The 55677-nt window shown below is 67.9% G+C and carries 59 protein-coding genes (1 of these 59 cut by a window edge); 38 read left to right on the top strand and 21 right to left on the bottom strand.

The window, feature by feature from the left end; translation table 11 throughout:
- Positions 1-651, bottom strand: the 5' portion of a protein-coding gene (locus tag BLU79_RS04430; protein WP_177000862.1) for a helix-turn-helix domain-containing protein. The gene continues 174 nt to the left of window position 1, outside the view; 651 of the gene's 825 nt are visible here — the first part of the coding sequence; its start codon is at positions 649-651; its stop codon lies off the left edge, out of view.
- 453 nt (positions 652-1104) lie between these two features.
- Between BLU79_RS04430 and BLU79_RS04425 the strand changes: the two genes are divergently transcribed.
- The 5 genes from BLU79_RS04425 to BLU79_RS04405 all read left to right on the top strand — a co-directional run bounded on the left by BLU79_RS04425 (position 1105) and on the right by BLU79_RS04405 (position 5505).
- A complete protein-coding gene (locus BLU79_RS04425) occupies positions 1105-1398 on the top strand; it encodes a hypothetical protein (RefSeq protein ID WP_093904283.1) in 294 nt (97 codons plus the stop codon).
- A 92-nt stretch (positions 1399-1490) separates the two neighbouring features.
- Positions 1491-1817 (top strand): DUF6247 family protein, encoded by a 327-nt coding sequence (locus tag BLU79_RS04420; protein WP_093904282.1) that lies wholly within the window; start codon positions 1491-1493, stop codon positions 1815-1817.
- A complete protein-coding gene (locus BLU79_RS04415; RefSeq protein ID WP_093904281.1) occupies positions 1814-2053 on the top strand; it encodes a hypothetical protein in 240 nt (79 codons plus the stop codon). The genes BLU79_RS04420 and BLU79_RS04415 overlap by 4 nt, the downstream gene beginning before the upstream one ends.
- Before the next feature lie 461 nt (positions 2054-2514).
- Positions 2515-3327 (top strand): hypothetical protein, encoded by an 813-nt coding sequence (locus BLU79_RS04410; protein WP_256333145.1) that lies wholly within the window; start codon positions 2515-2517, stop codon positions 3325-3327.
- Between the two features lie 99 nt (positions 3328-3426).
- On the top strand, positions 3427-5505 hold the full coding sequence (locus BLU79_RS04405) for a pectinesterase family protein (RefSeq protein ID WP_093904279.1): 2079 nt from the start codon (positions 3427-3429) through the stop codon (positions 5503-5505).
- A gap of 74 nt (positions 5506-5579) precedes the next feature.
- Here the strand turns inward: BLU79_RS04405 and BLU79_RS04400 are convergent, their stop codons facing one another.
- A complete protein-coding gene (locus tag BLU79_RS04400; protein ID WP_093904278.1) occupies positions 5580-5951 on the bottom strand; it encodes a hypothetical protein in 372 nt (123 codons plus the stop codon).
- Between the two features lie 263 nt (positions 5952-6214).
- Between BLU79_RS04400 and BLU79_RS04395 the strand changes: the two genes are divergently transcribed.
- Positions 6215-6988, top strand: coding sequence for a carbonic anhydrase (locus BLU79_RS04395; protein WP_093904277.1), 774 nt, complete (start codon positions 6215-6217; stop codon positions 6986-6988).
- Positions 6989-7064: 76 nt separating this feature from the next.
- Here the strand turns inward: BLU79_RS04395 and BLU79_RS04390 are convergent, their stop codons facing one another.
- The 4 genes from BLU79_RS04390 to BLU79_RS04380 all read right to left on the bottom strand — a co-directional run bounded on the left by BLU79_RS04390 (position 7065) and on the right by BLU79_RS04380 (position 12561).
- Positions 7065-8831: an ABC transporter ATP-binding protein gene (locus BLU79_RS04390; protein WP_093904276.1), complete on the bottom strand. Its 1767-nt coding sequence runs from the start codon at positions 8829-8831 to the stop codon at positions 7065-7067.
- A gap of 88 nt (positions 8832-8919) precedes the next feature.
- Positions 8920-9051 (bottom strand): hypothetical protein, encoded by a 132-nt coding sequence (locus BLU79_RS48800; RefSeq protein ID WP_256333144.1) that lies wholly within the window; start codon positions 9049-9051, stop codon positions 8920-8922.
- 344 nt (positions 9052-9395) lie between these two features.
- Complete coding sequence (locus BLU79_RS04385; protein WP_093904275.1) at positions 9396-10646, bottom strand: LmeA family phospholipid-binding protein; 1251 nt, start codon at positions 10644-10646, stop codon at positions 9396-9398.
- 97 nt (positions 10647-10743) lie between these two features.
- A complete protein-coding gene (locus tag BLU79_RS04380; protein ID WP_093904274.1) occupies positions 10744-12561 on the bottom strand; it encodes a bifunctional metallophosphatase/5'-nucleotidase in 1818 nt (605 codons plus the stop codon).
- 154 nt (positions 12562-12715) lie between these two features.
- On the opposite strand from BLU79_RS04380, the gene mshD reads away from it, so the two are divergent.
- The 8 genes from mshD to BLU79_RS04340 all read left to right on the top strand — a co-directional run bounded on the left by mshD (position 12716) and on the right by BLU79_RS04340 (position 22489).
- Positions 12716-13642 carry a mycothiol synthase gene (mshD, locus tag BLU79_RS04375; RefSeq protein ID WP_093904273.1) on the top strand — a complete coding sequence of 309 codons (927 nt, stop codon included), beginning with the start codon at positions 12716-12718 and terminating at the stop codon, positions 13640-13642.
- 91 nt (positions 13643-13733) lie between these two features.
- Positions 13734-14120, top strand: a complete 387-nt coding sequence (locus BLU79_RS04370; RefSeq protein ID WP_093904869.1) for a GntR family transcriptional regulator — start codon at positions 13734-13736, stop codon at positions 14118-14120.
- A complete protein-coding gene (locus BLU79_RS04365) occupies positions 14117-15004 on the top strand; it encodes an ABC transporter ATP-binding protein (RefSeq protein WP_093904272.1) in 888 nt (295 codons plus the stop codon). Before BLU79_RS04370 ends, BLU79_RS04365 begins: the two co-directional genes overlap by 4 nt.
- On the top strand, positions 15001-16005 hold the full coding sequence (locus BLU79_RS04360; protein WP_093904271.1) for an ABC transporter permease: 1005 nt from the start codon (positions 15001-15003) through the stop codon (positions 16003-16005). The genes BLU79_RS04365 and BLU79_RS04360 overlap by 4 nt, the downstream gene beginning before the upstream one ends.
- On the top strand, positions 16002-16934 hold the full coding sequence (locus BLU79_RS04355; RefSeq protein ID WP_093904270.1) for a hypothetical protein: 933 nt from the start codon (positions 16002-16004) through the stop codon (positions 16932-16934). Before BLU79_RS04360 ends, BLU79_RS04355 begins: the two co-directional genes overlap by 4 nt.
- Positions 16935-17114: 180 nt before the next feature.
- Positions 17115-19487 carry an RNA degradosome polyphosphate kinase gene (locus tag BLU79_RS04350; RefSeq protein ID WP_177000861.1) on the top strand — a complete coding sequence of 791 codons (2373 nt, stop codon included), beginning with the start codon at positions 17115-17117 and terminating at the stop codon, positions 19485-19487.
- On the top strand, positions 19468-20568 hold the full coding sequence (locus BLU79_RS04345) for a CHAD domain-containing protein (protein WP_093904268.1): 1101 nt from the start codon (positions 19468-19470) through the stop codon (positions 20566-20568). Before BLU79_RS04350 ends, BLU79_RS04345 begins: the two co-directional genes overlap by 20 nt.
- A 202-nt stretch (positions 20569-20770) precedes the next feature.
- Positions 20771-22489, top strand: coding sequence for a recombinase family protein (locus tag BLU79_RS04340; RefSeq protein ID WP_093904267.1), 1719 nt, complete (start codon positions 20771-20773; stop codon positions 22487-22489).
- A gap of 170 nt (positions 22490-22659) precedes the next feature.
- Here the strand turns inward: BLU79_RS04340 and BLU79_RS04335 are convergent, their stop codons facing one another.
- From BLU79_RS04335 to BLU79_RS47790, 6 genes are all read right to left on the bottom strand, one after another.
- Positions 22660-24108 carry a replication initiator gene (locus tag BLU79_RS04335; protein ID WP_177000860.1) on the bottom strand — a complete coding sequence of 483 codons (1449 nt, stop codon included), beginning with the start codon at positions 24106-24108 and terminating at the stop codon, positions 22660-22662.
- A gap of 94 nt (positions 24109-24202) precedes the next feature.
- Positions 24203-24547 (bottom strand): SH3 domain-containing protein, encoded by a 345-nt coding sequence (locus BLU79_RS04330; RefSeq protein ID WP_256333143.1) that lies wholly within the window; start codon positions 24545-24547, stop codon positions 24203-24205.
- 65 nt (positions 24548-24612) lie between these two features.
- Positions 24613-24804: a hypothetical protein gene (locus BLU79_RS04325; protein ID WP_093904266.1), complete on the bottom strand. Its 192-nt coding sequence runs from the start codon at positions 24802-24804 to the stop codon at positions 24613-24615.
- Positions 24801-26138, bottom strand: a complete 1338-nt coding sequence (locus BLU79_RS04320; RefSeq protein WP_093904265.1) for an FtsK/SpoIIIE domain-containing protein — start codon at positions 26136-26138, stop codon at positions 24801-24803. Before BLU79_RS04320 ends, BLU79_RS04325 begins: the two co-directional genes overlap by 4 nt.
- Positions 26138-26614 (bottom strand): hypothetical protein, encoded by a 477-nt coding sequence (locus tag BLU79_RS04315; RefSeq protein ID WP_093904264.1) that lies wholly within the window; start codon positions 26612-26614, stop codon positions 26138-26140. The genes BLU79_RS04320 and BLU79_RS04315 overlap by 1 nt, the downstream gene beginning before the upstream one ends.
- Positions 26614-26991, bottom strand: coding sequence for a hypothetical protein (locus BLU79_RS47790; protein WP_143052453.1), 378 nt, complete (start codon positions 26989-26991; stop codon positions 26614-26616). Before BLU79_RS47790 ends, BLU79_RS04315 begins: the two co-directional genes overlap by 1 nt.
- Before the next feature lie 260 nt (positions 26992-27251).
- Here BLU79_RS47790 and BLU79_RS04305 point away from each other — a divergent pair, with 260 nt between their 5' ends.
- Complete coding sequence (locus tag BLU79_RS04305) at positions 27252-28055, top strand: GntR family transcriptional regulator (protein WP_093904262.1); 804 nt, start codon at positions 27252-27254, stop codon at positions 28053-28055.
- Positions 28056-29278: 1223 nt separating this feature from the next.
- Here BLU79_RS04305 and BLU79_RS04300 read toward each other — a convergent pair.
- Positions 29279-29545: a hypothetical protein gene (locus BLU79_RS04300; RefSeq protein ID WP_093904261.1), complete on the bottom strand. Its 267-nt coding sequence runs from the start codon at positions 29543-29545 to the stop codon at positions 29279-29281.
- A 388-nt stretch (positions 29546-29933) separates the two neighbouring features.
- On the opposite strand from BLU79_RS04300, the gene BLU79_RS04295 reads away from it, so the two are divergent.
- Both BLU79_RS04295 and BLU79_RS04290 read left to right on the top strand, forming a co-directional pair.
- Positions 29934-30347 (top strand): hypothetical protein, encoded by a 414-nt coding sequence (locus tag BLU79_RS04295; protein WP_093904260.1) that lies wholly within the window; start codon positions 29934-29936, stop codon positions 30345-30347.
- A gap of 140 nt (positions 30348-30487) precedes the next feature.
- On the top strand, positions 30488-30925 hold the full coding sequence (locus tag BLU79_RS04290) for a hypothetical protein (RefSeq protein WP_143052452.1): 438 nt from the start codon (positions 30488-30490) through the stop codon (positions 30923-30925).
- A gap of 130 nt (positions 30926-31055) precedes the next feature.
- On the opposite strand, the gene BLU79_RS04285 is transcribed toward BLU79_RS04290, so the two are convergent.
- Positions 31056-31415: an SH3 domain-containing protein gene (locus BLU79_RS04285; protein WP_256333142.1), complete on the bottom strand. Its 360-nt coding sequence runs from the start codon at positions 31413-31415 to the stop codon at positions 31056-31058.
- A 277-nt stretch (positions 31416-31692) separates the two neighbouring features.
- Here BLU79_RS04285 and BLU79_RS04280 point away from each other — a divergent pair, with 277 nt between their 5' ends.
- The 9 genes from BLU79_RS04280 to BLU79_RS04245 all read left to right on the top strand — a co-directional run bounded on the left by BLU79_RS04280 (position 31693) and on the right by BLU79_RS04245 (position 38232).
- The gene (locus tag BLU79_RS04280; RefSeq protein ID WP_093904257.1) at positions 31693-32922 is read left to right on the top strand and encodes a helix-turn-helix domain-containing protein; all 1230 of its coding nucleotides are present in this window, start codon (positions 31693-31695) and stop codon (positions 32920-32922) included.
- Between the two features lie 56 nt (positions 32923-32978).
- Complete coding sequence (locus tag BLU79_RS04275; protein WP_177000859.1) at positions 32979-33419, top strand: hypothetical protein; 441 nt, start codon at positions 32979-32981, stop codon at positions 33417-33419.
- 605 nt (positions 33420-34024) lie between these two features.
- Entirely contained in the window at positions 34025-34252 is a 228-nt protein-coding gene (locus tag BLU79_RS04270) for a hypothetical protein (RefSeq protein WP_143052451.1), read from the top strand.
- 126 nt (positions 34253-34378) lie between these two features.
- Entirely contained in the window at positions 34379-34555 is a 177-nt protein-coding gene (locus BLU79_RS48060; protein ID WP_177000858.1) for a hypothetical protein, read from the top strand.
- 60 nt (positions 34556-34615) lie between these two features.
- Entirely contained in the window at positions 34616-35479 is an 864-nt protein-coding gene (locus BLU79_RS04265; RefSeq protein WP_093904255.1) for a radical SAM/SPASM domain-containing protein, read from the top strand.
- An 18-nt stretch (positions 35480-35497) separates the two neighbouring features.
- Positions 35498-36643, top strand: a complete 1146-nt coding sequence (locus BLU79_RS04260) for a methyltransferase domain-containing protein (RefSeq protein ID WP_093904254.1) — start codon at positions 35498-35500, stop codon at positions 36641-36643.
- 278 nt (positions 36644-36921) lie between these two features.
- Positions 36922-37284: a hypothetical protein gene (locus BLU79_RS04255; RefSeq protein ID WP_143052450.1), complete on the top strand. Its 363-nt coding sequence runs from the start codon at positions 36922-36924 to the stop codon at positions 37282-37284.
- A gap of 45 nt (positions 37285-37329) precedes the next feature.
- Positions 37330-37755, top strand: coding sequence for an IS5 family transposase (locus tag BLU79_RS04250; RefSeq protein ID WP_256333141.1), 426 nt, complete (start codon positions 37330-37332; stop codon positions 37753-37755).
- A 78-nt stretch (positions 37756-37833) separates the two neighbouring features.
- A complete protein-coding gene (locus BLU79_RS04245) occupies positions 37834-38232 on the top strand; it encodes an integrase core domain-containing protein (RefSeq protein ID WP_093904252.1) in 399 nt (132 codons plus the stop codon).
- A gap of 64 nt (positions 38233-38296) precedes the next feature.
- On the opposite strand, the gene BLU79_RS04240 is transcribed toward BLU79_RS04245, so the two are convergent.
- Both BLU79_RS04240 and BLU79_RS47785 read right to left on the bottom strand, forming a co-directional pair.
- Positions 38297-38737: a DUF1622 domain-containing protein gene (locus BLU79_RS04240; protein ID WP_371131808.1), complete on the bottom strand. Its 441-nt coding sequence runs from the start codon at positions 38735-38737 to the stop codon at positions 38297-38299.
- Between the two features lie 93 nt (positions 38738-38830).
- Positions 38831-39415 (bottom strand): hypothetical protein, encoded by a 585-nt coding sequence (locus tag BLU79_RS47785; protein WP_143052449.1) that lies wholly within the window; start codon positions 39413-39415, stop codon positions 38831-38833.
- 259 nt (positions 39416-39674) lie between these two features.
- Here BLU79_RS47785 and BLU79_RS04235 point away from each other — a divergent pair, with 259 nt between their 5' ends.
- Positions 39675-41369 (top strand): SulP family inorganic anion transporter, encoded by a 1695-nt coding sequence (locus BLU79_RS04235; protein WP_093904251.1) that lies wholly within the window; start codon positions 39675-39677, stop codon positions 41367-41369.
- 107 nt (positions 41370-41476) lie between these two features.
- A complete protein-coding gene (locus BLU79_RS04230) occupies positions 41477-42460 on the top strand; it encodes a formylglycine-generating enzyme family protein (protein WP_177000857.1) in 984 nt (327 codons plus the stop codon).
- Between the two features lie 48 nt (positions 42461-42508).
- Here BLU79_RS04230 and BLU79_RS04225 read toward each other — a convergent pair whose 3' ends face one another.
- Positions 42509-44860: an arylsulfatase gene (locus BLU79_RS04225; RefSeq protein WP_093904249.1), complete on the bottom strand. Its 2352-nt coding sequence runs from the start codon at positions 44858-44860 to the stop codon at positions 42509-42511.
- A 161-nt stretch (positions 44861-45021) separates the two neighbouring features.
- Here BLU79_RS04225 and BLU79_RS04220 point away from each other — a divergent pair, with 161 nt between their 5' ends.
- Complete coding sequence (locus BLU79_RS04220; protein ID WP_093904248.1) at positions 45022-45603, top strand: SRPBCC family protein; 582 nt, start codon at positions 45022-45024, stop codon at positions 45601-45603.
- 487 nt (positions 45604-46090) lie between these two features.
- Here BLU79_RS04220 and BLU79_RS04215 read toward each other — a convergent pair whose 3' ends face one another.
- Together BLU79_RS04215 and BLU79_RS04210 are read right to left on the bottom strand one after the other, a co-directional pair.
- Positions 46091-46312, bottom strand: a complete 222-nt coding sequence (locus tag BLU79_RS04215) for a hypothetical protein (RefSeq protein ID WP_093904247.1) — start codon at positions 46310-46312, stop codon at positions 46091-46093.
- A gap of 157 nt (positions 46313-46469) precedes the next feature.
- Entirely contained in the window at positions 46470-46904 is a 435-nt protein-coding gene (locus tag BLU79_RS04210; protein WP_093904864.1) for an NUDIX hydrolase, read from the bottom strand.
- 62 nt (positions 46905-46966) lie between these two features.
- Between BLU79_RS04210 and BLU79_RS04205 the strand changes: the two genes are divergently transcribed.
- The 5 genes from BLU79_RS04205 to pstB all read left to right on the top strand — a co-directional run bounded on the left by BLU79_RS04205 (position 46967) and on the right by pstB (position 51694).
- On the top strand, positions 46967-47329 hold the full coding sequence (locus tag BLU79_RS04205; RefSeq protein WP_093904246.1) for an NUDIX hydrolase: 363 nt from the start codon (positions 46967-46969) through the stop codon (positions 47327-47329).
- Between the two features lie 242 nt (positions 47330-47571).
- On the top strand, positions 47572-48699 hold the full coding sequence (gene pstS / locus BLU79_RS04200) for a phosphate ABC transporter substrate-binding protein PstS (protein WP_093904245.1): 1128 nt from the start codon (positions 47572-47574) through the stop codon (positions 48697-48699).
- Between the two features lie 104 nt (positions 48700-48803).
- Positions 48804-49805, top strand: a complete 1002-nt coding sequence (pstC, locus tag BLU79_RS04195) for a phosphate ABC transporter permease subunit PstC (RefSeq protein WP_093904244.1) — start codon at positions 48804-48806, stop codon at positions 49803-49805.
- Entirely contained in the window at positions 49802-50863 is a 1062-nt protein-coding gene (gene pstA / locus BLU79_RS04190) for a phosphate ABC transporter permease PstA (protein ID WP_093904243.1), read from the top strand. The genes pstC and pstA overlap by 4 nt, the downstream gene beginning before the upstream one ends.
- 54 nt (positions 50864-50917) lie before the next feature.
- Positions 50918-51694 (top strand): phosphate ABC transporter ATP-binding protein PstB, encoded by a 777-nt coding sequence (gene pstB, locus BLU79_RS04185; protein WP_093904242.1) that lies wholly within the window; start codon positions 50918-50920, stop codon positions 51692-51694.
- Between the two features lie 172 nt (positions 51695-51866).
- Here pstB and BLU79_RS48795 read toward each other — a convergent pair whose 3' ends face one another.
- On the bottom strand, positions 51867-52046 hold the full coding sequence (locus BLU79_RS48795) for a hypothetical protein (protein ID WP_093904863.1): 180 nt from the start codon (positions 52044-52046) through the stop codon (positions 51867-51869).
- Between the two features lie 126 nt (positions 52047-52172).
- Between BLU79_RS48795 and BLU79_RS04175 the strand changes: the two genes are divergently transcribed.
- Together BLU79_RS04175 and BLU79_RS04170 are read left to right on the top strand one after the other, a co-directional pair.
- On the top strand, positions 52173-53012 hold the full coding sequence (locus BLU79_RS04175) for an SCO4651 family lipoprotein (protein WP_093904241.1): 840 nt from the start codon (positions 52173-52175) through the stop codon (positions 53010-53012).
- Positions 53013-53122: 110 nt separating this feature from the next.
- Entirely contained in the window at positions 53123-53308 is a 186-nt protein-coding gene (locus tag BLU79_RS04170; RefSeq protein ID WP_093904240.1) for a hypothetical protein, read from the top strand.
- A gap of 8 nt (positions 53309-53316) precedes the next feature.
- Here the strand turns inward: BLU79_RS04170 and BLU79_RS04165 are convergent, their stop codons facing one another.
- A complete protein-coding gene (locus tag BLU79_RS04165; RefSeq protein WP_093904239.1) occupies positions 53317-53694 on the bottom strand; it encodes a metal-sensitive transcriptional regulator in 378 nt (125 codons plus the stop codon).
- 236 nt (positions 53695-53930) lie between these two features.
- Between BLU79_RS04165 and BLU79_RS04160 the strand changes: the two genes are divergently transcribed.
- Positions 53931-54551, top strand: coding sequence for a DUF47 domain-containing protein (locus BLU79_RS04160; protein ID WP_093904238.1), 621 nt, complete (start codon positions 53931-53933; stop codon positions 54549-54551).
- Between the two features lie 7 nt (positions 54552-54558).
- The gene (locus tag BLU79_RS04155) at positions 54559-55557 is read left to right on the top strand and encodes an inorganic phosphate transporter (RefSeq protein ID WP_093904237.1); all 999 of its coding nucleotides are present in this window, start codon (positions 54559-54561) and stop codon (positions 55555-55557) included.
- Positions 55558-55677 lie beyond the last annotated feature (120 nt).

The raw sequence follows: 55677 nt of genomic DNA, 5'->3' as shown, positions 1-55677 counted from the left end.
CTGCCAGAGCAGCGTCAACGACCCGTTCATATGGTGGTGCGCTCCCGCCGAGAACGGCAGTACTTGGAGCGTCACGTTGGGCCACAGCGAGGCGGCCTCAACGTGAAGCAGCTGATCGTGCCAGGTCTTGCCCCGGACAGCGGGACGTCGGAGCGCGAACTCGTCCATGATGATCCGGACCTCGGGCTCCGGCTTCTGCCGCAACAGGTACTGCCGCCCGAGCCGTGCCACCACCAGCTCCTCGACGATCTCGTCGCCGTCGGCCGTTGTCTGGGCCCCAGACAACACCCCCCGAGCGAAATCCTCGGTCTGCAGAAGCCCGGGAATCCCCAGTGTGAACTTCCACATGATCCGTGCCGTCGCCTCCAGCTCCATGAACCGCTTGTACTGGTCCTTGAAAGCGTCCAGCCGAGCCGCCTTCCAGTGGCTTAACAGCAGGTCACCGGTGCCGTAGTACCCGTCAAGGTCCTCCATGACCGTCACCTTGGACAGCCGATCCCCGGACTCCAGCCGACTCAGATAGCTCTTCTCGTACCCGGTCTCATCGGCCAACTGCCCCAACGACTTCCCGGCCTTCTCCCGCAGAACCCTCAGCGTTTGCCCCAGCATCGCCCGCCCGGAAACCGGTTCCGCGTCAACCTTCTCGCTCACGTCACCCCTCACCGTTGCCTGCGCGCCAGACAACACCGAACCCCTTCCGCAGCGTACGCCGCACCTGTGACGATCAGGGCACGAACGGTAATCACCGCTCGTCAGACCCCTGCCATGCCAAAACCCCCGCAGTCGATGCACGTCGACCCGGGGGCGTGGCCGACGCTGAAACCCAAGGAGCGCCGACATGCGCGAACGTACCGCCGGACTCATGAAATCGCTACTGATCGCACTCGTACGTGTACTACTTCCCAGCGACGGACGACACCGAGCAGCCCCGCCCCAACCCCCGCTCATCACCCGCCAGTTGGCCCCACGGCCCCGCCACTCCGCCCCCGTCCCCCCATGCCGCTGCGAGCGCGAACGCATCCTGCAGCGCCGCCGTGCCGCCTGAGCCGTCGCCTACGGCCTCGACGCCGGCCCGCGCCGCACCCTCGGAGAGGAGGTCTCCGCATGAGCTTCCCCGACGAACTCCGCCTCCTCCCCTGGACCACCCCCGACGGCAAACCCTGCTACCTCAGCGCCGACTGCGACCACAGCAGGCTCTCCCGACTCGCCGACGACATGGAGGCGGCCCAACCGCACTCGGGCGAACAGGTACTCGCCGGTGCCAGGGCGGTCCTCACCGACACCAAGGCCGGCGAGCGCGCCGTACGCTTCGCGCTCACGCGTGCCACGGAGTCCCTGGAGGACGCACTCCGCATCGCGGTCAGCCGTGGTGAGCGCATCGAGGCGGGTGAGAGGTGACACGCCCGTCCACCGCCACCAGACGCCTCTCGCGTTCTACCGTGGACCTCCGGCCCCCACGTCTCACCCCAGCCGGAGAAGAGGAACCGATCATGTCCCACGAGGTGGATCCGAACTCCTGCGAGAGAACCCCCGAGGCGATTCGCGCGGCCCTGCAACGCCGCCCCGACTGGCTGCAGGCCTTCGAGCAGGACTGGCTCAGTGCGGCGGCCGACTTCGATCAGGCAGCGCTCGACGCCGTGACCGACAAGTGGCTCCCCTTCGCCTGCGCCTGTGCCACGCCCGGCTATCTGGACGAGGTGGAGCAGACGGTCAAGCGGGTGACCGAGGGCGACACCGAAGGCATGGTCTTCCGCGACGAGGACGGGAACGCCTACGACGCCGACAATCGGCCCATCGACGCGGGCAGGTGTGGGTGAGCGCCTATGCGATCAGGTATGCCGACCGAGCGGCTCAGCGAAAGCGGGCGCTGGGCGCGCCCCAGCGCGCATCGCTGGAGGAGCTGGAGAAGCGGCTCAGCCTCAACCCGTTCGGCCCGCCCGCGATCAGCAATCGGGACAACAGCTGGTCAGCAGCGTTCCAAGGCGGGTTCATCACGTACGTCGTGTCCAACCGTCACGTCGTGATCAACGTCGTCGACTTGGTAGCCCTCTGATCATCCCGAGGCCCACGGACACCAGAGAGTAGCGATGCGGCGCCGCGAACGCGGGCGTGGAACATGATCGCGAACGCATACGGCAGCACCCACGGCCACCGTCCCCACAGCCCACAGCCCACAACCGCCGCTGCCTCCGTCATGGACTCCATTTCGCACGCGGAGGGCCGCAAATGGACATGCGGCTCGAACTCGCGGGTGATCCGGCGGAGTTGGCAGAGTTACTCGTGTGAAGCAGTGAAGACAAGGAGGGATAAAGGCCGACAGACATCCTCGCCCACCTGTCAATGACCTGTCATCCGCACCTGATCCCGACCCTACCCACCAGTTCTCTGGAACTCTTCCTGGCTGTCAGACAGGTGCCCGTCCGTACCGGTCGGCACCTGTGCACGGACCACAGGAGTGAGCCAACCCCCATGCGACTCATTCGCAAATCGACACTCAAGAAGAGCGCCCTGAGCATGGCCGCAACCGCCCTCGCCATATCCGGCGTGATGGCGGGCGCCGGTTCCTCGCAGGCGGCCGGCCCCGGTGGCGCGCAGAACGTCCGGGGCGTCGACCCCGGTAACACCGACCTGATGATCGAGCGGCTCTGCAACCAGGAGACGAGCCTGACCGGCGTCTACGGCGCCCTCAACGTCGACACCGGCGAGTTCAAGACCCGGGACGAGTACCTGCGGGACGTCTTCGGGCTGTGGAAGCCCGCCGGGCCGTGGGAGCTGTTCCGCGGCTGGTGCGGGTACGCCGAGGCCTCGACCTGGTCCATCAAGGGCGAGCCGATCCGCACCTCCCGGTGGATCGGCAACCGGGGCTCGGCGGACGACAAGGAGACCTTCGTCAGCAGCTACAGCACCAAGACGTTCGCCAAGAAGAGCGTCGGCGGAACGATCAGCCTCTCCCTCGCCAAGAGCATCTTCTCCGGCAGCGTGGGCGGCAGCGCCGGGTACGAGTGGGGCTGGGAGAAGGAGTCCCGGTTCGAGACCCGCAGCGAGAAGACCATCCCGCCGTGCCGGCAGGTGGCCGTGACCTGGACGCCGTACCAGCGCGTGGTGCGCGTGAACCCGGTGTTCCAGATCGAGGACTACCAGTGGAACAAGGGCGACGGCGACGTCACCACGCACACCTGGCGTGGCCGGGACGCCAGTTGGAAGACGATCTACTCGTACGGTTACTACATCGACGGCACCTCCGACAAGATCCTCCCCAACGGCCAGCCCGACGGCCGCGAGGACAAGATCGAGGAGAAGCTGGACCCCAACACCTGCACCCAGTAGGCCAGTAGGGCACTGGTAGGTGCCCTCAGGGCGGCAACCTTTCCGTGCGGGGCGGCGACTGATCCCCGGATCATCCCCCCGCACGGAACGGATCGCCGTATGAGTGAGCAGCACAGCAAGCCCCGTCACCGTAGGAGCCGCAAGGCCCTGGCGGTCGGGGTGCCCCTGGCCCTGACCGCCGCCGGGACCCTGGCCTACGGCACGGACCTCGGTCTCCTCGGCGCGGACTCCCAGCAGCAGGCCTCCGCCGCGACCACCGCCGCCCCCGCCTGGGCGACCGCCACCGCCGATGGGTTCGCCTCCGTCAACTCCCTTGGACAGAACGGGACTTATGGCGGGCGGGACGGCCAGATCGTCACCGTGAAGACGCAGGCCGATCTGGAGAAGTACGCGACCGCCGCCGAGCCGTACGTCATCGTCGTCGCCGGGACCATCAACATGAACCCGGTGGGCAAGGAGATCAAGGTCCAGTCGGACAAGACCATCGTCGGGTCCGGGACGTCCGGGCACATCGTCGGCGGCGGCTTCTTCCTCGGCTCCGGCGTGCACAACGTGATCATCCGGAACCTGACCATCCGGGACTCGTACCAGGGCGTCTGGAACGACAAGGACCACGACTTCGACGCCATCCAGATGGACGGCGCGCACCACGTGTGGATCGATCACAACGATCTGCGGCACATGGCCGACGGGCTCATCGACGTCCGCAAGGACAGCACGAACGTGACCGTCTCCTGGAACAAGCTGAGCCAGAACAACAAGACCTTCGGCATCGGCTGGACCGACAACGTCAAGACGGACATCACGGTCCACCACAACTGGTTCCGCGAGACCGAGCAGCGCAACCCGTCCACCGACAACGCCGCCCACGCGCACCTCTACAACAACTTCCTGGAGGACGCGGCCGGGACGGACATCAAGTCGTCGTACGGCAACTACTCGCGCGGCAGGACGGCCATGGTCCTGGAGAACTCCTACTTCCAGGGCATGAACAACCCCGTCACCAAGGACAGCACCGCGAGCATCGTCCAGAAGGGCAACACCTTCGTGGGCACGAGCGGGCGCAACGAGAGTGGCGGTACGGCCTTCGACCCGAAGGCGTACTACAGCTACACGCTCGACAAGACGGCGGACGTGCCCTCGCTCCTCAAGTCCGGTGTGGGGCCGCGGAGTTCCATCGGCACGACGGCCTCGTCGACGTCGACGACCAAGGCCGCAGCCACCACCCTCACCGTCGCCAAGGACGGCTCCGGGCAGTACTCGACCGTGCAGGCCGCCATCAACGCCGTACCGGCGAACAACCCCTCACGCGTCGTCATCCAGGTGAAGCCGGGCACGTACCGCGAGGCGGTGACCGTGCCGGCGAACAAGCCGCACGTGACCATCGTCGGGACCGGCGCCAGCCGCAAGGACACCGTCATCGTCGAGGGACACGCCGCCGGCATGACCAAGCCCGACGGCTCGGGGACGTACGGGACGCCCGGCAGCGCCACCCTCAGCGTCAAGGCCGACGACACCCAGCTGCGCAACCTCAGCGTCACCAACGACTTCAACGAGGGCGCCAACCAGTCGCTCTCCGGCCACCAGGCCGTGGCCCTGCTCACCATGGCCGACAAGGTGTTCCTCGACGGCCTCATCGTCACCGGCGACCAGGACACCCTGGAGATGGAGACCGCCGCCAAGGGCACCCTCGGCCGGGTCTACGTCAAGAACTCCTACATCCTCGGCAATGTCGACTTCATCTTCGGCCGAGGCACCGCCGTCATCGACCGGTCCGTCATCACGCTGCGCAAGCGCTGGGACGGCTCGTCCGCCGGATACGTCACCGCACCGAGCACCGAGGGCAACCGCAAGGGCATCCTCATCACCCACTCGACCGTCAACGGCGATGTGAGCAACGGCAGTTTCTTCCTCGGCCGTAACTGGCACCCCGGCGGCGACACGACCGTCGACCCCCAGACCACGGTGCGGGAGACGAGCCTGAGCGCCGCGATCAAGTCCACCCCCTGGTCGGACATGGGCGGCTTCCCCTGGAAGGACGACCGCTTCGCCGAGTACAAGAACACCGGCGCGGGCGCGGGTTCCGCGAGCTCCAACCGGCCTCAGCTGACCGACGCCCAGGCGACCGGGCAGGAGGTCGCGGACTGGCTGGGGAACTGGACGCCTACGGCTTCCTGAGGGGCCGTGTCCCTAGGGCCGGGCGCAGACGCTCGACGACTACTGCGCCCGGCCCCACCGCGATCAGACACCGATCAGCCAGCGGCCAGACCCGCCAGTACACCGAACCCGACGGGGAGCAGCTGGGCGAGGTGCCGGTACGCGGACCGCGCTCCGTCCCCTCGGCGCAGGTAGGTCGCCAGTCCGGCTGTGACGATGCCGAAGGTCACCGCGTACAGCAGCGTGTCCGCGCTCGACGCGCTGTCCCACCCGCGAGCGAACAACGCCGTAACCGTCATCGTGCCGCCGAACAGCGCAGCGCCGGTCAGCACATCACCGTAGGTGACCACCAGAGGCCGTGTGCTCGCGTGGCGCTGCCGGCGCCAGAGCTGAAGCACCAGTACGGCGACCAGGACGACCTCGACGGCCGTGGCGAGCACGAACGACGCCTTGAATGCGATCTCCATGGTTCATCAGGATCGGGACAACGCCCCACGGGCGACAAGAGAGTTGAGGGTGTTCGGAGCTTCACGGCCCGATTCACTGCCCGATTCACTGCCCGATTCACTGCCCACTGCACGGCCCGCTTCACGGCTCGGGAAGAGCAGGGTCATCGAAAGCTCCGCGAAACACCAAGAGCAGTCCAACGATCGATCATGACTTCCCCGCTCCCGTCCATGATTCAGCAACGCGAACGTTTATTTGAAGTTTCGAGCGTACGTTCCACCCCGTGAACTCCGACAGATCTGCCGGCTCACAGCCGGCCAGCGCCGCTCACCAGCGGTTCGCTCTCCCCTCGCTCGCCCGCCGCGCACTCCTGCGGGCCGGGCTGACCGGGGCCGCAGCGCTCGGGACCACCGCCGCCCTCGGCACGGCCACCGCCTCCGCCGCACCCGCCACCCCCACCTCCCGTCGCCGCCCCGGCACCCCCGCGGAAGCCCTGCGTGAGCTGGCCGCGGGCAACCAGCGCTGGCGCACCTTCCGTGAGCGGCACCCCGACGAGTCGCCCGCCGTGCGGCAGAGCCTGATCTCGAGTCAGCACCCCTTCGCCCTCGTCCTCGGCTGCATCGACTCCCGGGTGCCGCCGGAGCTGGTCTTCGACCAGGGCCTCGGCGACCTGATGACCGTGCGCTCCGCCGGCGAGGTCCTGGACGAGGCCGTACTCGGCAGCGTCGCCTACGGTGTGCTCGAACTGGACATCCCGCTGGTCCTGGTGCTCGGCCACCAGTCGTGCGGCGCCGTGAAGGCGGCCGTCGCGGCGGACGAGTCCGGTGAGCGGCTGCCGGCGCACATCCAGTACATCGCCGACCAGATAGCGCCGAACATAGACCGCACCCAGGAGGGCGACGCCCGCGTCGACTCCACCATCGACGCCAACGTACGGGCCGTCCGCGCCCGCCTCGCCGCCGAACCGGACCTCGCCGCGAAGGTGACCTCCGGCGAACTGGCCATCGTCGGCGCCCGCTACGAACTGGACACGCAGCGCGTCCACCGCGTCGCCTGACACCCACGCGCGACAGCACCCGGTATGCCCGGCGGCTCAGTGGAAGCCGCCGGGCATACCGAGGTGAACCCCGCCCTCACCGCCTCAGCACCAACGTCTCCTCCGCCCACGCCCCCACCGTCGGCCCCGCCAGCCGCGCATACGTCCCTCCCCGCGCCACCAACTCCGCGTGTGTGCCCGCCTCCACCAGTCGGCCCTCGTTCACGACCAGCACCCGGTCCGCGTCCGGGGCCAGGCTCAGGTCGTGGGTGATCAGGATCGTCGTACGGCCCGACATCAGTCGTCGCAAGGGCTGTACGACCTGGCGGGCGGCCACCGAGTCGAGGCCGGCGGTCGGTTCGTCGAGGAGGAGGACGGGGGCGGAGCGCAGCATCGCGCGGGCGATGGTGATCCGCTTCAGCTGGCCGCCGGAGAGTGCGGCCGTGCCGGGGGCGATGTGGGTGTCGTAGCCCTCGGGGAGCGCGGCGATGAAGTCGTGGGCCGCCGCCGCACGCGCCGCACGCTCGATGTCCTCGTCGCTCGCGCCGGGGCGGCCGCAGTCGATGTTCTCGCGGATGGTGCCGTTGAGGATCAGGGTCTCCTGGGGGAGCAGGGCGACGTTCTCGCGCAGGAAGTCCAGCCGCATGTCCGTGAGCGGCACGCCGTCCAGGGTGATCACGCCCGCCGACGGGTCGTAGAAGCGGGTGAGCAGCTTGGACGTCGTCGACTTGCCCGCGCCGCTCGCGCCCGTGACGATCACCAGCTCGCCGGGTCCGGCCGTGAACGTCACGTCGCTCAGGGACTGGCCGGCGGCTCCGGGGTAGCGGAAGGACACCCCGTGGAAGCCGACCCAGCCGCGCACCGGCCATGCGGGGACCGGGCGGACGGGGTCCGTGACGGCCGGCTCGGCGTCCAGGATCTCGCCCAGGCGCTGGGCGCCGGCCGTGGCGGCGGTGAGGGTGAGGCCGAGCTGGCCGAGGCTGCGGACCGGCGGGTAGAGGTAGCCGATGAAGGCGGCGAAGGCGAGGAGTTGGCCCAGGGTCATACGGCCCGCCGAGATCTCCCACACGCCGAGGCCGATCACCGCGAGCACGCACACCGTCTCGACGACCTCGACGAGCTGCTCGTACATCTCGCTCAGCCGCGCCCCGCGCACGGACGCCTTCATCCAGGCCCGCGCCTCGCGGTCGAGCCGCTTCTCCTCGTCGCGGCGGCGGTTGTAGGCCTGGGTCAACACCACGTTGCCCAACGACTCCTCGACCACCGACGTGATCGCGCCGTCGGCCGCCCGTTCGTCCTGGGAGGCGGTGCGGATACGGCCGCCGAAGCGGCGGGCGGCCAGCAGGAACAGGGGCGCCAGGACGAAGGTGACCAGGGCGAGGTCCCAGCGGAGGTACAGGGCGGCGGCCGAGTAGAAGACCGCCGAGAAGGCGGCGGAGACGGTGCCGACCACGCCCGACACGACCATCTGCTCGATGGCCTCGACGTCACCGGTGAGCCGCTCGACCAGATCCCCCTGCCGGTGCTTCTGGAAGAAGTGCGGCGGCAGGCCCTGGACATGCCCGAAGACCTTCGCGCGCAGCCGCAGCACGAATCTCTCGGCGGTCCAGGTGGCGAGCGAGTTGCCGAGATACCCGACGACCGCGCCCAGCACGGCGACGCCCAGCCAGGCCGCCGCCGGCCCCCAGAAGGCGGACAGCGAACCGGCCTGCAGCGCGGTGTCGGTGAGCTCCGCGAACAGCAGGATCGAGGCGGTCTCGGCCAGCGCGGCGACGACGACGCAGGCCACGATCATCAGCAGCCACTTGCGGTCGCCCCGCGTCAGCGGCCAGAACCGCCGGAAGGCCGTACGCACTTCCCTCATGCTCCACTCCCTTGCGAACCCTGCGGACATGACCGAGGCGGGGCCCCGGAGCACGAGCGCTCCGGTGACCCCGCCTCGTCGGTCTGCGTCAGCCCTGGGGCGCGATCGGGCGGCGCTTCGGGGCGGCGGCCTTCTTCGGCGCCGGCTTGGCGGCCTTCTTGGCCGGGGCGCCGGGCTTGCAGTTGTTCTTCTTGACGGGGGCGATCTTGTGGAAGCTCATGAAGGTTTCCCTTTCCTGTGAATTGCTTGGATTTACTTAGGTGAATTCTTTGTCAGTCCCGATGACCCACGGGTCGACGCTTCGGAGCAGCCTTCTTGACGGCCTTCTTCTTGGGCGCCGGGGCGGCGGTCTTGCGGGCCTTCTTCACCGGGGCGATCTTGTGGAAGCTCATGAGGCTCTCCTTCTTTGCTTTCGCGTCGTTCGCTTTCGACATGGAAAACATTACGGGACACCGGAGCCGGAAAAAGCCGATTCCGCTGAGACCTCGATGAATTGAGCCTGAGATCGATTTTCAGAGAATCCCGGGAACCGAACCACAATTCACACAGGATTTATTACGGGCATCAGCCGGAGCGCCCGACCGCCAGCCCCGTCCCCTCAAGACGCACCCTGATCCCGTCCTCCTCCACCCGCACGTCCCGCAGCCGCAGCTGCCCGCTCGGCGGCTCGGGCAGCCGGAAGCCCAGGGACAACTGGTCGGCGAGGACCGGGCGGGTGAGGCGGGGCAGGGCGTCGAGAAGGGCGGGATCGAAGCCGAGGAGCTTGAGCAGCTCGGGGTGTTCCAGGGCCAGGTCGATGAGGTTGAGCTTCATCGCGCGGTGGGCGAAGCGCGGGGTGCCGGTCAGATCGGTGAGCTTGGACTCGTTGCGCAGCGCTTCGCGCACGACGGAGTCGGGGACCCCGAGCCGCCGTACGACCGACGGCACCGACAGCAGCGCCTTCGCCTTGCGGGTCTCGCGGGCGAGGCGGGCCACCGACTGCCGGCTCAGGTGCAGGCCCTCCGAGGCGCGGGCTCCGGGGCGGTACGTGGCCAGCTCCCCGATGTCCAGGCGCATGCCGCCGATGTGCGTCGCGATGCCGCGGTCGCCCTCGCGCACGATGCGGGCCTCGGCACGGAGCCGGAGGTCATGGCCGGCGACGGGCAACGTGCCGCGCGCCCGGACCCGGTCGTGGCCCTCTCCGGTGAACGTGACCTGGGACGCGCCGAGTTCACGGTTCAGGTCCGCGAAGGAGAGCAGGACGTCGCCCTCCAGCTGGGGGACGTCGGCGCCGCGCACCGACGTCGGGCCGTCGGTGTCCAGTCGTACGCCTCTCGCCGTCGCCGTCACCTGGGCCAGCGAGACCCGGTCGGCGGCCACGTCGGGGACGGTGACCTTCACCGAGTCCAGCCGCTCGTCGGCGAGTTGGGTGAGGAAGGGGAAGCCGTCGATCTCCACCTCGGGGGCCGCGGCCAGATCGAGGCGGTCCTTCAGAGTGGCCGCCGCTCTGCGCTCGGTGTACAGCAGAGCCCAGCGGTCGGCGAGGCTGAGGAAGGCGGCCAGGACGACGAGGCCGACGACCGCCTTCAGCGCGAGGGGAAGCCCCGCGAAACGGCCGCGTCGACGGCGTCGGCCGTTGCGGCGGTGGTTGGGCGGGGCCCAGGGATCGTCCTGGGCCTCCGCCTCTTCACGCTCGTCCGGTACGTCCTCGCGGAAGAACTCGTCCAGCGGACCGAGGTCCTGTGGACCGGCGTCCGGCGGACCGTCGTCCAGTCTGCCGAGCTCTTCGTACGGGTTCGTATAGGGATGCGTCGTTATGTGGTGGGGGGAACGCATCGGCCCATCCGACCATGCGCACGCCCCCCACCCGCAACCGCAACCGGAGGTATGCGATCTAGTTCACGTCAGTTCACGTCCTACTGTGCGAACCGACCTACTGCACGACCGTGATCCGGTTGGCCGCCGGCGGCGCGATCGGGCTCGCCGCCGAGGAGTTGGCCGTCAGGTACTTCTCCAGCGCCGTCAGGTCGTCCGAGCCGACCAGGTCGTTCGTGCCCTGGCCCAGCGTCGGGAAGCCGTCGCCGCCGCCCGCGAGGAAGCTGTTGGTGGCGACGCGGTAGGTGGCCGTCGGGTTGATGGCCTCACCGTTCAGCTTGATCGAGTCCGTGACCACCCGGTCGGCGCCCGACTTCGTCAGGTCCAGCGTGTACGTCAGGCCCGACGAGGGCTGCAGAACCTTCGGCGCCGCCGCGTTCGTGCCGCTGACCTGCTCCTTGAGCACCTGGATCAGCTGCGCGCCGGTGAAGTCCTGGAGGTTCACGGTGTTGGAGAACGGCTGCACGGTGAAGCCCTCGGCGTACGTCACCACACCGTCGCCCTCGGCGCCCTTGGCCGCGTAGGTCAGCGGTGCCCGGACGCCGCCCGGGTTCATCAGCGCCAGGTCCGTCTCCGGGTCCAGCTCCTTGCCGTGCGCGAGCTGCGCGTCGGCTATCAGGTCGCCGATCGGGGACTCGGTGCCGGTGTTGGAGATGTCGGCGGAGATGTAGCCGATCGCGCGGTTGCCGATGGGCGCCGCGAGGGTGTTCCACTTGCTGATCAGCTCGGTCATGTCGGGCGCCTTGGCCACGGTCCGGGTGACCACGTGGTTCGCCGACTTCACGGACGTACGGGCGATGTCGCCGGTGAAGCGGTCGTACGTCAGCGTCGTGTCGGTGTAGAGGCGGCCGAAGGACGCGGCCGAGGTGACCATGCGCGGCTTGCCGGCCGGGTCGGGGATCGTGCAGACGTAGGCGGCGTGGGTGTGGCCGGTGACCAGCGCGTCCACCTGCGGCGTGATGTTCTTCGCGATGTCGACGATCGGGCCGGAGATGCCGTCACCGGCACCCGGCGAGTCGCAGTTGTAGTTGTACGACCCGGAGGCGGGCAGCCCGCCCTCGTGGATCAGGGCGACGATCGACTTCACGCCCTGGCGCTGGAGCACCTTGGCGTACTTGTTGATCGTCTCGACCTCGTCCTTGAACTTCAGGCCCTTGACGCCGTCCGCCGAGACGACACCGGGGGTGTCCTCCAGGGTCACGCCGATGAAGCCGACCTTGACGTCCTTCTTCTTCCACACCCAGTAGGGCTTGAGGATCGGCTTGCCGGTCTTCTCGTCGAGGACGTTCGCGGCGAGGTACGGGAAGTCGGCGCCCTCGAACTCCTCGTCCGTGTAGCAGCCGGCCGTCGGGTGGCAGCCGCCCTTCTGGAGGCGGGCCAGTTCCTTGGCGCCCTCGTCGAACTCGTGGTTGCCGACCGAGGTGACGTCCAGGTCGAGCTTGTTCAGCGCCTCGATGGTGGGCTCGTCGTGGAAGAGGCCCGAGATCAGCGGGGAGGCGCCGACCATGTCGCCGCCGGCCGCGGTGATGGAGTACTTGTTGCCCTCGCGGGCCTCGCGCAGATGGGTGGCGAGGTACTCCACGCCGCCCGCGTCGATGGTCTTCGTCGTGCCGTCCGCCTGCAGCTCGGTGACCCGGCCGGAGGAGCCGGCCGGCGGCTCCAGGTTGCCGTGCAGGTCGTTGAACGACAGCAGTTGGACGTCCTGGTAGCGGCTGAACTGGTGGCCGCCGCCGTGCTTCTGGGAGCTCTCCGCCGACGCCGTCGCGGGGAGCGCCGCGGCCAGCGCACCGGCGGTGGCGAGACCGGCCACCCCGGCGAGGAGAAGGTGAGTACGGCGTCTACGGCGCTGGTGCGCCGCCTGGGACTCGGCTGGCATACGCCCCCCTTGGGTCGAAAGTGACATGGCCCCGTCGGGCGCAGCCTAAAGTCAACGCGCGTAGCGCGACAGGGGGTTCATGGTTACTTTCTGGTTTCCCTTTGCCCGCCCCTTTGCCGCCACATTGTCGGGCGCTCCCTTTACCCTCGTACGCATGACCAGCGACGACACCGCACGCCCCCTCCCCTCCCGCGCCATCGAGACCTACTCCGCGCTCTCCGACGAGCAGACCGATGCCGTACTGGAGCTGCTGGCGGAGGCCGCCCGGAACGACGGGCAGCAGGCGGTGTCCGAGCAGGGCCGGCTCCAGCTGCGCGGGGGAGAGCGCGAGGGCGTCTCGCACCTGCTGCTGACCGTCGCCGACGAACTCGTCGGCTACGCCCAGCTGGAGGACACCGACCCGGTCGAGGCCCCGGCCGCCGAGCTGGTCGTCCACCCCGCGCACCGCGGCCACGGTCACGGCCGCGCGCTGGGCTCGGCCCTCCTCGCCGCGTCCGGCAAGCGACTGCGGGTGTGGGCCCACGGCGGCCACGCCGCCGCCCGCCATCTCTCCCAGGTGCTCGGCCTCACCCTCTTCCGCGAGCTGCGCCAGATGCGCCGCTCGCTGGCGGACCTGAACCTGCCGGACCCGGTGCTCCCCGAGGGCGTCACGGTCCGCACCTTCGTGCCCGGCCAGGACGACACGGCCTGGCTCGCCGTGAACGCCGCCGCCTTCGCCCACCACCCCGAGCAGGGCTCCCTCACCCAGCGCGACCTCGACGACCGCAAGGCCGAACCATGGTTCGACCCGGCCGGGTTCTTCCTGGCGGAACGGGCCGGCGAGCTCATCGGCTTCCACTGGACGAAGGTCCACGCCGAGGAGGGCCTCGGCGAGGTGTACGTCCTCGGTGTGCGGCCCGGCGCGCAGGGCGGCGGCCTCGGCAAGGCCCTGACGACGGTCGGCCTGCGGCACCTGGCGGCCCAGGGACTGCCGACGGCGATGCTGTACGTCGACGCCGACAACAAGGCGGCGGTGTCGGTGTACGAGCGGTTGGGGTTCGTGACGTACGAGACCGACCTGATGTACCGCACGGAAACCTGACATCACTCCTGTAAGGGGCGGCGAGCTTGACGCCGCCCCTTCTTTTGCACCACCCTTTCACTACTCAATTAGTGAAAGGGTGGTGGAACGGATGGTCGAGTACCGCATCGACCGGCGCTCCGGCGTCGCCACCTACGTGCAGATCGTCCAGCAGACCAAACAGGCCCTGCGTCTGGGCCTGTTGGAGCCCGGCGACAAGCTGCCGACGGCCCGTGAGGTCGTCGAGGCCACCGCCATCAATCCCAACACCGTCCTCAAGGCCTACCGCGAACTGGAACGCGAGGGCCTGGTCGAGGCGCGGCGAGGGCTCGGCACCTTCGTCCGGCGATCGCTGGGCGCCGCCCCGGCCGACTCGCCGCTGCACACCGAACTGGACGCGTGGGCCATGCGGGCCCGTGAGGCCGGGCTGGACCGCGACGACGTGGACGCTCTCTTCACCGCCGTACTGGAAAAGCACTTCAAGGGGGACGACTCATGACCGAGACCGCCATCGAGGCGGGCGCGCTGAGCAAGACGTTCGGACGGCGCCGCAAGCAGGCGCTGGACGGCTGCGTCTTCCGGCTCCCGGCCGGACGGATCTGTGCCCTCGTCGGACCGAACGGCGCGGGCAAGTCGACCCTGCTCTCCCTCGCCGCCGGCCTGCTGCGCCCCACCGACGGCACGATCACCGTCCTCGGCCAGGCCCCGACGGCCGCCCGCGAGCGGATCGCGTACGTCGCCCAGGACAAGCCCCTGCACCCGCAGCTCACCGTCGCCGACACCCTGCGCTTCGGCCGCGAGCTGAACCCCCGCCGCTGGGACGACCGGGTCGCCGGGCGGATCGTCGCCGAGGGCGACCTCGAACCGGACGCCAAGATCCGTACGCTCTCCGGCGGCCAGCGCACCCGCGTCGCGCTCGCCCTCGCCCTGGGCAAGCGCCCCGAAGTGCTGCTCCTGGACGAGCCGATGGCCGACCTCGACCCGCTCGCCCGGCACCAGCTGATGGCCGCGCTCATGGCCGACGCCGCCGAACACGGCACTACGGTTGTCATGTCCTCGCACGTCGTGGCCGAGCTGGAGGGCGCCTGCGACCACCTCCTGCTGCTCGGCGCCGGCCGCGTCCGCCTCGCCGGCCCGCTGGACGACCTGCTCGCCGCGCACCGCCTCGTCACCGGCCGCGCCGACGCCTCCCTGGACCCGCACAGCGTGATCGAGTCCCGCACGACGGGACGTCAACTCACCGCACTCGTACGGCCCGAGGGCCCTCTCGGCGACGGCTGGCAGGCCACCGTCCCGACCCTGGAAGAGCTGGTCCTCGCCCACCTGCGCGCCCCCGGGGCGCCGGCCCTCACCCTCGATCCGGCGCCGGAGGTCGCCGTATGACCGCCGAGGTGACCGTCGAGACGTCCACCGCCGTCGCGCCCGTGCGCGGGCCGCGTGGGCTGGTGTGGGCGATGCTGCGGGTGCACCAATGGGCGCTGTGGTTCTGGGTGCTGCTGGTGGCCGTGGGCGCGGGGGTGCTGCTGTGGGCCTACGGTCCGGGCTCGGACGCCGCCTGGACCGAGTACCGCAATCTGCACTGCGACACGAACGACCCCAGCCTGGGCTGCGATGCCCCGGGCCCCGCCTACAGCATGTACGACACGGCCGTCGGCGTCGGCGCCGGGCTCCTGAACCTCACGCCGCTGCTCGCCGCCGCCTGGGCGGGCGCGGCCCTCATCGGGCGTGAACTGGAGAGCGGTACCGCGCAGTTGGCGTGGACGCAGTCCGTCTCGCCGGTCCGCTGGCTGGCCGCCAAGCTGGCCGTCCCGGCCGCCCTGCTCGTCTCCGGCACGCTCGTGCTCACGCTGCTGCACCGCTTGCTGTGGTCGACGGACGCTCCGCTGCGCCTCGCGGCGAGCTCGCGCGAGTGGTTCGAGGGCAACACCTTCGTGGCCAACGGGACCCTCGCCACCGCCTACGCCCTCCTCGGCCTAGCCGTCGGTGTCCTCGCGGGCCTGCTCCAGCGCCGTACCCTGCCCGCGCTCGGCACGGCGGTCGTCGGCCTGCTGCTCCTCCGGCAGGCCATCGGCTCGCTGCGCCCGCATCTGTGGCCGGTCGAGACGCTCACGCACAAGGGCGACTACCCGACGTACACCGGCATGGTCCTCGACGAGGGCGCCCTCACCTCCACCGGCGCCCGCGTCCCGGACCCCCTCTGCGCCGAGGACGACGCCAAGTGCCTCGCCGCAGACGACATCGTCGGCTTCTACCGCGACCACCACCCCTCCTCCCACTTCTGGCCCCTGCAACTCGCCGAGACGGGCATCGTCCTCGCCGTCGCGGCCCTGGCGGTCCTGATCGCCTTCCAGCTGCTGAAGCGCCGTACCGGAGCCGCCGTATGACCGCCACCCTCACCGCCACGAGCGCCCCGGCCGACCGCACCCCGCGCGGGCCGCGCGGCCTGGTCTGGGCCGTCCTGCGGGTGCACCGCACGGCCCTGGCCTTCTGGGGACTCGCCCTGGCCGCCGCGACGGCGGGCCTGATCTGGCTGCACGCCATCGCGGAGGAGGCCCGCCGGGCCTACGTCCCGTGCTCCGAGCCGGTCGCTGAAGACGGCTACCCCTCCTGCGCCTCGATCGAGGCGATCACCGCCGACGACTACTACTCCGACGGCATCGCCCTGCTGACCACGGCCCTGTCCTACGCGATCTTCCCCGTGGCCGCCTGGGCGGGCGGTGCCCTCATCGCGCGGGAACTGGAGAACGGCACCGCACGGCTCGCCTGGACCCAGTCGGTCGGCCCGGCCCGCTGGCTGGCCGCCAAGCTCGCCGTCCCGGCGCTCCTGCTCGCCGCCGGCACCGGGGCCGTCGTACTGCTGAACCGCTGGGCCCGGACGGACGGCGATCCCAATGTGAGCGGGGACTGGTACGGCCCCGACGTCTTCGTCGGCACCGGCCCGGCGGCCATCGGCTACGTCCTGGCCGGCCTCGCCCTCGGCGCGCTCGCCGGACTGCTGCTGGGCCGGGCACTGCCCGCCGCCGGGGTGGGCCTGGCCGCCGCGCTGCTCCTCTACAACCTGCTGGAGCGCTACCGCGAGGACCTGTGGCCGAAGGTCACCCGCACCGGGCCCGAAGGCCTCGATCCGGGTCGCTCCGCCTGGTCGGTGGCCTGGGCCTCGACCGGCGAGGGGGGCGTCACGACCGTCGAGGTCACCTTCCACCCCGGGGCCCACTTCTGGCCGCTCCAGTACGTCGAGACCGGCATCGTCCTCACCGTGGCCGCCGCCGCGACCCTCGCCGCCTTCGCGGTGCTGCGCCGCCGCACCCCATAAGGACCAGCCGGACGTCCCCAAGAACCAGCCGCACGTCCCTCCACGGGGGGAGGGACGTGCGGCTCAGACGTGTGCGGGGGCAACCGTCCCGGTATGTAGACGCCCGCGAGCCGCCCCCCGCTATCCCACACGCCATGTCTCCGTAACCATTGGTTCAGACGGACTTGCGACCCTCGGCCAATGACCGCCGCCGTGCCAGCGCCTTCGCCGCCGCCGGAGGGGAACGCGAGGAACGGGGACGCCCGACGCCTCCCCGCGACGCTCCCGCCCGCGCTTTCCGACGCGCCCATCGGAGTCGAAGCGCGGAACAATGGACATATGAGCCAGTCCACAAACTCCCAGGCCAACGTCCAGCACGCGCAGCCCTCCGTGGGCTCCATAGCGGCGCACCGCCCGCACACGGTCTCCGCGGTCGTCTCCGACCTGGAACCGGACATCGACGCCGACCTCGACGCCTACGAGGAGTCACTCGTCGACGGGGTCCAGCTGCCCCAGGGCCGCTTCCTGGACCGGGAGCGCAGCTGGCTCGCGTTCAACGAGCGCGTCCTCGAACTCGCCGAGGACCCGAACACCCCGCTCCTGGAGCGGGCCAACTTCCTGGCGATCTTCGCCAGCAACCTGGACGAGTTCTTCATGGTCCGGGTGGCCGGTCTGAAGCGCCGTATCGCGACCGGGGTCGCCACCCGGTCCGCGTCCGGCCTGCAGCCCCGCGAGGTCCTGGAGATGATCTGGGCCCGCTCGCGCGAGCTGATGGCCCGCCACGCCGCCTGCTACCACGAGGACGTCGCCCCCGCCCTCGCGGAGGAGGGCATCCACCTGGTCCGCTGGAACGAGCTGACGGAGAAGGAGCAGGCACGCCTGTTCACCCTGTTCCGGCACCAGATCTTCCCGGTCCTGACCCCGCTGGCGGTCGACCCCGCGCACCCGTTCCCGTACATCTCCGGCCTGTCCCTGAACCTGGCCGTGCGCGTCCGCAACCCCGTCACCGGCACGCCGCACTTCGCCCGGGTCAAGGTGCCGCCGCTGCTCTCCCGCTTCCTGGAGGCCTCCCCCGGCCGGTACGTGCCGCTGGAGGACGTCATCGGCGCGCACCTGGAGGAGCTGTTCCCGGGCATGGAGGTGCTGGAGCACCACGCCTTCCGGGTCACCCGCAACGAGGACCTGGAGGTCGAGGAGGACGACGCCGAGAACCTCCTCCAGGCCCTGGAGAAGGAGCTCATGCGGCGCCGCTTCGGGCCGCCGGTGCGCCTGGAGGTCGAGGAGAGCATCAACCAGGAGGTCCTCGACCTGCTGGTGCGCGAGCTGAAGATCAGCGAGGCCGAGGTCTACCCGCTGACCGGCCCCCTGGACCTCACCGGCCTCTTCCGCATCGCCTCCGTGGACCGGCCCGAACTGAAGTACCAGAAGTTCATCGCGGGCACCCACCGCGACCTCGCCGAGGTCGAGTCGGCGTCCGCGCCGGACATCTTCGCCGCGCTGCGCAACCGGGACGTGCTGCTGCACCATCCGTACGACTCGTTCTCCACCTCCGTGCAGGCCTTCCTGGAGCAGGCGGCCGACGACCCGGACGTCCTCGCGATCAAGCAGACCCTGTACCGGACCTCCGGCGACTCCCCCATAGTCAACGCGCTCATCGACGCCGCCGAGGCCGGCAAGCAGGTGCTTGTCCTGGTCGAGATCAAGGCCCGCTTCGACGAGCACGCCAACATCAAGTGGGCGCGCAAGCTGGAGGAGGCCGGCTGCCATGTCGTCTACGGCCTCGTCGGCCTGAAGACCCACTGCAAGCTGTCGCTCGTGGTCCGCCAGGAGGGCGACACCCTACGGCGCTACAGCCACGTCGGCACCGGCAACTACCACCCCAAGACGGCCCGCCTCTACGAGGACCTGGGCCTGCTGACGGCCGACCCCCAGGTCGGCGCCGACCTGTCCGACCTGTTCAACCGTCTCTCCGGCTACTCGCGCCGAGAGACGTACCGGCGGCTGCTGGTCGCCCCCAAGTCCCTGCGTGACGGCCTGGTGTCGCGGATCAACAAGGAGGTCCAGCACCACCGTGCCGGACGTCCCGCCTACGTCCGCATCAAGGTCAACTCGATCGTCGACGAGGCGCTCATCGACGCCTGCTACCGCGCGTCCCAGGCGGGCGTGCCGGTCGACATCTGGGTCCGCGGCATCTGCGCGGTCCGCCCGGGTGTGACCGGGCTGTCGGAGAACATCCGCGTCCGCTCGGTGCTCGGCCGGTTCCTCGAACACTCCCGGGTCTTCGGCTTCGGCAACGGCGGCGAACCCGAGGTGTGGATCGGCAGCGCCGACATGATGCACCGCAACCTCGACCGACGGATCGAAGCCCTGGTCAGGGTCACCGACCCGGCCCACCGCGCCGCGCTCAACCGGCTCCTGGAGACCGGTATGTCCGACACCACCGCGTCCTGGCACCTCGGACCGGAGGGCGAGTGGACGCGGCACGCGACGGACGCGGACGGCCAGCCGCTGCGCAACGTCCAGGAGATGCTCATAGACGCCCGGAGGCGCCGGCGTGGCACAGCAACACCTTGATCCGACGGACCCCACGGCCGGGGCCGTGACCGGGGACGCCCTAGCGGGCTACCTGCGCGCCCAGGCCACGGAGTTCCTCCGAGCCCTGCGCCTGCACCGGGAGACCGGTGGAGGGGCGGCCAACGGCTCGGAGGAGGCCGTCGACGCGGCCCGGGCCCTGCGCCGCTCGGCCCGCCGCATCAGCGCCAGCCTGCACACGTTCCGCCCCTTGCTGGACACCGACTGGTCGGAGGCCATCCGCCCGGAACTGGCCTGGCTCTCGGGAACGCTGGCCATGGAACACGCGTACGCCGGCCGCCTGGAACGCCTGCTGCTGGCCCTGCACCGCCTGTCGGGGGCGACGGCCCTGCCGGCCCAGCTGGGCGCGAACGACGTGGGCGGGGCGGGTGCGGGGGCGGGGGCCGGCTCGGCGGAGACGGCCGCGGGGCCCCCTGCCGCGGCGCCCACCCCGGAGCGCGGCAACCTCACCGTGGGCGCGGCCAAGGCAGGCGCCCTGCTCGAACGGCAGCTCACCCTCGCCCGGACCCGAGCGCACAGCACCGCCCTCCAGGCCCTCGGCTCCTCCCGCTTTCACGCCGTCGCCGACAACATCGCCGTACTGGCCAGCGAGGTCCCCCTGACCCCCGCCGCGGCCACCGCCGACCTGCGCCCCCTCGCCGCCGCCGCCGAGGAGCGGCTCACCGACGCGGTCGCGGCGCTCCCCCTGGTGACCGCCGGCCACCCCTACAACGCCGAGGCCCTGATCCACGGCCTCTCCCCGGACCCGGCCCCACATCCGCAGGACGCCCCCTGGCACCAGGTCCGCCTGCTGCTGCGCCTGCACCGCTACGCCCGCGAGGTCCTCCACGGCGACAACTCCCCGGTGGACATGCGGCTGTTGGCGGCCGGCCAGGCACTCAACCGGCACCGCGACGCCTCCGAGGCGGCGGCAGCGGCGGCCCAGGCGGCCCGCACCCCGCGGATCGCCCCGGCGACGGCGTACGCCCTCGGCGTGCTGCACGCCGACCAGCGGCACGAGGTGGAGGCGGCACGGTTCGCGTTCCAGCAGTCCTGGCAGCTGCAGACGGTAAGCACCCCCTAGGCACCCCATGGGGACCTCATGGGGTCCCCTGAAGGAGGCATACACCCGGTGACTCACGCGAACGCATTCATCGTCCACGCCGCCGGCTGTGTCCTGTGGCGCCGTTCGCCGGTAGACGATGAGCTGGAGATATGCCTGGTCCACCGGCCGAAATACGACGAATCGTAGCATCGTTAACCACGGTGCACTACGATGAGTTCGCATGATCGACACAAGGAACTCGGCACGTCAGTCCAAGACGTTCTCACGCTCCTACGTCGCCCCCGAGCTGCAAGAGCACTTGGACGAGGGCGGGACGGTTGAGGACTGGCTAGCCGGGAGAACACCCATAGCGTCCATGGCCCGCATCTCAGCCGATCGGCTCAAAGGGGACGCGATCGGTGTTGGCCGCCAGCACAGGAACAACGCACGGAACGCAGCCCTGCACAACTGCGCCGTCGTCGTGTGCTACGAGGACAACAACATCACTGCGTCCAAACGTGAAGTCGTTCGACCAGCGTTTGTCCAGATGATCAAGGACATCACGCACGGCTACGAGGAAGAGACCCGCATCCCGCTCAAGGGCTGCATCGCGGTAGAGCGAGAGCGGGTCTGGCGGCTCCCCCGTGACTTCATCGCCCTACAGGACGCCTTGGTTCTGAACGGAACAGGGACCTTCATCGAAGACAAGACGTACCTGAATCTCGTTGATGATGACGGCACGATCATCGCTGGCCTGGTCACGTCCGGAACAGGTGAGGCGGAGGTGCGCAAGATCCGGAAGAGGACTACGCGCAACTCGAAGGACAGAGCCGAGGAAGGAGCCGTTCCCGGCGGCCCCCGCCGCTTCGGTTGGCTTGGATCAGAGAAGCGAGAAGGCCGCCTAGGCAACGAGAAAAAGGACCCCGCTGAGTGGCCCTACCTGATTCAGATGATCAAGAAGCGTGCCGACGGACGCTCTTGGCGTCATATCACGGGCTGGATCAACCGAGAGAGGGATAAGGATGGGAATCCCATCTTCACCGCTCGGGGTGGAAAATGGTCCGAGCAAGGCGTAAAGGGTGCCGTTACCAATCCCGCCTGGTGGGGTGGCCGGATTCTGGACGGAGAAATCGTCACGGATCCCGATACGGGAGAGCCCAGGCTAGGCAAATGGGAGTATGCCGACCCTGAAGTTGACAAGGTGGACTACAGCACTTGGAAGCAGATTATGGCGGGGGTGTATGCGAACCGTCTGCACCGAGGCATGGTGAAGCCTCCCACCGAGGGCGAGACTACCCGCGTTGGAAAGTACCTCTTTTCTGGACCTCTCCGCTGCGGGCGAATCAATGACATGAGCGAGGTTTGCTACTCAAAACTTTCCGGTAATAAGGCCACCGGAAAAAACGCTAAGTACGGCGACTATTACCGGTGCGGTGACCCAAACTGCAAGGGTGTGGGACGTCGCGTGGCACCAGTCGATAAGTACCTTACAGAGTTGCTGTTGGCCTACCTGGACAAGCATTTTTCGGGAACTAAGCCCAAAACCATTCCTTGGAGGGGTAAGGAAAAACTGGATGGACTCGTCTCCCAGCGCAAGAAAATCAAAGAATCCGTGGCGGATGGAGAGGCCGACTGGAGCGACGTACATGACATGCTCACGAACCTGAATAGGAATATCAAGACGCTACAGAAAGAGGAGCGGGACCACCTTCAGGCCCAGTCTAAAGCCAATCTCCTCCGAGGATGGAGCCGCAAAAAGTGGACCAAAATGGAATTGGACGAGAAGAAGGAAGTCATTTCTCTAGTCCTCGCCTCGGTTGTGGTTCTCCCTGTACCGGAAGAACGAAGCGACAAGGCTCCGTTTGATCCAAACCTCTTGCAGGTTTCCTGGCGCAAGAAGAAGCAGGCTACCGCTGAAGATCAAGGCCAAGAATCGCCGCCAGAGCCCGCCGCTGCATAGGGTCCGGCGCAGGCGCCTTGGCTAGCTGAGACTCAACCCATTCATCGATTGGGACAAGTGACTTCCCATTCCAGGCCCCCGGACCTGCGCCGGGGGTTTCCTGTGCCTGCACTGACCAATCCTCTGAACCAATTTTCGCGTCATCTGAATTGGCGCATCCCGCATTTTCCCTAGGCGGCATATTTCCACCCCTCGGCGATCATTTCTCTTTTGATCTCGCGTAGGGCGGTTAGGTCTTCCGCTATTCCGTGTGCGAAGTCTGCTTCGGCCGGTGAGTGTCCGGAGCCGACGTAGCGCCATGCGGAGTCGGTGACGGTGTCTCTGTCTTCCAGGGCAGGGAGGTCGCTGCTCTGGTGTTCCGCCCGGACTGCGCGGAGTGTTCCGTAGGTGGTGGAGTACTGGCGGGATTTGGTGAGGACGTGGCCCCGGTAGCCGAGGGTGTGAGTCCAGGGCCGGAGGTTCAGGGCCTCCAGTTCCGGGAGGCCGCCCAGGCGCCAGCAGGCAGCCATGAGGGCGCGTAGGTGGGCGTTGACGGGGGCGAGGCGGATGCTGTCGAAGTCTTGTATGCGGTAGTCGATTCCGCCCGCGTCGCCGACGCTCTTGGAGACGTATTTCGCGACGTAGGCCGCAACCGCGCTGTCGGTCACCACTGAGGTTCCGGTGAATGCGTCGCTGCGGATCGGGTGTACGTCGAGCTGTTTGCCCCACTGGACGGCCCGTTCACCGGTCGCGGGGGAATATGAGGTGTGGACCTTTACCGTGTCCGCAGCCGACCGCACGGCACCGGTCAGCATTTCCGTTGTGACCCACAGTGGCGGAGGCGAGGAAGGGCCGTCGGGTCCGTCGAGGCGTATCACCGCGTGGAAGTGGACAGCGCCGCGCTTTTGGTATTCGGCGACTTTCGCGAACGAGAGTTTCAGGTGTTCGCCGAGGCGGCTCTGTGTGATTCCTGCTGCGGTCGCCAAATGCCGCCTGAGCATGTGGCAAAACCGATTCCACAGAGTGCCGGCGGTTGCGTGCCAGAGGACGTGTCCGGGGTAGTCGTAGCAGTCCGGGCACAGCGGCTGACCCACCGCGGATTCTGTGTCCGCATGCTTCTGGCCGCAGCCGAGAGGCCGCCCGTGTTCGCAGATGCCGCCGTCTCGTCGAGGGCGGCACACGGCCCCGTCCGGACCGCTGGCACGGTGCACTGCGCCGAAGGACGGGGCGGTGAGGGTGACGAAGAGCCGGGGGTGGCGCCGGACGTCGTCGGTGATGCCCTTGCCGCCGAGGAGGCCGGAGCGGACCAGGTGGAAGGTGTCGCCCGCGTGGAGGTAGGAGCAGGGCTGGCAGCGTGTTTCTCGCCGGTTGCGGCAGCGCACCGGCATTCGGCCGCCGGGTTCGTCGCTGGTGTCGTAGTGCCGCAGCACCTCGCCGGTGACCGTGTCGCGGGTGGTGGTGTGTCCGGTGAGGTAGATGGGGTGGGCGCATCCGCCGATGGATTTGATTTGGTCGAGCCAGTGCGGGAATCCGGGTTCATGGACGAGCCGGATCAGGTCGCGTTCGGTGGGAGAAAGGAGGCGCAGACGCTCAGCCTCATTAAGGGCTGAGCGCCGCGCCTGGTCCGATATCGGGTACATGGTGGCCCCCTTTCACGAGGGATGGGCGCGATGGTCATGGGTCAACTCCCCTTTTGTCTTTCCTCAGACCTAAAGCGTCAGAGAAAGTGACGCATTAGTAGTGGAGATGGAAAGTTGAGACCCACCCCCACTTTCCCTTGTTCGGACCACTGGCGACTTTTCCGTACCCCCAGTTGTAATTCCAGTTAGTGCAGTACTCACTGAATCGGGTGTTCTTGTAGAGGATTCCCTTGGACGTGTACTTTGTTCCGGGACCGCTCCGCAGGTTCACGGCCGTATCGGCAACCTGCTTTTGGGGCTCGACCCACACGTTTCCCTTGCATGCCTTCGGGAGGGATGCCGCCGTGGCCGTACCGGCGGTTGCGATTCCGGCCGCCGTGAGAGTGAGGCCGAAGGCGGACGCGGCAAGGGCGCGGACGATGTTGTTGCGGATCTTCATTTCGTTTCTCCTCTGAGAGGGTTTCGAGGCAGCCCTTTTGCCGCCTCTGGGGTTTCTTTTCCGGGTCAGCCGAAAAAGAGGCTTCCGACAGCGTTGACGATCGCCCACACGGGGAGGCCGAAAGGTGTTCCGGCCAGCAGGAATCCGAACAGGGCGATCAGGGTTGCCTGATAGGCGCGGATTTCCCGGGATCGGGAGGTCAGGACGACGTACAGGAACAGGAATGAGTCGATGACCCAGATATGTGTCTGTGTCATGCCGCTACTTCCCCTTTCTCGAATGTGACGGGGTCGGGCATGGTCATGAAGGGATTCACCGGCGGATCCGTCCGCCCGATTGCGGCGGCGTCGGCGGTGCTGACCTGATGGGAGCGGGCACGCAGCCACCGGCCGCCCATGGCGACCACGGCCACGCCCTGTTCGTCCTCGGTGATGGCCTGAGCGGTCACCACGGCGTCCGCGTTGATGTCGCCCAAGGTCATCTCGGCGGACGCTTCGTCATGCACGCGATGGGCGACTCGTCCGCCGAGCTGGGCCCGCAGCGCGGTCACGCGGGGGCCTAGGTCGGAGCCGACCCGTTGCCCGGCGATGACCAGGTGGACGCCGAGCGCAGCGCCGAGCTGGGCGATGCGCAGCAGGAGCGTTCCGCACTGCTCGGCCTGGTCCTTCGATTCGCGTGAGCCGTCCGTCAGGTACAGCTCGGCCAGTTCGTCGACGATGACGACGACGGGCACCGGCCGCTGCTCTTCGGGGAGTTCCCAGACGGACCGCTTTCCCCAGGACCGGCAGTGCCCCATGCGGTGGGTGATCTCGTCGACCACACGGGCCAGCAGGCCGACCGCCTCGGTGCGGTTGATGGCCAGCGCGGACAGCCGCCCGGCGAACAGCCCGAGTTCCATGCCGCCCTTGCAGTCGACGCCGACCAGGGCGACCCGCTGAGGAGCCAGACCCAGCACCAACGCCGCCAGCAACGAGGACTTCCCCGACTGCGTGGCACCGGTGACGAGCCAGTGCGGAACCCGGCGCAGGTCGATCAGCCAGGGCTCGCCGTCCTCGGATCGGCCCACGTCAGCCGAGAGCAGCACAGGGGCCGGCGGTCGAGCGAAAGGGCCGGGACCGGCCAGCGGATCCACCGCCGTCACATGGATGACGACAAGTCCCCGACGAGGCGAGGTGACCCACACCCGGTGCACCCGCCAGGCGTGCTCCATGGCACGGGCCGCCGCGAAGTACGGGCCCGGGGTCTGCCCCGGATGCAGCAGCACCCGCAGCCGCAGCCCGGTTGCCGTCGGCACCGGCAAGGACAGCCGGGGAGGCTTGGGCTTCAGGGCCTGGCCCTGCACGACGAGGTCACGGCCGATCACCCGACTCGTCGGAGACAGGCTCACCGAGAGGCCGTTGAGGTAGGCGAGCCGCCGCCACGTCGAGAGGATGCGCAGCGCGGTGCTCGGGTAGCCGAGCAGCCACCAGCGCACCGGCCACTGCCGAGGCCGCACCCCCCGCGCCTCCAACCGGGGTTCCCACCACTTCTGGGTGAGCACGCCGACCAGGAGCAGCGCGGAGAGGATCCACACCACCAGGGAGGCGGGCATCAGTCGTCACCGCCCGTGCCGCCGCCGGCGTTGTCGGCACTGGTGCGTGCCAGCACGAGGCGGGCGCGCATCATGGCCGTCTCGGCGTGGCGGGCCGTCAGGGAGAGCAGGAAGCGGAGTGTCTTGTTGTCGTCGCTGGTGCTCAGCAGCGCCTCGGTACCGGCGAGGGTGCGAAGGTCGCGCAGGAGCGAGCCGAAGTGGCCGTCGACGCAGAACACCGGATCGTCCCGCTCGTCGGAGGGCACGTCCGCATCGTCCAGACCGGCCAGCACCCGCATCTCGCGAGCCATGCGTTCGGCGTCCTCGGCGAGCAGCCGCGCGCAGGGTTCCTTGCAGGCGTACACCGACGCGTCGTCCACCGGGTGGCAGCCCACGACCACCGACGTGATCTTGTCCTTGAGGAAGTCGGCCCCGCACATCACGCAGGCCACACCGTCGCCCTGGGGGCCGCTGACGTTGTAGAAGGGACGGCTCATCAGGAGTCACCGCCCGACTTGCCGCGCGATCCGGCAGCAGGAGCCGGTGCCGCACCGCCGCCCGAACCCGTCGCCGACGTGATCGCATCGGCCCGGTAAGTCGTACCGGTCCGCCCCTCCAGTGCCCAGTCACGGGCCCACAGGTTCGCGACCTTGACCTCACCGCCCTCGGTGAGCCCTTGCGGAGGCCCGACCGTGGTCACGTGGATCTCATCCAGCCGCCGCCCTTCCAACTGGCGGACGACTAGACCGGTGATCCACAGCGGGTTGCCCTCACGGTCCCTTCGCTGTTCACCCTCTGGCGTGGTACGCGGCTCCGGCGCGATCAGGCAGCGAATCGTGCCCAAGCGTCCGACATCAATCGGCTTGTCTTCCAAGGGAGTTCACCTCATTCCAGACACACCCGCTCATCCACTTATTCGGATGAGTCGGGCGATCATCATGACCTGAGAGGCGGAATCCCGTCAACCACTTATCCGGATGACTGGGTTCTGGCTATACGTCAGACGGCTGACCACTTATCCTCATGAGTGCATCACGCGCGGTATACCACGACCCACTGACATGCAACGCGGCACGACGACTCACCGCACAACTTTCGACTCACGCACCGCCGACCCGAGAAGGACGCAGCAAAATGGCAGCCCGAGAGCACATCGAACGACGCCCGGCCATGTTCATGCAGGTTGCCCAGCGCGTTGCCGACGACATCCGGTCAGGCCGCTACAAGCCCGGCGATCTCCTGCCGTCCGAGAAGCACATGGAAGACATGTACGGCGTGGGCAAGCACACCGCCCGCTCCGCCGTAGCCGAGCTGCGCCGCATGGGCCTGGTCGAGTCCCAGCAGGGCAAGGGCACCATCGTTCTCGCCACCGGCCAGGCCCTCCCCGCAACCAGTGTGGACCGCGCCATCCACCGCACCACGAAGGGGAGTTGGAGCCTTCCGACCACCAACGCATCGGAGACTGCCGCCGTCAGCCGGACCACGCTGGACGGGCCCCCGGCACTGCTGCTCGGCCAGCAGGACCAGGACGCCATCAGCGTGGACCGCTTGCTGCACGACCCGACCACCGGCGCCCGCATGGCCCACCGCGTGCTGATCCCTCTGGCCACCGCAGCCGAGGTTCCCACCCTTGCCGAGCAGCCCGACGCCGAAGTAGCCGACCTGTACCAGCAGCTCGCCGACGCAGGCCTGTCACTGGAGTTCACCGAGCGCGTCACCGCCCGCGCCCCCTTCCCGGACGAGCGCACCGCCCTCGGACTCAGCGACGCCAGCCACCTGCTGATCGCCTACCGCGTGACCGCCGACGCCGACCAGGGCCGCCCCCTGCTGTGCGAGGAGCTCAAGGCGCCCGCCGACACCTGTCAGCTCGCCTTCACCGTGACGCCGACGAAGCCCCCCGCCAAGCGCGCCACCGGCCGCTCATCCCGATCGGAGTAACTTCTCTTTACTTGCTCAAGGGCGCGCCTTCGGCGCGCCGGGCGGCTCTGGCCGCCTCGGCCGGGCATGCGGCCTTCGGCCGGTCCCGTCCGGACAGCCAGCCGCCCGACACCACCGCCGCCACGACCAACCAGAGAAGCCCCCGCGGATTTCGCCGGGGGCGTTGCCGTGAGTTCCGTCGGCCAGCGGTAGGCGAGCGACGACCACCGCGGCCCAATGCTCCCCCACATGGATGCCAACTCCGCGCGTCTGCACGCCGGTTACCCGCCATCTGCCCGCTACGAACCGACTCGGTACAGGCCACTGACTCAGATTTTCGTCACCCAACTACATCCGCATTTGCACCAGTTTAGTAATTCGGCTAGAGCTACTTCCCAAATGCGGAGAGTAGTTGTGTCACGCCGATATACGCAAAACTTTGCTACCAAGGGTGACGAGGCTACGGTGATGAAGCCACTCCGACGCAACGAAGGGGAGCAGCGGCCAGCCTGCAAGCATTCAGCCGTGCTCCCCTTGCGTCGCGTCACTTGGCTGTCAGCCCGTCCGCCTTGGCAGGAAGAGGAGCGATACCGGTGACTACTTTCGACCGTACCCCAGAAGTCAGCCAGGACCCGAGGGGCAGCGCCCGGCCGCATCGAGAGGTCCTGGTGTGGACCCAGACCGGTATCTGTGCCGTCTCCCTCGCGGCTGCGATCACTACCGCCCTAGCGGGTGGCCCCATCTCACTGGCCGTGGCACTGGCGGGAGCTGCCGCCATCGGTGGCATCCAGGTCACTATCAACGTCCGCCGTTAATGATCCACCTTCGGCCGGTGGTACCAGGGGTGCTACAGCACACCCCTGGACCCCGCCCAGGCGTGGCAACCTCACGCGCGAATGCGGGTTTCGTCGTGGTCCATGCCCGTGCGCGCGTGAGGTCACCACGCACGTGAGCTGTACCTTTCCCCCGTCTCGGGGTACGGATCCGACTTCCCGCAGTGGGCCGGCACTCGCCCGCCCATGAGCCGCACGCCTACCTTCGGCAGGTGTCCGCGTGCTGCTGGGCAGCGAACCGTGCAGGCCCCATACCCGTGATCAGGATCGGACGACGGCACCCCTGGCACTGGATGAACTCCCCACGCCGGTCGGTCTCGATCCACACCCGCGAGCCCGCTGCCGTCTTCCAGTCGTCCCGACTCATGTTCGTCCCCTTCCCTCTCCCGTACCGACCATGCCGACGCGCCGTCAGCCTGACTGCCATCCCGCTCGCAGTTCCCGGATGAGCACACGCGCGTCTTCCAGGCGGAGCTGTATCACCGGTTCGCCGCGCGGCCCCACATGGGCCACCGCGCGCACCAGCCGGGCATCTACGCCCAGGGCTGCTACCGCCGTGTTCAGTTCCTCGGCGACCCCGTGTGCTTCCTTCCACGGCGACACGTAGTCCACGCCGGGCACGAAGAGCGCCTCTTCCGCCCCGCTGTATCCCCCGTAGGGCGCCCTGCTCTCCGCCATCGCGCAACTCTCCCAGCCCCAGCCGTGTAGGTCACCTACAACCGGCTAGCCGCCCATACCGAACACCTGTGCACATCCAGAAACAGGGCAAGCAGTCTTCTAATGCCTTCAACAAAAGACGTACTGTCACCTGCTCGGGACGTGCCCGCATTGGATACAGGGGAAGGTCTACATGTCAAGGGCTATCAAGCGGAGGGTGCGACCGTTGCCGACTCCACAGCGGAGCGATTAACGTCCCCCGCTGGGGACGATCCGTCCACCGGTCAAAATGCCGCCCGTTCACTCGCCTGCACCACCAAGACCCACAGGCCCGCGACGACAGCCGCGCACCCACGACCGCAAGGCAGCACCCCGCACGGCTCGCCCCCGAAAACGCCGAGGTGACAGGATGACCACCATGACGGAAGCCGAACGGGAATCCCGCGCGCAGCTCTCCGACCTGGTACACAGGCGGCGCAAGGAGCTGCGGCTGAGCCTGCGCGGCTTCGCGGCGGCCTGCGTCGACCCCGCCACGGGCACGGGTGGACTGATCGGGCACAACTGGGTCGACCGCCTCGAAAAACACATGGCCACCACACCCCCGCAGCTCCCCGAACTACGCGCGCTTGCCACAGGGCTCAACCTGGCGCTGCCGGTCGTCCAAGAAGCCGCCGCCGCACAGTTCATGGGCATCACGCCCACCTACGCCACCTCCGGCGAAGCGCGCGCCCTGGTCACCTACGCCGAGGGCATGACAGAGGACGAGCGCAGGCAACTTCTGGCCATCGTCGAGGCGTACGACCGCAGCCGCACCAGCCGGTAAAACACCTCGTCAGAACGGCCCACCCCCGGGAACCGCCTGGCGTTCGATTGCTTATGCAATTAACCTGCCGATGTACGTGTGGCTCAAAGTATTCGTACATGCGTGCGTGACCAACGGGGATGCACCAAAAGGGGCAGAAAGTGGCAACTGAATCCACAGTGGTCGTATTTGAAACCGTTGACCAACTCCCCGGAGGCAGGGCCGTCCTGATTCTGGAGGCACCGGGGGACAACACGTGGAAGATCGTCAAGGGCCACATGACGCAGCAGGCCCTGACGGAGATGAGCGACCTGGTGCGGTGGCTGATCGCCAAAGGCCGCTGGGTGCAGAACTGGGAGCGTCCTCCGGCGGCGGAGGCGGACAGCGCAACGTTCACGGTCGAGGTCCGGATCGTCGACGAGCTGCCCGACGGAAAGACCGTGGACATGCGAGAGGCGCCGGGGGACTTCGTCTGGCTCATCCTCGAAGGCAACATGACCGAGCAGGCCCGAGAGGAAATGGAAGCCCAGATGCGGTTCCTCACCAACCATGGTCACTGGAAGCAGGTCTTCCCCGGCCCCGACGAGCCGTCCTCCTGATCGCCGGCACAGGCAACGGTCATCACGCAACGGCCGCTGTGCGACCACGCGCCACCGACACAGAACAGCAAACGGCCCCCTCTCCGCCGAAGCCGAGAAGGGACCGCCTAGTGGACTACTGAACGGTCATTCAGTAGAGGTACTCGTCTGTCACCCAGCCGACATACCCCTCGGGCAGGCCGCCCGCAGAGTCGCTCTGCAACATCACCTGATTCCACTGCTGACCGCCCGCCACTCGCGTGGAGCCGAGCACTTGCACCGGTTCACCCGCGTATATCTGCCCCAGGATCACCGAGTCCGTACCCGGACCCGTACGCACCCGCAGGCCATCGACGGTCACCGTCTTGGACACCAGACCCACCGGCGCCCACGCCTCACTGCGAGACGAACCGGCCGGATCCGACGGGACCACCGCCGACGCCGCCGACACACCCACCAGACCGACACCCGCGACCAGCGCACCCGACACAGCCAGCGTCCGCAGAGCCATACGCCCCATGATCAACTTCCCTTCACTCGAAACAGCACGAGCGGTCTGATTCCGCATTGCGGACGACCACTCATGCGGATGAGTGGCAAGCATCGGACATCCACCCCGGAAGGTCAACCACTTATCCGAATGAATTGCTCGTGCGGCTGACGAGAACGTCGAGTTCTGCTCCGCACGAAAACCGGGCCGGCCGCTGCCGCTCCACGATCGCGCACGACACTCAGTACAAGTCATGGGTACCGTTCCGAGGAGAGCCCGAACGGATGGAGTCCCGCGCATGCTGGAAGAAGCCGAGGAGATCGGCCGCCGTATTCGCCGCGCTCGCCTGCGCCTTGGCATGCCACAGGCAGACCTCGCCGTAGCCCTGGGAAAGTCTCAAGGGTGGGTGTCCAAGATGGAACGCGGACAAATCGAGATAGACCGCGTGGGCCTGCTCAATGCCATTGCGGCCGAGCTGCACGTACACCCCAACGACCTGATCGGACGGCCGTACACGAGCAGCACCGCCGAGAATCAGTGGCAGGTCGCCGCCGGCTCCATCCTGCGCGAACTGCGCCGATACGACCTCACACCCGCGTTCGACGGCACTCCCCGGCCAGCCAGTGAGCTGTGGCGCGACATGACCAGGCTGCACCGTCTACGGGACGCTGCGGCAAACGTCGCAATCATGCGCGTGCTTCCCGACCTGCTGCGCGAGGCCCGCGCCCTCGCCGAAGTCGCCACGGGCCATGAGCGGGAAGAGGCGTACGCCGTATACGCCGTCGCCTGCAAGTTCGCCCACACAGCCGCGCATGCCCTCGGGCACGCCGAGTTGATCACCATGGCCGCCGAACGCGCGGCATGGTCCGCCCGGTTGTCCGGCGACCCCGTCATGCCCGCGCTTGCCGACTGGATGCGCGTGTGGGACATGTGGACAACCGCGGATTGGGACGATTCCTTGCATCTGTCAGACAAAGCCCTGGGCACCATTCAGGACGACTACGACCACGGAGACCCGCTCGCCGTCCGAATGTGGGGATCACTCCAACTGCGCGCTGCTGTTTCGGCCGCCCGAGCGGGCCGGCCGTCCGAAGCCGAGGACCGAATCGCTCACGCTCGTGCCGCCGCCGACCGTATGAGCGAGCGGCAAGGTCCGCCCCTCTATGACCGGCACTCCGTGACGTTCTCTCCCGGCAACGTCCAGATTCACGCGATCAGCGTCGCACTGGAGACCGGTGACCAAACGCGTGCCCTTGCCATCAACCGGCGCACCAGTCCTGAACTCGTCGCTGCGCTGCCCAACTCCCGACAGGGGCACCATCACATGGACCTTGCCCGTGCATGGCTGTGGGATGGCAACCGCGACAAGGCACTGTCCGAGCTGGAGACCGCCGAACGCATCGCCCCGCAACTGGTCCGCCACCACCCGATCGCGCGCTCGACGCTGCGTAGCATCGTCTACAACGAGCGCGCGACCACCCGGGAGAAGCTGCGCCGCATGTCCAACCGCTTCCACCTCGACGGATGAAGGTCGTATTCCCCTGATTCATATTGGCCCCCTGACGCGCTTTTAGCTTCAGGGGCATGAGTCGACGAGGAACCCCCCACCAGCCCTCACAGGGCGGCCAGTTAGGCACCGCCGCGCCCTACTACCCCCGACTCGGCGACCTCGCTCGCGACACGTCAAAAGACGGGGAAATCGGTGTCGTCATCGCGCTGCCGGGCGAGGGGAGAAACACCTACCACCTGTGCCCGCCCGGCGGCGGCGACAAGTGGTCGGCGCCCAACGACGGCAACACCTTGCGTCCCGTGCAACCCCAGGTCACGCACCTCACACCGCTGAAACGCGACGTGACGTACGACGCGCGCGCCCAGCACGGCGGTCTGCCAGTCACCGTCCATTACGACGACGGCGGCACCAACGAGTCCCTGCTCATCCTCGATCCGTCCCAACTGGAGTTGTTCAACTCCCAGGTCGGGCGAATCCTTGCGATGCGCGACAAGGACCTCGGGGGCTTGCTGTGAGCGGACGCCACGCCGCAGGCCGCAAGCCCGGGCCGTTACGCGCAGTCTCATACACCCCGACCGCACACCGCCTTGTCGGCTACCGGTGCGAAGCTCTCGCAGCGCCTCTTGACGACAACCGCGCGTATGTCCTTGCCGCTCACAACGCCCGCTCACCACGCCTCGCCGCACGATGGCTCCAAGGGCAGGCCGAACGACTCGCCCGGCTCTTAGACCCGGACCAGTTCGCCCCTTGGCTGCACTCGGCCCCGCTTGTCCTCACGGGTGACACACACGCCGCCGACATCCTGCGTACGTGGGTCCGGGACCCCGCCAAGTACGCGGACACCATGCAGAAGCTGGCCAAGCGCATCTCGTACCAACTCACCGTCACAGACAGCGATGCTCGGTACCTCCTGATCGCGTCCCCCGTACCCGTAAGACGCCCCCCACAGTTCCCGCCCCCGTCCAGATGTTTCCCTTCCTCGGCGGGGGCCGGGGGCCAGCCCGCTGCTGTATCCGCCGCGCTGTAGATCACCACTGTGTGTGGAACCTCGCCGGGACTTCCACAGCGCGCACATGCTGCGGCGCGCTCGCCGCCCCGGCCACACCCCGATGGAGGAACGTTGACCCGCCGGACCAGGGCCGAAGTGGACGCCGCCCGAGCCGAGTTCATCAGACAGCGCGAATCCGTGGTCAAGCGCTACAACGACGGAGAACCCGCCGCATCGCTCGCCCGTGAGTTCGCGGTCACCGGCACATGGGTCGCGGAACGGCTGGACGAGTGGGGCGTTCCCCGCCGGGACCGGTCCGCCGCCGCGATCGTGCGCGGCCCCGGAATCCCGCCGCTGTGAGACTCCGCCCTCGGCCACATCGACTCGCTCTGTGGCACGAGGGCGGACACCACGCCGGTCGGCTGTCGGCGTAACGGTCGGCAGCCGACCGGTTGCACGAACACACACTGAACGGAGTGCCGATCAATGAGCAAAGCCAGGAACACCGTTGCCGCCGCAACGGCAGCCATCAAGCGGGACATGGGCAAAATTCCGGCACCCCGCCCCCACCACACTCAGGGCGCGTTGGCGGATCGCCACATGCGCCAGCACACCCCGGACAGCGTGTACGGCGAGGACATCGAGATCAAAGCCGAGGCGTAGGAGCACGCTCTGCCCGCAAGTGGACTCCCCATCCGCACCACGACGGAAGGACAACCCACCGTGACCACTCTCCTGGAATCGCCCACCGCATCCCCCGCAGCCGGTATCCGGTCCCTTGAACTGGAGATCACCGGTAAGTGCCAACTCACCTGCACGCACTGTCTGTCCGAGTCCGGCCCGCAGGCCACGCACGGCACGATGACGCCCGCAGACTGGCGGGAGGTCATCACGGACGCTGCCGCGCTCGGCATCACCACCATCCAGCTCATCGGGGGCGAGCCGACGGTTCACCCCAACTGGCGTGACTTCACCGAGCAGGGGCTTCTCCTCGGCCTGCACGTGGAGATCTACAGCAACCTGTTCCACGTCGCCCCCGGCTGGTGGGACGTGTTCGCCCGCGACGGCGTGACGCTCGGGACGAGCTACTACAGCGACGACCCCGACGAACACGACAAGATCACCGGGCGTGCGGGCAGCTACGCCCGTACCCGGTGCAACATCCGCGAAGCCGTGACGCGAGGCATCACCATTCGGGCCGGAATCGTAGACATCCTGCCGGGACAACGCGTGGCCGAGGCCCGCACCGAGCTGGAATCCATGGGCGTGAAGCACATCAACACAGACCGCGTGCGGGCCGTGGGCCGTGCCGCGCTGCCCGGCGCCACACCGACGCTGGACGAGATGTGCGGCCGGTGTACCCGAGGGCGCGCCGCCATCCTCCCGAACGGCGACCTGGCCGGGTGTGTGCTCTCGCGCGACTTCCCGGCAGGCAACGTGCAAGAGACCCGGCTCGCCGAGCTGTTCGGCGGGCAGGCGTGGGCAGAACTCTCGGCGAGGATCCCCGCCCCACGGGCAGGGTGCACTCCCGACGACTCCAACGACTGTGATCCCGCCAATACCGAAGCGTGTGACCCCGCGTACTGACCTGGAAGGCTCGGCAGCATGGATTGGGTAACCAAGGCAAGCAGTCTCGCGGCCCAGGCAACCGACCCTGATTCGCGATGGTTCGCCCCCGTGGCACGCATCCCCCGGCACGAGCTCATCCCGCGCTGGTGGGACAGGGACGACACCGGACGATGGGTACTGCACGACGGACCGAGCGACCCGGAAGGGTGGGCGCAGGCCGCGTACACGGACCGATCGCTGATCACCCGAGTCGGGACGCTCCACGCCGACCAGGCCGAGCCCGGAGACAACCCCGAAGGACTGCCCACGTCGTCCGCCACGCTGCCGAGCCTGGTCGTACGGATGCTGCGGCACACACGAGTCGCCGACGGGGGGTCGCTGCTCGACCTCGGCACGGGGGCCGGCGGGCTCACCGCGTACGCCTGCAATCGTCTCGGGGACGAGCACGTGACGAGTCTGGACGTGGACCCGTACTTGGTCAGCGTCGCAGGGCAACGGCTCGCGTCCATGGGCTACGTCCCGAAGCTGATCACGGCGGACGCCACCGTAAGCGTGCCCGGCTCGTACGACCGCATCGTGTCCACGGTCGCACTCGCCCCCGGTCCGGCGCTCCGGGCGGTGCTCGGCGCACTGGAGCCCGGCGGACGGATCGCAACGACGCTCGCGAGCACCTCCCTGATCGTCACCGGCTGGAAGAACCAGGAAGGAGACGTGATCGGACGGGTGGAGCGGGACATGGCGGGCTTCATGCTCACCCGTTCCGGCGACGACTACCCGCCCGCCCTCACCGAGCCGTTCAACCTCGCCCGCGAAGCAGACGGAGAGGCGACGAGTACCGGCCGCTACCCCGTGGTGGACGTGGCGAACGCCTGGGAACTCCGGTCCATGCTGGAAGTCACGACGCCCGGTGTCGACGTCGACTACGAGACCAGCGGACGCACGAGAACGGCCTATCTCGTGCACCCGGATGGTTCGTGGGCACGCGCGTCCGCCGAGTGGACCGACCCGCCGCAAGTCCACCAGGGCGGCCCGCAACGCCTCTGGGATGCCCTGGAGCGCATCCGTAACCGGCTCAACGCGGAAGGCTCGTTGCCGCTACTCGGTGCAAGCGTCCGCATCACGCCCGATGGCGTGTGCCACCTGTCACGCGGACGGTGGCGCGCCTCCATGGGCGCGAGATAGACCCCGGCGCGGCGACACTCCCCCCGTTCAGCCGCGCCGGCCCCGTGGCACTCCCGACCGGACCAGCCCCGAGCACGGGCAGACGTGCCCGAACGAGCGCACACGCTCAGCTCCCGCCCCGGTCCGCCCCTTCACTGGGGTGCCGCTCCCGCCCAAGTGGTGAGGGTGCCACACCCGCCCCGCCCCTGTGCCACCCCCGTGGCGCGCGGGCGGGGCTTTCCTCTCTCCTCTCCCCAACCGAGGAACGCCCCGCGTTGCAGTGCACCGCCGTCCGCTGCTTGCCAGCCCGCGAAACGCTCGCGCAGATACTGTCCGCCGCCGACCCGCCCGAGGATCCCGCACAGTTCGCCAGTGGATACGCGGTCTGCGAACTCGGCGAGCACCACCGCGGGGAACACGCGGATCACCTATGGGACTGCGACAACCCCGATCAAGCCGTCTGGTTCCTGTGGACCGAGACCAAGCACCGGTTCGTCACGCTCAGATGGTGCCCGGCCGAACAGGCCAACGGCGACGCATGCGGCCTGTACACCGACCACCCACAAGACCACACGTGGAACGTGATCGATCCAACGCAGGAAGCCATGAAGGCAGACATAGCCGCCCACCCAGAACGATGGGGCCTACGTCGTGAGTACTAGGGCGTGTTGCGAAAGTGGATCAAGGTCGTGAAATGATCAGGCGCCGTGGGGCGTGGTGATCTGACGAACGGCCAGTGGGCCCGGCTTGGACCGTTGTTGCCGACGGGCAAGAAGCCAGGGCGGCCGCCGACATGGACGCGTCGGCAGTTGGTCGACGGCGTACGGTGGCGGACCAGGACTGGTGCGCCGTGGCGTGATCTCCCAGAGCGGTACGGACCGTGGGACCGGGCCCACGACCTCTTTCGACGGTGGCAGCGCGACGGCACCTGGAAGCGGATCTTCGAGCAACTGCAGGCCGAGGCCGATGCGAAGGGCCTGATCACCTGGGACGTCAGCGTGGACTCCACGATCGCCCGCGCCCACCAGCACGCCGCCGGGGCTCGCAAAAGGGGGATCTGCAGAAGGAGCCTCCTGGTGGCGTCGACACCGAGCCCGACGACCACGGCCTCGGACGCTCGCGTGGCGGGTTGACCACCAAGCTGCACCTCGCGGTCGAGCAGGGGCAGAAGCCGCTGTCCCTGCTCGTCACCGCGGGCCAGAGGCAGTGTCGTGGGCTGGTCGATCGACGCCTCACCCACCGCGGCCCTGACCACCAACGCCCTGGCCATGGCCATCGGCAACCGCTCCCCGAGCCCGGGCAGCACCATCATCCACTCCGATCATGGAGTGCAGTTCGGATCCTGGGCATTCACCGAACGCGCCCGCGGCTCCGGCCTGTTGCCCTCCACGGGCTCCATCGGGGACTGCGCGGACAACGCGATGATGGAGTCCTTCTGGGCCCGGGTCCAGGTCGAATTACTCAACCGCCGGCGGTGGCGGACACGGATGGAGCTGTCCACCGCCCTCTTCGAATACCTCGAGATCTTCCACAACCGACAGCGCAGGCACTCCGCGCTGGGCGTGCTCAGCCCGGTGGAGTACGAACTCCGCACGCCACCGGTAGCGTGAAACCAAGCGACTCGACTCCACCCAACTCGGGGCGCTCCCACCACTCCATCAGACCCGGAACGGTTCAGTCTGACGCGAATTTTGCTCCACCCCCCGGGCCACCAGGATCACTCTGCGATGCTGGAGATCCCTGCTGATCTTCCTCGACGTCCGTGCGTTCCTTGTCGATCTCGCGAGAAAGGAAGAAGTTGAGGGCTGTTCGGATTGCAGCGATGGCAGCGAGTTGACCGATATCGGTCCAGCTGGGCGCCACGGCTGTCCGCAGCACATCGGCACCCAGCTGGAACTCCAGCCCCAGGGCGACGAATTTACTCAGGTTCAGGCGGATCTGGTTGTACCTTCGCTCCCTCTTGCGGCCCTTGACCAGCGCCGTTAGGAAGCTGCCGAATGCCCAGGCGGCGCCGACGAAGATGATCAACGCACCTGCGGCCTCCATCATGCCTGCCAGGGCGTCGATCGCGTTGCTGTGCCACGACTCCGGCAGCACCTCGACGGACATGATCATGTCTCTCGCTCCACCCGCGCTTGGTTTGCCTCAGCGTAAGTGCGATGCACAAGGCTCGAACGGCTCATGCACCCGCCATGAAGCGGCTTGGTCTCAGAGTCGGTTGAAAGGCTGCCCATGGGCGCATCCGATAGGGGCATTATTGCCGCTTGCCTCGAAGTCTGCACAGGTGAGGAACAGGTAATTGAATCTACCGAGCAGGAAAGCCGTGATTCCAATGGCAATGGTGACGGCGACGGCCCCCAGACGCTGTGCGATAGGGAGTTCAGAATAGTCTGGCACCAAGATTCTTGCCAGCATCCATGTCAACATCGGGGCGCCCGCAATGGTCAACACCGCTTCGAAATAGTGAAGGTAGCGAAAACCATGGGCTCTCGGCGCCACGATACTCAGGAGGATCCACATTGATGGCACCGACAAAGCGATCCATCCGCTCCATGGCATCGTGCCTCTACTGCGCAGAACCACACCCGAGAGCAGGACTGAAGTGGCCACCGCCCAAATGGCCAGTACGGCATCGAAGAAAATGGCGTCGTACGCGCCTAGCGTGAACGCAGGCCACCAGATGACGAGCGTTCCACCTGCTGATGCGGCCGCAGTGGCCCGCAGCTGGGGGTTAATTTCGGGCAGGTTACGCTTTCCTTCTGCCCCCTGACCCTGGTGCGCTTCGCCCATCATTTTCACTCCGCCCGCTCAGCACAACCCATCCAGACGGGCCGTTCTGCTCGTTCATTCACACAACGCACATCCACCCGATTCGACAATACAGGGAAGACCTTCCCGTCGACAGCATCAACTCGCCGTGCACAAAATACGAAGATCCGTCAGGGTGGGGTCGCGAGGTCGGCACTGACGGCGGACACCGATTGGGCTGACATTTAAACGGTATGCGGTGTTGTGCCGCTGGTATTGGGATTGAGCTCGCGACAATGACTGGGTGAAGGTCAGTCGGTTGTCATTGTGCGACGCGGTGCCGCTGCTCGGGCAGCTGAGGCACTGTTCCTTGCGTTCGGTGCGCGGGGATGTCGTGGCCGGGTTCGCGGTCGCGGTGACGCTGGTGCCGCAAGGGCTGGGTTACGGACAGTTGGCGGGTTTGCCGCCGGTTACCGGCCTGTACACCGCTGTCGGGGCGATGGTGGTGTTTGCCCTGGTGACGTCCACGCGCCTGATGGCGGTCGGCCCTTCGTCGACTCTGGCCATCATGACGTTCACGGCAGTGACCTCCCGTGCCGACGGTGACGCCGCGCGGGCGGCGTCATTGGCGGCGTGTCTGGCATTGATGACGGGCGCTCTCCTGCTGCTGCCGGGGCGGCTGCGGGGGCTCACCAGTCTCTTGTCGGCGCCGGTGGTGCTCGGGTATCTGGCAGGGACGGCTGTGCAGATCATGGCCAGTCAGGTAGGCAAGCTGCTGGGGGTAAAGACGGACAGTGACCACCCCATGGGCAAAGTGTGGGAGGTGCTCACCCATCTGGACCAGATTCAGTGGGTGACCGCCGCGGTGGGCTTGGTCTCTCTCCTCGCGCTCGTCCTGCTCAAGCCTGTGTTCCATGCCGTGTCCGTCCTATACGCGGTCCCCGTTACGCCCGTGGTCTGTGTGGCGGCGGTCGCCGTATCAGCCGCCGCGGATCTGGCCAGTCACGGTGTGGCGATGACCGGCCGTATCTCCGGCGGCCTGCCTGCCCCCAACTGGCCGGAGGTGAGCGCCGGGGACGTATGGGCGTTGCTGCCCGCCGCAGCCGGCATGGCCATGATCGCCTCGATCGAGGGGACAGCGGCCCTGCGCCGTACAGCACTTCCCTCTGGGACACCGATTTCCTTGGTCCGGGAGTCGGCTGCCATGGGCGCGGCGAGCGCGGGCGCGGGCGCCCTAGGTGGTTTTGCGGCGATGCCGAGTACTCAGCGAACCCTGTCCGCTCGCGGCTCGGGGGCTCATTCGCAGCTATTCCAGCTGGTGTGCGCGGGCTTTGTGGTGGTCGGCGTCCTCACCACAGGTCCGGTGATCGCGCTGCTGCCGGTATCGGTACTGGCCGCCGTGGTCATGGTGTCGGCCTCGCATCTGATCGACGTCGTGGGCTTTCAGCGTTTGTGGCACGGCTGGCGCCGCGAAAGTGCACTGGCGCTCGTGACGGCGGCCAGCGTGATGGCCCTCGGCGTGCTTTACGGGTTGCTGGTTGCCGTCATCCTCGCTTTCGTGCAGCTGCTCCGCCGCGTTGCCTGGCCTCATGACGCTGTACTCGTCGTCCCCGACGACGGTCGGCCGCCCCACGAGGTGGATCCGGATGAGGCAGTCAGCACAGACGTGCTGATCTACCGCGTGGATGCGCCGTTGTTCTTCGCCAACGCCGGCAGGATCTCTCAGCGGGTCCTCACCTTGGCGGCTGCCCGATCGCCGTATCCGCGGTATGTGGTCCTGGACGCCGAGGCAGTGTTCTACCTCGACGCCACCGCTACGGAAACCCTTGCCCAGCTTGCCGTCGACCTGAGGGGGCGGAACTGCGAGTTGGTGGTCGCCCGTCCCCGGGAGCAGGTACTGGCCACGCTACGCGCCAACACCTACCAGGACGGTGCCACTCAGCAGCTGTCCGTCTTTCCGACGGTGCGTGAGGCGTACGCCGCCCTGAGGAAACACTGACCACCACTGCTGACGTGCCCGGCGTGGCGCCGTGTCGACCCCCGCCCGCGGACACTCGCTGCACCACAATCGCGTGCAGCACTCCTACTTCTCGTGAAGGACGGACGATGTCTGACGGTGAGGTGACATCCGGCTGCTGCAGCCCCTCCCGGCCGGGCCCGGGAGCGGTGGCCGAGCCGGCGTCATGCGACGAGCGCGTATCCCCTGCGGCAAGCGGCCCGGACCGGGAGGGCATGGTGCGGTTGGAGGTGTCCACCTTCCTGATGGGCTCCCGGGACAGGTGGGCGGTGCCGGGTGACGGCGAGGGCCCGGTCCACGAGGTGTCACTAGCGCCGTACTGGATCGACCGCTGCGCGGTCTCCAACGCCGACTTCGGCGCCTTCACCGCTGCGACCGGATACGTGACGGAGGCCGAGCACTACGGCTGGTCGTTCGTCTTCGCCGGACTGCTGCCGCCAGGCTTCCCCGACACCCGGGCGGTGGCGGCGGCACCCTGGTGGCGTCAGGTCCACGGGGCGTGCTGGCGCCACCCCGAAGGCCCCGGCTCCGACGTCGCGGGGCGCACAGACCACCCTGTGGTGCACGTCTCCTGGAGCGACGCCCGCGCGTATGCGGCGTGGGCAGGCAAACGGCTGCCGACCGAAGCGGAGTGGGAGTACGCCGCCCGCGGCGGCCGCGAACAGGCCGCCTTCCCGTGGGGAAATGACCTGGAGCCGAACGGCGAGCACCGCATGAACGTGTGGCAGGGCCGCTTCCCCGACCACCACACGCGCGCGGACGGCTGGTACGGCACTGCCCCCGTCACCGCCTATGCGCCGGGTGGTCACGGCCTGTACAACGCGTGCGGCAACGTCTGGGAATGGTGCGCCGACTGGTACGCACCGAACTACTACGCCAGTAGCCTGCGCGACAACCCCGCCGGCCCCGCGCTCGGCACCGCCCGGGTCATCCGGGGCGGGTCCTACCTGTGCCACGCCTCGTATTGCCGCCGTTACCGGGTGGCCGCCCGCAGCTCCAGCACCCCGGACAGCAGTACCGGTCACCAGGGTTTCCGCTGCGCGGCGGACGCCGGGCCCGTCGAGGTTCGTTGACGGACCCGGCATAGAGCGCCCTGCCGGTGCGGAAGGCGCGGAGGCGGGTCAGTCCCGGTGGAACATTCCAATAAGTTCCTTCTCCACGTCCACGAAGGACTCCCCGCTGACGTCGACCACCACCTGACGGATCGTGCCGCCGATGAACGCGAAGGGCGTCTCATAGTCGCTGGAGACCGGCTGGCTCGCGTCGCGGCCGACTGCCAGCCCTTCACCGACCAGGGAGAAGCTGCCCGGCTGGGTCTTGATGTCGGCTTCAGCTACCTGCCGGTCGCCGACATACAGGGCGAGCGTTCCGAGCGTGCTGCCCTGTTCGTCACGGTCGCGGGCCCGGAAAGCGGCCGAGAAGGTGAGGTCGCCGGTCCCGACCGTCCCAGGCGAGCTGATCTTCTGCTCCGTGCGGCCGAGCCAGTTGTACACGTAATGCAGATGCCCGTCCTTGAGGTACAGGCTGTGGCCGCCGAACCGGCCGCCGTGGGAGAAGAGAACACCGTGGGCCTCGGGAGTGTCCAGGTGCGTGTCGGCGACGATGGTGTAGGACCGGCCGCGAATGTTCACCGCCACCGACTCGGGCACATCGGCGCAGCCCGGGTAGTAGATGTACTGCCCGCGCGGCTTGGCAAGCTGTGGCCGGGGCGTGGCGAGGATATCAACGGGGCTGCGGTCATCCAGAGGTAGCCCGTTGTACTTCTCAGCCTCCTCCAGCCACATGCGCTTGAGCTCTTCGAGCTTTTCAGGGTGCTCGGCCGCCAGGTCCCTGTTCTCGGAGCGGTCCTCGCGCAGGTTGTACAGCTCCCAGACGTCCTGCTCGAAGCGGCTCCAGTTGGACGGCGCCGGCGGGTGCATGGTGGCTGCGTGCCAGCCGTCGTGCCAGATGCCGCGGGTGCCGAGCATCGTGTAATACTGCGTCTGCCGCGGTTCGGGCGCCTGCGCGTCCGCCATCACCTTACGGAGGCTGGCGCCCTCCAGCGGATTCTGCGTCACGCCCTTCACCACCTCCGGCGGGCTGATGCCGAGCAGATCGTAGATCGTCGGCACGATGTCGATGGCGTGCACGTACTGATGACGGGTCTCCCCGCGCTGTTTGATGCCCTTGGGCCAGGCGATGATCATCGGGTCGGCGATGCCGCCCTCGTAGGAGACCCAGCGCTTCCAGTACTTGAAGGGAGCATTGAACGCCCAGGCCCACCCGGTGGGATAGTGGTTGTAGGTGGTCGGGCTGCCGAGGTCGTCGAGGTGGCGCAGGTTCTCGCCGATGTCGTCGGCTACGCCGTTGAAGAAGTTGTTCTCGTTCGTCGAGCCGTTCGGACCGCCCTCGGCGCTGGCGCCGTTGTCCGAGACCGCAACGATGATGGTGTTCTCCAGCTGCCCGGACTCCTCCAGGTAGTCCAGCAGGCGCCCGATCTGGGCATCGGTGTACGAGACGAACCCAGCGAAGACCTCCGCCATCCTAGCGAACAGGCGCTTCTCGTCGGCGCTCAGCGACTCCCACGGGCGGACGAAATCCGTGGCCGGCCACGGCTGTCCCGACGGCCCGGTGGCATCCGGCTCACCATGCGGGTTGATCGGGGTGAGCTCGGTGCCCTCCGCCAGGATGCCCAGCTCGATCTGCCGCTGGAGCGTCAGGCGCCGGTAGACCTCGTAGCCGTCGTCGAACTTCCCCGCGTACTTGTCCGCCCACTCCTTGAAGATGTGGTGCGGCGCATGGCCGGCGCCAGGGCAGAAGTAGGTGAACCAGGGCTTGTCCGGCGCGATGACCTTCGCGTCCCGGATGAACTCAATGGTCCGGTCCGTCAGGTCCTTCGACAGGTGATACCCCTGCTCAGGGCTGTAGGGCGGGTCGATCGGATGGTTGTCGTAGACCAGATCGGGGTACCACTGGTCGGCCTCGCCACCGAGGAACCCATAGAAACGCTCGAACCCCCGGCTGAGCGGCCAGTGCCGCTTAGAGGACGCCATGTTGGCCTCCTCCGAGGGGACCAGGTGCCACTTGCCCAGGGCATACGTGTTCCAGCCCCGCTCGACCAGCACCTCGGCCAGGTTCGCGTTCTCGAACGGCATACGCCCGTTGGAGCCGGGGAACCCACTGGTCATCTCGGCTACACAGGCCATGCCGTTGCTGGTCGCATTCCGACCGGTCAGCAGGCACGAACGTGTCGGAGAGCACAGCGCAGTGGTGTGGAAGTTGGTGAACTTCACCCCCATCTCGGCAATCCGGCGCATCGCCGGGGCCTCCACCAGCCCGCCGAAAATGTCGAAGGTTCCGAAGCCGACGTCGTCCCACACCAGGTACAGCACATTCGGGGTGCCCTCGGGCGCCTGCGGCTGCTGATACGGCTCCCAGTCCGGCACCGACTCTCGGATGTCCTGCTGGATCACGCCCTTGAACGGAACGGCCATCCTCATCTCCTCAGACCTTGCGGTGGAATGCCTTGCCGTGGGCAACGTATGCCGCACCCAACCGGGACGGCCTCCGCTGCGGCCGATGACTGGCCCGAAGGAGTCACCGCGTAATCCGCTCAGCCGTACCAACCCCGCAGCCCACCCGAAACCACGCGACGATGAACACGTCGGGCCGTGAACCGGCCTCACCGTGCCGGTGCGCCCGCACTACCGCCTGCTCAGCCGCCCAGCCGAAAGGCCGAAGCACCTTGGCCCAACAACTGCGCTCCGAAGACCTCAGCTTCCTCGAACGCGCCCCTGTACGGCGAACCCGAACCAGAGACCTCCACGCACCGGCCGAGGCCATCTTCGAACAGCTCGCCGCCCACCAGGAGAACTGGCCCCGCTGGTTCGGGCCGGCCAACGAATGCCACTACGTAGGGCCACCCCCCTACGGTGTGGGGACTGTGCGCTTCCTGCGCCTCTACAAGGCGATCCGGGCCCACGAGACGGTGCTGGTCCGGGACCCGGCCGAACGCTTCGCCTACTGGGTCCGCGACACCAACGTCCCCGGCCTCGCCGCGATGATGGAACAGTGGAACCTGACACCCCTGGCGGACGGGCGCACCCGAGTCAGCTGGACCATGGCGGTCGACTGCTCGGCCCCTGTACGCCTGATGTTCCGGGCGACCCAACGCCATGTGGACAAGATCTTCCAAGAAGCGATGAAGCGGCTTGAACGCCTGTCCCGGCATTCCTGATAGCCATCCCGCTTACCGCTCAGCATGCTTGATCACCCGAACAGGGTTCCTGTTCGGGTGATCCCGCGGTGGTCGGGGCATAACAGCGGGGCCTCTTGGTAGCTCGGAGTTGCGATCCCGACCGAGCAGTACCAGGAGGCTCTGTTGTCGCAGTCTTTCGCGTTCGCGTCCGCGGAGTCCAACGCGCTGTCTCCGGCGTGTGACTGTCTCGCGCACAGGATCGGCAACGCCACGGACCGTCCGGGCGGCACCCTTCTCCCCGCGGATTTCCACGCTGTAGTCGTAGCCCCTGAACGCCGGGGCGTCCCCCGCACCACGAAGGCACGCCTCAGCCGTTCCCACCCCTCGCCAACCCGTACAGGCACAGAACTAGACCGACCAGCCGACAACAGACGGCCCCGCTCCCAAGAGGGAGGGGGCCGTCGTAGTTCTCACGGGCGCTGCACAATGGCAATAGCCAGCGCCTCTGACCTGCGTCATACCGCCGTCACACGGGCCCCTTCACCCTGTATGACACGCGCATGTCCGGTACGACACCGAGTTCTTCATGTCCGTTCACCCAGGCCAGTTCCAGGATGTTGGCCGCGATGGTCATCGCCCACTTGGTTGCATCAGTGTCTGACATACCGGTCTTGCGGATGATGCCGAGGGCCCGGTTCAGCCCGCCGTCCCTACGGACAGACAGCACCTTGGGCGGCTTCGCGTTCATGCTGCCACCTCCGTCGGCGTTGCCGAGTTGAATAGGGCGCTCAGGACACCTCGCTGCTCGTCGCTCGGGTCGGGCGCCTTCTCCAGTTCGGCAGCCACCCAGTCAGCGACAGTGACAGTCGAGCGCCCCTCCCAACCCCCCTCCTGCTGCTCCGCCATCACAGCCCCGTCACGTCTTCGTCCGACCCGATGGCGATGAGCGCGGGAGAGATCAAGTCCCGGTCCCTCTCATGTGTGAGCCGTTCACGGGCTTCATCCGGCGTGAGCCAAACAAGATCACTTACTTCGTCGTTGGGCTCAAAGGCTCCGTCAGATGCCTCCGCGACCCAATACGAGACCTCTTTGAGTCGGCCCTGATGATCGGTGTACCGGGAGGAGGGGAGCCGCTCCCCTAGACGGCACGCAAAGCCGGTCTCTTCCAGCACTTCACGACGAGCCGCCGCTTCGAGGGCTTCACCTTGCTTGAGCTTGCCTTTGGGCCAGGACCAGTCAGCCCACTTCGGCCGGAAGACCAACGCCAGCTCAAGCCGACCGACTGGCGAGCGACGCCACAACAGGCAGCCCGCCGCACGAACTACATAAGCTCGCTCCATGGCCCCCATGGTGCCGCCCCTGCCCTGCATGAGGCTGCGGAGGAGACGAGAAACTCCGCGCCATATGCCGTCTGACCTGCCATTTCCTTCACTGTGGTCAACGTTCATACGACGACTGGTCCCACCCGAAAGGCAAGCTGAAACGCGACGAGGACCCCCTCGCCGGTGCCCTGCGCGAGGTGGCGGAGGAGACGGGCCACACCGCCCGGCCGGGCTCCGAGCTGCCAACGATGCGATATCTGGCCAACGGCCGCCCCAAGGAAGTCCGGTACTGGGCGGCCGAGGCGGGCCCCGGCACGTTCGCGCCGAACACCGAGGTGGACCGCCTGCTGTGGCTCTCCCCCACGGCGGCCCGGGTCCGGCTGACCCAGCCCCGGGACCGCACTCTGGTCGACGCCCTGCTCAACTCCCTGCACATGACGTAACCGCGACGGTCGGCAGGGCCGGTACCGCGCCGTGTCCCCAACGTGAGCGTTCCGTTACCTCACCGCACCGTCCCCAGGGGTTCACCCCCCGTTCATTTACGCCCTTCGGCGCCTTCACCTGATCTGCCTAATTTCGGCCCTGCACGATGACGGACCGCGCCCCGGGGGGACGTGCCGGCATCACCCATTCTTCGCACGCCGCCGAATTTCAGGACGGCGGCTCCTGGAAGGAACTCCCTCAAGTGAAGCTTCAGCGCAAGAACCGGCGGGCCCTCGCTCTCGGCGCGTTCGCCGTCTCCGGCGCCCTGGCCCTGACGGCGTGCGGCTCCGACGACACCGGCACCAGCGGCGGCGACAGCTCCGCCAGCGCCGGCGCCAGCAACATCAAGTGTGACGACGCCAAGGGCCAGCTGCTGGCCGACGGCTCGTCCGCGCAGAAGAACGCCATCGACGCCTGGGTCAAGCAGTTCTCGGCCGCCTGCCAGGGCGTCCAGATCAACTACAAGGGCGGCGGCTCCGGCGCCGGTGTCACCGCGTTCAATCAGGGCACGGTCGCCTTCGCCGGTTCGGACTCCGCGCTGAAGCCCGAAGAGATCACCGAGTCCAAGAAGACCGCGTGCACCGACGGCGGCCAGGGCATCGACCTCCCGATGGTCGGCGGCGCCATCGCCCTCGCGTACAACGTCGAGGGTGTCGACAACCTGGTTCTCGACGCGCCGACGATCGCCAAGATCTTCAGCGGCAAGATCAAGACCTGGGACGACGCCGCGGTCAAGAAGCTGAACCCCGACGCGAAGCTTCCCAGCACCAAGATCCAGGCGTTCCACCGCTCGGACGAGTCCGGCACCACGGACAACTTCACCAAGTACCTGACGGCCGCCACCTCGGACAACTGGAAGTTCGAGGGCGGCAAGGCGTGGACCGCTCCGGGCGGCCAGGCCGCGTCCGGCTCCTCCGGTGTCGCCCAGGCGGTCAAGCAGACCTCCGGCTCCATCAGCTACATGGAGGAGTCCTACGCCAAGGGCATGTCGACGGTCGCCATCAACACGGGCGCGTCCGAGCCGGTCAAGCCCTCCTCCGACAGCGCCACCGCCGCCATCGCGGACGCCAAGGTCGTCGGCACCGGCAAGGACCTCGCGCTCGAGATCAACTACACCACCAAGGCCGACGGCGCCTACCCGATCACCCTGGTCACGTACGAGATCGTCTGCGACAAGGGCAACAAGGCCGAGACGCTGCCGACCGTCAAGGCGTTCCTGACCTACATCGCCAGCGAGGACGGGCAGGGCATCCTCGCCGAGAACTCCTACGCCCCGATCCCCGCCGACATCATCTCCAAGGTCCGCACCACCGTCGCGGAACTGAGCTGACCTAAGCGTGCGGCCCGGTCCCACTGAGAACCGGGCCGCACCGTCCGGTGCACCGCCGCCATGGAGCCGTACGCCGAATACGGCTCCGCAGACCGGAGAACCCGATGGACATAACCACACAAGACGCACCTCCCCCCACGCCCCAGCCGACCGAGGGCGAGCGCAAGCGTGCCGCCCGCGGCGCCACCCGCCCCGGAGACCGGATCTTCCTCGGTCTCGCCCGAGGGTCGGGCATCTTCCTGCTCGTCGTCATGGCCTCGATCGCGGCCTTCCTCACCTGGCGGGCCGTCATCGCCATCAGCGAGGACGAGGGCAACTTCCTCACGACGTTCGAGTGGAACACCGGCACGAAGCCGCCGGTCTTCGGTATCGCGGTCCTTGCCTACGGCACGGTCATCTCCTCGATCATCGCCATGGCCATCGCCGTCCCGATCGCCGTCGCCATCGCGCTGTTCATCACCCACTACGCCCCTCGCAAGCTGGGCGGCCCGATCGCGTACGTGATCGACCTGCTCGCCGCCGTACCGTCCATCGTGTACGGCCTGTGGGGCGCCCTGATCCTCGTACCGCACATGAACGGCCTCTTCGGCTGGCTGAACGACTACTTCAGCTGGACCGGCATCCTCTCCTGGGACGAAGGCCCGGCGCGCTCGATGCTCACCGTCGGCATCCTGCTCGCGATCATGATCCTGCCGATCATCACGAACGTCAGCCGTGAGGTCTTCAACCAGGTTCCGCAGATGCACGAAGAGGCGGCCCTGGCCCTCGGCGCCACGCGCTGGGAGGTCATCCGCATGTCGGTGCTGCCCTTCGGCCGCTCCGGCGTGATCTCCGCCTCGATGCTCGGCCTCGGCCGCGCGCTCGGCGAGACGATGGCCGTCGCCACCGTGCTCTCCCCGGACTTCCTGATCCACCTCAGCCTGCTGAACGGCGGCGGCGGCACCTTCGCCCAGAACATCGCCGCCAAGTTCCCCGAGGCGGACGAGTTCGGCCGTGACGCGCTGATCGCCTCCGGTCTGGTCCTGTTCGTCATCACCCTGTTGGTCAACGGCGCGGCCCGCATGATCATCGCCCGTCGCAAGGAGTACTCGGGGGCCAACGCATGAGCCACTCAGCCGTCACCGACAAGCGCCCGAACTCCCTGCAGGGCGGCCAGCTGCCGAAGTGGGCCCCGTTGGGCATCGCCGCGGGTTCGCTCGCCGTCTCCATCGGCCTCAGCCTGGCCACCGGGATCGAGAGCAAGATCCAGTGGGGCCTGATCGCCGCGATCCTCTACATCCTCGGTACGTACGTCATCTCGGCGCGCGTCGAGAACCGCCGCCAGGCCAAGGACCGCATCGCGACCTCGCTGGTCTGGGTCGCCTTCCTGCTCGCCGTGGTGCCGCTCGCGTCGCTGATCTGGGCGACCGTCGTGCGCGGCATCAAGGTCCTCGACGGATACTTCCTGAGCCACTCGATGGGCGTCGTCGGCAACTCCGAGCCGGGCGGCGGTGTCTACGCCGCCATCATCGGCACCCTGGAGCAGGTCGGCATCGCCACCCTGATCGCCGCGCCGATCGGTGTGCTCACCGCGATCTACCTGGTGGAGTACGGGCGCGGTGCGCTCGCCCGTGCCGTCACCTTCTTCGTCGACGTGATGACCGGTATCCCGTCGATCGTCGCCGGTCTGTTCATCCTCAGCATCCTGCTGGCCTTCAAGCTGGACTTCTCCGGCTTCGCCGGCGCTCTGGCGCTGACGATCCTGATGCTGCCGATCGTGGTCCGCTCCACCGAGGAGATGCTCAAGCTCGTCCCGAACGAGCTGCGTGAGGCCTCCCTGGCCCTCGGCGTGCCGAAGTGGCGCACGATCCTGAAGGTGGTCCTGCCCACCGCGATCGGCGGTATCACCACCGGCATCATGCTGGCGGTGGCCCGCATCGCCGGCGAGACCGCGCCCGTGCTGCTGGTGGTGTTCGGCAACCCGTTCATCAACAACAACCCGTTCGAGGGTCCGCAGGCGTCGCTGCCGCTGTACATCTACCAGCAGTACACGCTGAGCGCCGGATCGGACGCGGGCATCGACCGCGCCTGGGCCGCAGCCCTCACACTGATCATCTTCGTGATGATCCTGAACCTGGCGGCCCGGGCCCTCGCCCGCTGGAAGGCCCCCAAGACCGGTCGCTGACGCGGCCAAGTGTGAACAGTCAGCGACTCGGATTCGAAAGAAGCAGTGATACCCATGGCCAAGCGAATTGACGTCAGCGGCCTGCACGCCTACTACGGCTCGTTCCGTGCCATCGAGGACATCTCGATGACCGTCGAGCCCCGCTCCGTGACGGCCTTCATCGGCCCTTCCGGCTGCGGCAAGTCCACCTTCCTGCGCACCCTCAACCGCATGCACGAGGTCACCCCCGGCGGCCGGGTCGAGGGCAAGGTCATGCTCGACGACGAGAACCTGTACGGCGCCGGGGTCGACCCGGTGACCGTGCGGCGCGAGGTCGGCATGGTCTTCCAGCGCCCCAACCCGTTCCCGACGATGTCGGTGTACGACAACGTGGCGGCCGGCCTCAGGTTGAACGGCTCCTACAAGAAGTCGCAGCTGGACGACGTCGTGGAGAAGTCCCTCAAGGGCGCCAACCTCTGGAACGAGGTGAAGGACCGGCTGAACAAGCCGGGTTCCGGCCTCTCCGGTGGTCAGCAGCAGCGCCTCTGCATCGCCCGCGCGATCGCAGTCGAGCCGAAGGTCCTGCTCATGGACGAGCCCTGCTCGGCCCTCGACCCGATCTCCACCCTCGCCATCGAGGACCTGATCGGCGAGCTGAAGGAGCGCTTCACGATCGTCATCGTGACGCACAACATGCAGCAGGCGGCCCGCGTCTCCGACCGCACCGCCTTCTTCAACCTGGCCGCCGTCGGCCAGCCCGGCAAGCTGATCGAGATCGACGACACGGAGCGCATCTTCTCCAACCCGTCGGTCCAGGCGACGGAGGACTACATCTCGGGCCGCTTCGGCTGAGCCGACGCCCGACGACATGAACCCCTCGCGGTGCTGCATGGCGGTGCCACCGCGAGGCAGATAAAGGGCCCGCCCCCCGGCTCCCGGGGGGCGGGCCCGTCTCTGTGTGCGGGACGCCTTCTCGGCGCAGGCCCAGGCAATTTCACGCTCTGGCACCGCGCCGGGTCACAGCTCACACCCGCGCATGACCTTCCGCATCCGTACGCGCCAGACTCCTCGCGCGTCTCGCCGGCCCCCGCCAGCCGCAGCTGCAATGCGCCGAACAGAAGGGGCCCTTCTCCACCGTCGAAGTGCGGTGTTCCTCTGGGCCGCGATGATTTCCGGGGGCCGCCGGTCCGTCCTGCTGCGCCACGTCGACAACGTTACCCAGGGCAAGTACGTGCAACGCCTCCGGGCTGCGTGACGAGGGCACCTACCCGTCGTTAACCGGAACGACAGGGGGCCCGTGACGGACGTACCGGCTGGGGGTAGGCAGGCGATGACGGAGCGGCAGCAGCACAGGCGGAGGCATGGGGCAGGCGTTGCCGCCGGGGTCCTGTGTGTCTGTCTGGCGGGCAGCGGGTGCGCGGAGAGCGGGGCGGCCGCAGAGGATTCGCGTGGGCGGGACGCCATGGAGGTCGTGCGGAGCGCTGCCGACGCGCTGGTCGGCGCCCGGAGTTCCAAGGCCCGCACGTCCATGGAGATGGCCACCGGCGGCACCCGCGTCACCATCCGCGGCGAGGGTGTGTACGACTTCCGCAGGCAGGTGGGGCAGTTGAAGGTGCTGTTGCCCCAGGATCCCGCCGGCGCCACCGCGCACCGGCCGATCATGGAACTCCTTGCTCCCGGGGCGCTGTTCATGAAGAACCGCGGCGCCGGTGTGCCCGCCGACAAATGGGTGCGCGTCGATACGCGGACGCTCTCGGACGGGAATCTGGTCACCGGCGGGGCCACCGATCCGTACGCCGCCGCCGAGGTGCTGCGGGGCGCGCGGACCGCGAAGTACATGGGCAGGGAAGAGGTCGCGGGTACCTCCGTGCGGCACTACCGGGGAACCGCTGATCTCGACACGGCCGCCCGGGACGCGTCCACCGGGAACAGGGAAGCCCTCGCGGCGGCGGCGAAAGGGTTCGCCACGGACCAGGTGCCGTTCGACGTGTATCTCGACGACGACGGCCGGATCCGGAAGGTCCGGCATCGGTTCAGCTTCGTCAACGGTCAGCCGAGCGGAGCGGTCGCCGTGGCCTCGACGACCCTGCTGTATGACTTCGGTGCCCCTGTCGACGTACGCCTTCCGGACCGCGAGGACATCTACGCGGGCAAGATCGCCGAGGAGTGAGGGTCGGCGTATGCGTGCGTGACGGGCGTCAAGAACTAGCCCGTCCGTGCCATGCGCGGCGTGTAGGCCGCTCCCTACTCTAGGAAGTCGGTAACGGCAGAGAAGAGGTGATGCACGTGGCTCCGGTCGGCGGTACGGCAGTTCAGGACCACGTGGCCCTCGCCGAGATCGAGCTGTGCGGAGAACTGATCATCGCGGCCTCGACCGCCCGGGAGGACCGGCTCAGCCTGGAGAGCATCGACGAGGTGCTGCGCGTGGCGGAGGAGCGGGACGATCGGGACGCGGCCGGTGAGTGAGGCGGACCTCACGTCCGCAGGAGCCGACCGATCGCCTTCGTGGCCTCCTCCACCTTCGCGTCGATCTCCGCACCGCCCTTGAGGGCCGCGTCGGCAACGCAGTGGCGCAGGTGTTCCTCCAGCAGCTGGAGGGCGAAGGACTGCAGGGCCTTGGTGGAGGCGGAGACCTGCGTGAGTATGTCGATGCAGTAGACGTCCTCGTCGACCATGCGCTGGAGGCCCCGGATCTGGCCCTCGATACGGCGCAGGCGCTTGAGGTGCTCGTCCTTCTGTTTGTGGTAGCCGTGGATGCCCCGGTCGTGATCCGTCACGACCTCCGTGGCGTTCGCTGTCACGGCCTGATCAGCGGCGGAGGTCGCACCCGCGCCGGCCTCGGTGGTCGTCATCGCGTCCTCCAGACGTAAACCGCTTCATATACCCCTACTGGGTATATCGTACCGAACTTTGCTGGGTATAGGGCCTGTGGCCGATGCCGCGAACGGCCGTTGGACTGGACCACTGGGCAGCCCCCGTGCCGACCACTGTGCCCGATGGGCGACACTGGAGGACGGCCCATTAGCCGTGGCCGGATGATGCGCCTAGCATCAGCCTGACCGAACCGACGCTTCTTGAGGACCCTCACGTGCGCTTTCGTCTGACCCCCCGGGAGACGAGCTTCTACGACATGTTTGCCGCATCCGCGGACAACATCGTCACGGGCTCGAAACTCCTGATGGAACTGCTCGGGGCGGACAACGCCGGCCGGGCCGAGATCGCAGAGCGTATGCGGGCCGCGGAACACGCAGGTGACGATGCCACACACGCGATCTTCCACCAGTTGAACTCCTCGTTCATCACGCCGTTCGACCGCGAGGACATCTACAACCTCGCGTCCTCCCTCGACGACATCATGGACTTCATGGAGGAGGCCGTCGACCTGGTCGTCCTCTACAACGTCGAGGAACTCCCCAAGGGCGTCGAGCAGCAGATCGAGGTACTGGCGCGGGCCGCGGAGCTCACGGCCGAGGCCATGCCGAACCTGCGCACCATGGACAACCTCACCGAGTACTGGATCGAGGTCAACCGCCTTGAGAACCAGGCCGACCAGATACACCGCAAGCTCCTCGCCCACCTCTTCAACGGCAAGTACGACGCCATCGAGGTGCTGAAGCTCAAGCAGATCGTGGATGTGCTGGAGGAAGCGGCGGACGCGTTCGAGCACGTGGCGAACACGGTGGAGACCATCGCCGTCAAGGAGTCCTGAACCCTTCATGGACACCTTTGCCCTGGTCGTGACCATCCTGGTCGCGCTCTTCTTCACGTACACCAACGGTTTCCACGACTCCGCGAACGCGATCGCGACATCCGTCTCGACGCGCGCCCTGACGCCGCGGGCCGCGCTGGCGATGGCCGCGGTGATGAATCTCGGCGGTGCCTTTCTGGGGTCCGGTGTCGCCAAGACCGTCAGCGAGGGCCTGATTCAGACACCCGAGGGCTCGAAGGGGATGGGGATCCTGTTCGCGGCCCTCGTGGGTGCGATCACCTGGAACCTCGTCACCTGGTACTACGGTCTGCCGTCCTCCTCCTCACACGCGCTGTTCGGCGGCATGGTGGGAGCGGCGCTGGCCGGGGGCACGACGGTGTACTGGAGCGGGGTGCTGGAGAAGGTCGTCATCCCGATGTTCGTGTCGCCCATCGTGGGGCTCTGCGCGGGCTACCTCGTGATGACGGCGATCATGTGGATCTTCCGGCGCGCCAATCCCCACAAGGCCAAGCGGGGCTTCCGGATCGCGCAGACCGTCTCGGCCGCCGGCATGGCCCTGGGACACGGTCTCCAGGACGCCCAGAAGACCATGGGCATCGTGGTGATGGCACTGGTCATCGCCGATGTCGAGGACTACGGCGATCCCATCCCGGTGTGGGTGAAGATCGTCTGCGCCGTGATGCTGTCCCTGGGGACGTACGCCGGTGGCTGGCGGATCATGAGGACCCTCGGACGAAAGATCATCGAGCTCGATCCGCCGCAGGGCTTCGCCGCGGAGACGACCGGCGCGTCGATCATGTTCACCACAGCGTTCCTGTTCAAGGCCCCGATCTCCACGACCCACGTCATCACCTCCGCGATCATGGGCGTCGGCGCGACGAAGCGGGTGAACGCCGTGCGGTGGGGCGTGGCCAAGAACATCGTCCTCGGGTGGTTCATCACGATGCCTGCGGCGGCGGTTGTGGCGGCAGGGGCGTTCGGGGTTGTGAATCTGGCGTTTCTGTAGGGGGCGTTGCGGCGGGCGCCGGGCGCCGGGTGTTTCTGCCGGGATGTGTCGCGGCGGCGGGGGCGTTCGGGGTCGTAAATCTGGCGTTTCTGCGGTGCGGCGAGCGGCGAGCGGCGAGCG

The organism is Streptomyces sp. cf386 (assembly GCF_900103585.1).
In the GTDB taxonomy this organism is placed as follows: Bacteria; Actinomycetota; Actinomycetes; order Streptomycetales; family Streptomycetaceae; genus Streptomyces.
The sequence above is the reverse complement of the archived record's forward strand: the minus strand, read 5'-3'. Positions and strand labels throughout refer to the sequence as shown.

Bases quoted from the DNA above. Each gene is read 5' to 3' on its own strand.
- BLU79_RS04355 (WP_093904270.1), top strand. From the start codon at position 16,002: ATGACCGCCACCCTCACCGCCACGAGCGCCCCGGCCGACCGCACCCCG.
- pstC (WP_093904244.1), top strand. From the start codon at position 48,804: ATGGACATAACCACACAAGACGCACCTCCCCCCACGCCCCAGCCGACC.
- BLU79_RS04420 (WP_093904282.1), top strand. From the start codon at position 1,491: ATGTCCCACGAGGTGGATCCGAACTCCTGCGAGAGAACCCCCGAGGCG.
- BLU79_RS04225 (WP_093904249.1), bottom strand. From the start codon at position 44,860: ATGGCCGTTCCGTTCAAGGGCGTGATCCAGCAGGACATCCGAGAGTCG.
- BLU79_RS04350 (WP_177000861.1), top strand. From the start codon at position 17,115: ATGACCGCCGCCGTGCCAGCGCCTTCGCCGCCGCCGGAGGGGAACGCG.
- BLU79_RS04220 (WP_093904248.1), top strand. From the start codon at position 45,022: ATGAACACGTCGGGCCGTGAACCGGCCTCACCGTGCCGGTGCGCCCGC.
- BLU79_RS47785 (WP_143052449.1), bottom strand. From the start codon at position 39,415: ATGATGGGCGAAGCGCACCAGGGTCAGGGGGCAGAAGGAAAGCGTAAC.
- pstB (WP_093904242.1), top strand. From the start codon at position 50,918: ATGGCCAAGCGAATTGACGTCAGCGGCCTGCACGCCTACTACGGCTCG.
- BLU79_RS04360 (WP_093904271.1), top strand. From the start codon at position 15,001: ATGACCGCCGAGGTGACCGTCGAGACGTCCACCGCCGTCGCGCCCGTG.
- BLU79_RS04285 (WP_256333142.1), bottom strand. From the start codon at position 31,415: ATGGCTCTGCGGACGCTGGCTGTGTCGGGTGCGCTGGTCGCGGGTGTC.
- BLU79_RS04410 (WP_256333145.1), top strand. From the start codon at position 2,515: ATGGCCGCAACCGCCCTCGCCATATCCGGCGTGATGGCGGGCGCCGGT.
- BLU79_RS48800 (WP_256333144.1), bottom strand. From the start codon at position 9,051: ATGAGCTTCCACAAGATCGCCCCCGTCAAGAAGAACAACTGCAAGCCC.
- BLU79_RS04155 (WP_093904237.1), top strand. From the start codon at position 54,559: ATGGACACCTTTGCCCTGGTCGTGACCATCCTGGTCGCGCTCTTCTTC.
- BLU79_RS04275 (WP_177000859.1), top strand. From the start codon at position 32,979: ATGAGTCGACGAGGAACCCCCCACCAGCCCTCACAGGGCGGCCAGTTA.
- BLU79_RS04210 (WP_093904864.1), bottom strand. From the start codon at position 46,904: ATGGAGCGAGCTTATGTAGTTCGTGCGGCGGGCTGCCTGTTGTGGCGT.
- BLU79_RS04300 (WP_093904261.1), bottom strand. From the start codon at position 29,545: ATGGCGGAGAGCAGGGCGCCCTACGGGGGATACAGCGGGGCGGAAGAG.
- BLU79_RS04280 (WP_093904257.1), top strand. From the start codon at position 31,693: ATGCTGGAAGAAGCCGAGGAGATCGGCCGCCGTATTCGCCGCGCTCGC.
- BLU79_RS04380 (WP_093904274.1), bottom strand. From the start codon at position 12,561: ATGCCAGCCGAGTCCCAGGCGGCGCACCAGCGCCGTAGACGCCGTACT.
- BLU79_RS04330 (WP_256333143.1), bottom strand. From the start codon at position 24,547: ATGAAGATCCGCAACAACATCGTCCGCGCCCTTGCCGCGTCCGCCTTC.
- BLU79_RS48060 (WP_177000858.1), top strand. From the start codon at position 34,379: ATGAGCAAAGCCAGGAACACCGTTGCCGCCGCAACGGCAGCCATCAAG.
- BLU79_RS04170 (WP_093904240.1), top strand. From the start codon at position 53,123: ATGCACGTGGCTCCGGTCGGCGGTACGGCAGTTCAGGACCACGTGGCC.
- BLU79_RS04390 (WP_093904276.1), bottom strand. From the start codon at position 8,831: ATGAGGGAAGTGCGTACGGCCTTCCGGCGGTTCTGGCCGCTGACGCGG.
- BLU79_RS04400 (WP_093904278.1), bottom strand. From the start codon at position 5,951: ATGGAGATCGCATTCAAGGCGTCGTTCGTGCTCGCCACGGCCGTCGAG.
- pstA (WP_093904243.1), top strand. From the start codon at position 49,802: ATGAGCCACTCAGCCGTCACCGACAAGCGCCCGAACTCCCTGCAGGGC.
- BLU79_RS04320 (WP_093904265.1), bottom strand. From the start codon at position 26,138: ATGCCCGCCTCCCTGGTGGTGTGGATCCTCTCCGCGCTGCTCCTGGTC.
- BLU79_RS04385 (WP_093904275.1), bottom strand. From the start codon at position 10,646: ATGCGTTCCCCCCACCACATAACGACGCATCCCTATACGAACCCGTAC.
- BLU79_RS04230 (WP_177000857.1), top strand. From the start codon at position 41,477: ATGTCTGACGGTGAGGTGACATCCGGCTGCTGCAGCCCCTCCCGGCCG.
- BLU79_RS04260 (WP_093904254.1), top strand. From the start codon at position 35,498: ATGGATTGGGTAACCAAGGCAAGCAGTCTCGCGGCCCAGGCAACCGAC.
- mshD (WP_093904273.1), top strand. From the start codon at position 12,716: ATGACCAGCGACGACACCGCACGCCCCCTCCCCTCCCGCGCCATCGAG.
- BLU79_RS04315 (WP_093904264.1), bottom strand. From the start codon at position 26,614: ATGAGCCGTCCCTTCTACAACGTCAGCGGCCCCCAGGGCGACGGTGTG.
- BLU79_RS04405 (WP_093904279.1), top strand. From the start codon at position 3,427: ATGAGTGAGCAGCACAGCAAGCCCCGTCACCGTAGGAGCCGCAAGGCC.
- BLU79_RS04335 (WP_177000860.1), bottom strand. From the start codon at position 24,108: ATGTACCCGATATCGGACCAGGCGCGGCGCTCAGCCCTTAATGAGGCT.
- BLU79_RS04215 (WP_093904247.1), bottom strand. From the start codon at position 46,312: ATGAACGCGAAGCCGCCCAAGGTGCTGTCTGTCCGTAGGGACGGCGGG.
- BLU79_RS04365 (WP_093904272.1), top strand. From the start codon at position 14,117: ATGACCGAGACCGCCATCGAGGCGGGCGCGCTGAGCAAGACGTTCGGA.
- BLU79_RS04175 (WP_093904241.1), top strand. From the start codon at position 52,173: ATGACGGAGCGGCAGCAGCACAGGCGGAGGCATGGGGCAGGCGTTGCC.
- BLU79_RS04370 (WP_093904869.1), top strand. From the start codon at position 13,734: ATGGTCGAGTACCGCATCGACCGGCGCTCCGGCGTCGCCACCTACGTG.
- BLU79_RS04240 (WP_371131808.1), bottom strand. From the start codon at position 38,737: ATGATCATGTCCGTCGAGGTGCTGCCGGAGTCGTGGCACAGCAACGCG.
- BLU79_RS04325 (WP_093904266.1), bottom strand. From the start codon at position 24,804: ATGACACAGACACATATCTGGGTCATCGACTCATTCCTGTTCCTGTAC.
- BLU79_RS04295 (WP_093904260.1), top strand. From the start codon at position 29,934: ATGACCACCATGACGGAAGCCGAACGGGAATCCCGCGCGCAGCTCTCC.
- BLU79_RS04305 (WP_093904262.1), top strand. From the start codon at position 27,252: ATGGCAGCCCGAGAGCACATCGAACGACGCCCGGCCATGTTCATGCAG.
- BLU79_RS04340 (WP_093904267.1), top strand. From the start codon at position 20,771: ATGATCGACACAAGGAACTCGGCACGTCAGTCCAAGACGTTCTCACGC.
- BLU79_RS04425 (WP_093904283.1), top strand. From the start codon at position 1,105: ATGAGCTTCCCCGACGAACTCCGCCTCCTCCCCTGGACCACCCCCGAC.
- BLU79_RS04165 (WP_093904239.1), bottom strand. From the start codon at position 53,694: ATGACGACCACCGAGGCCGGCGCGGGTGCGACCTCCGCCGCTGATCAG.